Here is a 57,209-nt window from a genome sequence, read left to right on the forward strand (position 1 = left end):
GCGCCGGCCGCGCGACACCAGGACGTAGACCAGGGCCGCGACCGCGGCGAGGCCGAGGAGTGCCAGCACGATCCAGGGCCAGACGTCGGCGGACCCGGATTCGCCGGCCGGAGGCGTCGGCTCCGCGGTCTGCGTCGGCTCGGCGGTCCCGGACGGAGCGGTCGTCTCGGTCGGCGCCGGTGACGCGGTCTCCGTCGGCTCGGGAGCACCGGCGACGGTGAACGAGAACTCTCCCGAGATGGGGTGCCCGTCACTCGAGACCACCTTCCACAGCACCGTGACGGCGCCGGATGCCTCACCCGACAGTGGCTGCGAGAGCACGTTGTCCTGCGCGGTCGGCTCACCCTCGGTGAGGCTGGTGCCCTCGGCATCCGTCACCTGCACTTCGCTCGCCCCCACGGCGGCGGCGATCACACCGCTGAAGGTGAGGCGCAGCTCGGCGGGGAGACCGTCGACCGTGGCTCCGGCAGCGGGGTCGCTGCCGAGCAGCTCGTCGTGCGCGTGAGCGGGCGGCGCCGAGGCGAGCACCGCGAGAGCCGCCAGCAGCACCGCCGCGACAAGCGTGACAGGGCGCGAGAGGCGGGCATTGTGAAATGTTCGTGACAACACGCGATCGAGCCTAACCGGCCCTTCGATCCGTACGTCGTGAGGTCTAGCATGGCCGCAGGCGGGAGCACCTGCCCCGCCGACCGGTCAGCGGAAGGACGGTGGCGGATGGACGCCATGATGATGGGCGCCATGTCGAAGGACATGATGTCGATGCCCGGCATGGAGACCATGGACATGTCTGTCATGCAGGCGTGTATGGACGCCTGCTCGGCCTGCGAGCAGGCATGCACGGTGTGCTCCACGCAGATGATGTCGTGCGCGCCCGCGTGCATGAACTGCGCGGACATGTGCAACACGATGATGCGCGCCATGATGCGCCCCCAGGGGATGACCCCGGCCGCGATGATGTCGATGCTCGACGCCTGCATCGCGATGTGCCAGGTCTGCATGGACGAGTGCATGGAGCACGCCGACCACAGCGAGGTCTGCAAGATGTGCGCTCAGGCCTGCAAGGCGTGCATGGACGCCTGCATGGCCATGAAGAACTCGATGATGGCGATGAGCTGAGCTCGTCGCCATCCGTCGTTCTCCGGCTCAGCCGCGGAGGACGTTGAACCGCGTGCCGCCGACGGCGAGCACGTCGTAGCGCTCGTGCAGCGCGACCGGGGTCCCCGGCGACGCATGCACCGCCGCGCCCGCGCCGTTCCACAGCGCGATCGGGTCGGCGCCGGTGAGCGTGCGCACGATGAGGAAGCCCGATCGCGGGTCGGATGCCTCGACGATCGCGTCGGCCCAGTCGGACGGGGTGGCAGCTGCCAGTCGCGCCTGGATGAGGTGGAGCGCGTGGCCCGGTGCGAACGAGCTGCAGGCATCGCCGTGGTCGCACATGCACGCCGCACGCTCGCGCACCTCGAGGGGCGGGATGTGGCGGTGCGGGGTGGACACGGTCGGCTCCTTCTGATCGAGTCCCGCCAGGCTAGGCCGGGCCCCCGCCGCACGGCATCCCGCGTGACACGCGACGAAACAAATGCGCGAGCGCATCCGGTCCGAATCCGGCTCTTCCGCGCGACGGGCGATCGGATAGGCTGGGCTGTCGAAGGAGGAGCACCGTGGAGGACGACCGCCGACCCGACCAGGGCGACATCCGCAGGGCTGCCGGGGCCGACGCGCACGAGTCCGATCGTGCGGCCGATACGACGCAGACGTTCGGACACGACTCCGACCTGTCGTTCGTGCCGTTCGGAAGCGAACTGGGCGAGGCCGAGCTCGAGGCCATCGACGCGCTGCCGTCGGGCGCCGCGCTGCTGCTCGTGCGCTCAGGGCCGACAGCCGGAGCCCGCTACCTGCTCGACACCGACGTGACGACGGTGGGGCGGCACCCCGAAGCCGACATCTTCTTCGACGACGTCACCGTGTCGCGTCGCCACGCCGAGATCACGCGCACCGGCACGACGTTCGAGCTGGTCGACCAGCGCTCGCTGAACGGCACGTACGTCAACGGCGAACGCGTCGACCGTGCCACGCTCTCCAACGGCGCCGAGGTCCGCGTCGGGAAGTTCCGTCTCAACTTCTTCGTCTCTCCCGCCGACCTGCAGCAGGCGGCGGACGCCTGATGCCGGCCGCATCCGCCCGCGAACGCTCGGCGTCCGCGGGTCTTCTGAGCATCGGCCAGGTGCTCGCGCGGCTGTCGCCCGAGTTCCCCTCGCTCACCTCCAGCAAGCTCCGATTCCTCGAGGTGCAGGGCATCGTGACGCCCACGCGCACGGAGTCGGGCTACCGCAAGTTCTCGCAGGCCGACCTCGAGCGGCTTCGGCTCGCACTGACGCTGCAGCGCGACCACTACCTGCCGCTGTCGGTCATCCGCGAGTATCTCGAGGACGTCGACGCCGGGCGGGACCCGGCCACTCCGACCGCGGTACCGCCGCCGTCGATCCTCCCGGCGCCGCGGCGATACCGACGCGACGAGCTCCTCGCCGCGTCGGGTGCCGCCCCGCAGCTGCTGAACGACGCCATCAGCACCGGGGTGCTCACCGGCGCCGAGAGCTACACCGAGCAGTCCGTCGCGCTGCTGCGCGCGCTCGTCGCGCTCGATCGCCACGGCATCGAGCCGCGACATGTCCGGGCGCTCCGCCAGAACGCCGAGCGCGACGTCGCGCTGGTCGAGTCGGCTCTCGCACCGCTGCTGCGGCGGACGGATGCCTCGTCCCGCGGCCGCGCCGGCGAGCTCGCGCCTGAGCTGGCCAAGCGCCTCGACGAGGTCCGCGCGATCTTCGTGCGATCCGCGCTGGACCGGCTCCTCTCCTGATCGGCCTGCGCCGGCTTCAACCGGTCGCTGAGCGGTTCCAAACCGTGTGCGGGGCGGCTCCAACGGGTTGCTCAGCTTGTCGAAGCACGCGACACGCCGGACGCCGAACCGCGGATGTCGTTGCCGCGAGGGGGAGGCTCATCTAGCGTGGAGGTATCCGATTGCGGAGGGGGGAAAAGTGACTGTTCGAGATGCGGCCGACAACGAGCCGTTCGTCGCCGAACTCCTCTTCACCGACGGTCTGCCGGCCATGGATGACGAGGTGGGCTACCGCGGTGCGGTCGCCGCCCGCGCCGCCGGCATCACCTACCGGCAGCTCGATTACTGGGCCCGCACCGAGCTCGTCGAGCCCACCGTGCGCGGCGCGAGCGGCTCGGGGTCTCAGCGCCTGTACGGCTTCCGCGACATCCTCGTGCTCAAGCTCGTCAAGCGACTGCTCGACACCGGCATCTCGTTGCAGCAGATCCGCACCGCGGTCGAGCAGCTCCGGGCCGCGGGTATCCGCGACCTCGCCGGCACCACGCTCATGAGCGACGGCGCGTCGGTGTACCTGTGCACGTCGAACGACGAGGTGATCGACCTCGTCAGCCGTGGCCAGGGCGTCTTCGGCATCGCCGTCGGCAAGGTGCTGCGCGAGGTCGAGTCCGAACTCGTCGAGTTCGAGGTCGAGAAACCCAGCGCGATGGACGAACTGGCTGCGCGTCGCGCGGCCCGCTCCGCCTGAGCCGTCCGCCCCGCTCGCTTCACACGGTCGCCGGGCGACGCTCTTCCGTCGCGCCGACCGTCGCGGCGAGCGCCTGCTCGAGATCCGCGATGAGGTCGGCGGGGTCCTCCAGGCCGATCGACAGCCGGACGAGCGCGGCGGACGGTTTCGCCTCCGACTCCACGGGGCGATGCGTCAGAGCCGCCGGGTGCTGGATCAGCGAGTCGACGCTGCCCAGCGACACGGCGTGCGTGAAGAGGCGCACCGAGGTCGTCAGGGCGCGGGCGGCGTCGTAGCCGCCGGCGAGCTCGATCGAGATCATCGCGCCCGGACCGGACTGCTGCGTGCCCACGAGACTCCGCGGGTCGCACTCGGCGAACCCGGGGAAGTGAACGTGCGCGATCCCAGCCTGCGTCGTGAGCCATTCGGCGACGGCGCACGCACCGGCCTGCTGCGCCCGCACGCGCACCGGCAGCGTGGCGAGCCCGCGGTGCAGGAGGTACGCGGCGAGAGGGTGCATGATGGCCCCGGTGATGGCGCGGGTGCGCCGGAGCGCGGCGGCCAGCCGGGCGTCGCACGCGACGACGCCGCCGACCACGTCTCCGTGGCCACCGAGGTACTTGGTGGCGCTGTGCAGCGACAGGGCGGCGCCGAGATCGAGTGGATGCTGGAGCACCGGAGTCGCGAACGTGTTGTCGACGAGCACGGGAACGTCGCCCGCGGCCGCGACGATCGCGCGGATGTCGACGAGTTCGAGCGTGGGGTTGGCGGGGGACTCGAGCACCACCAGTGCGGTGTCGTCGCGCAGCGCCGCCGCCACGCCGTCGGGGGAGCAGAACGTCGCCTCGACGCCCAGTTGGCCCGACGCGAGCAGGTGGTCGGTGCCGCCGTACAACGGTCGCACAGCCACCACGTGACGCTTGCCCGTCTCGTGCGCGATCGCCAGCAGCGTGGCGCTCATCGCGGCCATTCCCGACGAGAACGCGACGGCCTCCTCCGCATGCTCGAGGCGCGCGAGCGCCTCCTCGAAGCGGGCCACCGTGGGGTTCCACAGCCGCGCGTACACGTTCGAACCGCCCTCCAACGGGTGACCGCCGGTCGCGAGCACCTCGTACGACATGCCTCCGAGTTCGAGATCGGGGAGCGGATTCGTCGACGAGAGGTCGAGGGGGAGTGCGTGGACGCCCAGGGCCGCGAGGTCGTCGCGTCCGGCGTGCACGGCGATGCTGTCAGGATGCAGCGTCATCGATGCCATGAACGATATGTTCAGCGACGCAGCGACGAAAGGCAAGTCGTGTTCACCGGATCGCGCATTCGGCGAGCAATCTGATCATCCCGTGAGCAGACTGGTCAGTCCGTGACGACAGATGCCGCAGCATCCGTCGCTCATCGTCAGGCGCGCGTCTCGCCGGGCACAGGGATGCGGCCGGTGCGCATCACGCGGTCGAGGAGCGAGTCGAAGTCAGCCGCGAGCTCCTGCGCGGAGTCGCCGGGCCAGATGTGCAGCGGCTTCGCCGCGCCCTGCGCCTGCTGCAGCGATGTGCGCTCGGGCAGCTGCGGCGCGAGCACGAGTGGGCCGAACATGTCGCGGAGCTCCTTGATGCGGAACTGGTGCTCGATCGACTGCGGGCGCACGCGGTTCACGACGATGCCGAGCGGCTGCAGGCGCGGCGACAGGCCGCGGCGGATCTCCTCGATCGCGCGCAGCGCGCGGTCGGCGGCGGCGACCGAGAACAGGCCGGGCTCGGTCACCACGATCACGCGGTCGCTTGCGGCCCACGCGGTGCGCGTGAGGGCGTTCAGCGACGGCGCGCAGTCGATCAGCACCAGGTCGTAGTCGGCCTCGATCGTCGCGAGCGCCTCCTCCATCTTCCAGACGTCGCGCACGCTCGGGTGCGGTCCGTCGAAGTTGATGGCCGAGGGGCTGCCGATCATGACGTCGATCGTGCCGGGATGCACCTTCGCCCACCCGCTGGAGGTGATGGCCTGCCGGACCGTCTTCTCCTTCGGATTGGCGAGGACGTCGGCGACGTTCAGGCGGCCGGCGACCTGGATGTCCATGCCCGTCGACACATCGGACTGCGGGTCGAGGTCGACGACGAGCGTGCGGACACCGCGGGCGAAGGCCGCCGACGCGAGTCCGAGAGTCACGGTCGTCTTGCCGACCCCGCCCTTGAGCGAGCTGACGGATAGGACGTGCACAAGGCACCACGTTACCGTCCCCTAGGCTGAGAGCACACTCAGGCCCACCCGCACCGCCGCTCCGGAGGTCGAATGTTCCGCAAGATCCTGGTCGCCAACCGTGGTGAGATCGCGATCCGCGCCTTCCGCGCGGCGTACGAGCTCGGTGCTCGAACCGTGGCCGTCTTCCCGTTCGAAGATCGCGGGTCGCTGCACCGGCAGAAGGCGGACGAGTCCTACGAGATCGGCGAGAAGGGCCACCCGGTCCGCGCGTACCTCGATGTCGACGAGATCATCCGCGTAGCGCTCTCGTCGGGAGCCGATGCGATCTACCCGGGCTACGGATTCCTCTCGGAGAACCCCGAACTGGCCGAGAAGGCCGCGGCGAACGGCATCGCGTTCATCGGGCCTCCCGCTCGCGTGCTCGAGATGGCGGGCAACAAGGTCACCGCAAAGCAGCACGCGACCGCCGCCGGCGTTCCGGTGCTGCGCTCGACCGAGGCGTCCGACGACGTCGACGCGCTCGTCGCGCAGGCGGACGACATCGGATTCCCGATCTTCGTGAAGGCCGTCGCCGGCGGCGGCGGACGGGGGATGCGGCGCGTCGAGCGGCCTGAAGAGCTGCCGCCCGCCCTCGCCGAGGCGATGCGCGAGGCGGGAAGCGCCTTCGGCGACGCACGCGTGTTCCTCGAGCAGGCCGTGCAGCGGCCGCGCCACATCGAGGTGCAGGTACTGGCCGACAAGACCGGCGAGACCGTCCACCTCTTCGAGCGGGACTGCTCGGTGCAGCGCCGCCACCAGAAGGTGATCGAGATCGCCCCCGCGCCGAATCTCGACCCTGCCGTCCGCGATGCGCTGCACGGCTACGCCGTCGCGTTCGCGCGCTCCATCGGCTACGAGAACGCCGGCACCGTCGAGTTCCTCCTCGAAACGGCGGGGCCGCGAGCGGGCGAGGTCGTCTTCATCGAGATGAACCCGCGCATCCAGGTCGAGCACACGGTGACGGAGGAGGTCACCGACGTCGATCTCGTGCAGTCGCAGATGCTCATCGCGTCCGGGCGGACGCTTGCCGACCTCGGCCTCACCCAGGACCGCATCCAGCTGCGCGGAGCCGCCCTGCAGTGCCGTCTCACCACCGAGGACCCGTCGCAGGGCTTCCGTCCCGACACCGGCCGCATCACGACGTACCGGTCGCCCGGCGGCGCGGGCATCCGGCTCGACGGCGGCACCACGGCCGCGGGATCGCAGATCAGTCCCCACTTCGACTCGATGCTCGCGAAGCTCACGTGCCGGGGGCGCGACTTCCCGGCCGCCGTGGCCCGCGCCCGCCGCGCTCTCGCGGAGTTCCGCATCCGCGGCGTCGCGACGAACATCCCGTTCCTGCGCGCCGTGCTCGACGACCCCGCGTTCGTCGCAGGTGACGTGAGCACGTCGTTCATCGAAGAGCGGCCGGCGCTGCTGACGAGCAACCCCTCGCGCGACCGTGCGACGAAGCTGCTCAACTGGCTGGGCGACGTCACCGTCAACCGGCCCTACGGCGAGAAGCCGCTGTCGGTCTCACCCGGAAGCAAGCTTCCCGACATCGACCTCGCCGCCGAGCCGCCGGCCGGCACCCTCGCGCGGCTGCGGGAGCTCGGCCCGGAGGGGTTCGCCCGGGCGCTGCGCGAGCAGACGGGACTGGCGGTCACCGAGACCACCTTCCGTGACGCGCACCAGTCGCTCCTCGCGACGCGCGTGCGAACGCGCGACCTCGTGCGCGTCGGGCCGCACGTGTCGCGCATGACTCCGCAGCTGCTGTCGGTCGAGGCCTGGGGTGGCGCGACCTACGACGTCGCGCTGCGGTTCCTCGCCGAAGACCCGTGGGAGCGCCTCGAGGCGCTGCGTGCGGCGATGCCGAACATCCCGATCCAGATGCTGCTGCGGGGGCGGAACACCGTCGGCTACACGCCCCGCCCGGTCGAGGTCACCGACGCGTTCGTGCGCGAGGCCGCCTCCACCGGAGTCGACATCTTCCGCATCTTCGACGCGCTCAACGACGTGTCGCAGATGCGCCCCGCGATCGACGCGGTGCGCTCCACGGGCACGGCGATCGCCGAGGTGGCGCTGTGCTACACCTCCGACCTGCTCGACCCGTCCGAGAAGCTGTACACGCTCGACTACTACCTGCGGCTCGCCGAGCAGATCGTCGAGTCGGGCGCGCACATCCTCGCGATCAAGGACATGGCGGGCCTGGTGCGCCCGGCGGCGGCCGCGAAGCTCGTCACGGCGCTGCGCGAGAACTTCGACCTGCCGGTGCACCTCCACACCCACGACACCGCGGGCGGGCAGCTGGCGACGCTCCTGGCGGCGAGCGCCGCGGGCGTGGACGCGGTGGATGCCGCGGCCGCGCCGATGTCGGGAACCACGAGCCAGCCCTCGCTCTCGGCGCTGGTCGCCGCGCTCGCGCACACGGACCGCGACACCGGCCTGGATCTGCAGGCCGTCGCCGACCTCGAGCCTTACTGGGAAGCGGTGCGACACCTGTACCGGCCGTTCGAATCAGGGCTGCCCTCGCCGACGGGCCGCGTCTACCACCACGAGATCCCGGGCGGGCAGCTGTCGAACCTCCGGCAGCAGGCGATCGCCCTCGGCCTGGCCGACGACTTCGAGCTCATCGAGGACATGTACGCCGCGGCGGACCGCATCCTCGGCCGTATCCCCAAGGTGACCCCGTCGTCGAAAGTCGTGGGCGACCTCGCGCTGGCGCTCGTCGCGGTGCGAGCCGACCCTGCCGACTTCGAGCAGAACCCGCAGAACTACGACATCCCGGACTCCGTCGTCGGCTTCATGGCCGGGGAACTGGGCGATCTTCCCGGTGGGTGGCCTGAGCCGTTCCGCACCAAGGTGCTCGAAGGGCGCTCGGTCTCGATCGACGTGCCGCCGCTCACCGATGAGGAGCGCGCGGGCCTCGCCGGCGACGCCGCCGAGCGCCGCCGCGCGCTGAACCGGCTGCTGTTCCCCGCGCCGGCGCGCGAGTTCGAGAAGAACCGCGAGACCTACGGCGACCTGTCGGCGCTCGGCACGCCGGACTACCTGTACGGGCTCAAGCCCGGCGAGGAGCACATCGCCGAGATCGATCCGGGCGTGCAGCTGTACGTGGGTCTCGAAGCGATCGGCGAGGCCGACGACAAGGGCATCCGCACGGTCATGACGACCCTCAACGGGCAGCTGCGGCCGGTGTTCGTCCGCGATCGCAGCATCAAGGTCGAGACACGCCAGGTCGAGAAGGCCGACACGTCGAAGCCGGGTCAGGTCGCCGCGCCGTTCTCGGGGGTCGTGACCCTCAAGGCGCGCGTCGGCGACGCCGTGACGGCGGGGCAGCCGATCGCCTCCATCGAGGCGATGAAGATGGAGGCGGCCATCACCGCCCCCGTCGAGGGGGTCGTCGAGAGACTCGCGATCGCCGAGACGGCGCAGGTCGACGCCGGCGACCTTTTGGTCGTCATCCGTCCGGCCCAGTAGCCTGGAGGGCGGCATCCGCCCGAAAACGCCGCCCGTCCCCTGGAGAAGTACGCAGTGACGCCCGATCGCCCCGACCACACACCCGACGAGCCTGAGAACGGCGTGCTCTCCGACACCGGAAGCCTCGACACGACCGGTCTCGGAATCCTCGGCGGTGGGACGGCGCAGGTGAACGTCGAACTGCCGAGCGAGTCCGAGGACGACCTCGCCGACGATGACGTCATCGGCGACGAGGTGCCGTTCGTGGTGGAGATCCCGGCCGATGCCGATCTTCCGGTCACGATGACGCTCGCGACCGAGCCTTCGGCCGACACCGCCGAAGCAGAGATCGTCGCCGAGCCGGAGGAGTGGACCGTCGAGGCCGACGGCTTCGCCGCCGCGCCCGTCACCGACGACATCGCCGACGCCGACGAGGTCTTCGAAGAGGTCGAGACCGTCGCAGCCACCACGGCCGGGCAGCACGAAGCCGCGGCATCCGTCGACGACGTCGCACCCGACGCGGTCGACGCGGCCGTCGCGGAGTTCGAGAACGCCGAGTTCGAGAACGCCGAGTTCGACCCTGCCGCATACGCGGACGCCGAGTTCGAGGATGTCTCGTTCGATGACGTCGCGATCAGCGACGTCGCCGCGCATGATGAGACCGCGGAGGAACCCATGACTGCACGCACGCCGTCCGACTCCGACGCGCCGACCGGCGCGCCGGCGTCCTCGCCGGAGCCGAAGACCGCGTCCGCCGAGACCGGCCCGGTGCCCGCCTCTCGGCGAGAGGCGCACCACACCGGGTCGGTGCCGACGACCGGCCGCACCCCCGATCGGGCCGTCGAGCGCGCCTTCCCGACCGCGAGCGTGTCGCTCACGTCGAAGCGGCTCGGCGAGTTCGAGGCCGACCGCGAGACAGCCGACCTGCTCACCGCGGACCGGCTGCTCGACCCGCACCAGGTGGTGCGGTCCGAGCCCGAAGGTGCGTGGCAGCACTTCGTGTACTCCATCTCGGGGCGGCGCATCAACCTCGGCGACAGCAAGCGCGCCCGCGCCCGCAAGGAGCTCGACCGCCGCATCGCGGCGCCGCTCTCGGGCGGCGCCCGCTTCGTGCCGGTGCTCTCGCGCAAGGGCGGCGTCGGCAAGACGACGGTGACGACGCTGCTCGGCATGGCCCTCGCCGACGCCCGCGACGACCGCGTCATCGCCGTCGACGCCAACCCCGACCGCGGCACGCTCGCCGAGCGCATCTCCCGCGAGAGCGGCAAGACCGTGCGCGACCTCGTGCGCGTGAGCGGCGACGTCGTCGGCTTCAACGACCTGTCGAACATCGTGGCCCGCGACGAGACGCGGCTCGACGTCGTCGCGTCCGATTCCGACCCGCGCGTGTCCGAGGCCTTCAACGACGCCGACTACCGCAATGTCGCCGCCCTCGCAGCGCACTACTACTCGCTCGTGCTCACCGACACCGGCACCGGCATCGTCCACTCGGTGATGAGTGCGACGCTCGATCTCGCAGACCAGCTCGTGATCGTCGCGGGCCTCAGCGTCGACGAGGCGCGACTCGCGTCCGAGACGCTCACGTGGCTCGAGACCAACGGCTACTCCGAGAAGGTGCGCGGTGCTGTCGTCGTGCTCAACAACGCACGTCCTGGTCAGCCGCTCGTGCAGCTCGACGAGCTCGAGGCCCACTTCCGCACGCGCGTGCGCAAGGTCGTCCGAGTTCCCTACGACGCGCACATCGCGGCCGGCAGCGGCATCGTCTTCAGGGATCTCCAGCCCGAGACGCGGCTCGCCGCCCGAGAGCTCGCCGCGGCGGTCGTCGAAGGCCTTCGCTCGCACGCGACCGCGGCCTGAGGGATCCGATGGCAGTCCGTCCCATCCGCCTCTTCGGTGACCCCGTCCTGAAGTCCGTCAGCGCCCCGATCGAAGGCATCGACGACGGCGTGCGCGCCCTGGTGCGCGACCTCCTCGATACCGTCGAGCTGCCCGGCCGCGCCGGCGTCGCGGCGCCGCAGATCGGCGTGGGCCTGCGCGCGTTCAGCTACAACGTCGACGGCGACATCGGCTACGTGCTGAATCCCGTGCTCGTCGAGGTCTCGGGTGAGCCGGAGGCCATCGGCGAAGGATGCCTCTCGGTCCCCGGCCTCTGGCACGACGCCGTGCGGTATCCCTGGGCCAAGGTCGTCGGCATCGACCTCGACGGCAACGAGCTCGTGCTGGAAGGGGAGGGCCTTCTCGCCCAGGCGCTGCAGCACGAGACGGACCATCTCGACGGCAAGCTCTACCTCGAGCGACTCACCCCCGAGGAGCGACGCGTGGCGATGCGCGAGATCCGGGAGTCGGACTGGTTCTGACGAGCGTGCAGACACAATGAAGAGAGCGGATGCCGGGAAGCCCGGCATCCGCTCTCTTCATGTCTGCGTGAGTCAGCTGAGCGAGACGTTCGTCGTGTTCACCGGCACCGCGTAGATCTCGTCGACATCGCCCGCGAAGTCGGCGAGGATCACGTTGCGCTTGATGCTCATCTTCGGGGTGAGGTGTCCGCTCGCCTCGGTCCACTCGGTGGGGAGGATCGTGAACTTGCGGATCGACTCCGCTCGCGACACGTGCTTGTTGGCCTCGTCGATCGCGCGCTGCACCTCGGCGCGCACGGCCTCGTTCTTCGCGGCGTCGACGAGGGTCATGTCGGCGGGCAGCCCGTTGTTCGACAGCCACGTCGGGAGCATCTCGGGGTCGAGGGTGATCAGGGCCGAGATGAACGGCTTCTGATCGCCGACGACGACCACCTGCCCGACGATCGGGTTGGCGCGGATCGGGTCCTCGAGTGCGGCCGGGGCGACGTTCTTGCCGCCGGCGGTGACGATGATCTCCTTCTTGCGGCCGGTGATCGTGAGGAAGCCCTCGTCGTCCACCGAGCCCAGATCGCCGGTCTTGAACCAGTCGCCGTCGAACGCCGCGGCGGTCGCCTCGGCGTTGCGCCAGTACTCCTTGAAGACGTTGATACCACGCACCTCGATCTCGCCGTCGTCGGCCAGACGGATGCCGACGCCCGGGAGCACCGGGCCGACCGTGCCGATCTTGGACTTGTTGGCGAGGTTCACGGTTGCAGGCGCCGTCGTCTCGGTCAGGCCGTAGCCCTCGAGGATCGTGACGCCCAGACTGTGGAAGAAGTGCCCGAGACGCGGCCCGAGCGGCGCTGAGCCCGACACCGCGTACACGACGTTGCCGCCCATCGCGGTGCGCAGCTTGCTGTAGACGAGCTTGTCGAACAGCGCGAACTTGATCTTCGTGCCGAACGGCACCTTCTTGCCGTCCTGCAGCATTCGCGAGTGCTCGATGGCCGTGTGCGCGGCGGCGCGGAAGATCTTGCCCTTGCCGCCGGCCTCGGCCTTCTGCTCGGCCGAGTTGTACACCTTCTCGAACACGCGCGGCACGGCGAGCAGGAACGTGGGCTTGAACGAGCCGAGCGCCGGGAGGAGCTGCTTGGTGTCGGGCTGGTGGCCCGTCTTGACACCGGCGTGGATGTTCAGGATCGAGATGAAGCGCGCGAAGACGTGCGCGGTCGTGATGAACAGCAGCGTCGACGCGCCCGGGGTCTCGACGACCTCGTGGAGCGCCTTGGCGGAGTTGCGAGACAGCTCGACGAAGTTGCTGTGCGTGAGGACGCAGCCCTTGGGCCGCCCGGTCGAGCCCGACGTGTAGATGAGCGTGGCGATGTCTGCACCGTTGGCAAGGTTGCGGCGCCGCTCGATCTCGTCGTCCGAGACGCTCGCTCCCTCGGCGACCAGCTTGTCGAGGTCGCCCGCGTGCATCTCCCATGCCGAACGGATGAGCGGCAGCTCGCCGCGCACCTCGGCCACCCGCGCGGAGTGGTCGGAGGACTCGGTGATGACGGCGATGGCACCCGAGTCCGAGAGGTTCCACGAGATCTGCGCGGCCGAGCTGGTCTCGTAGATCGGGACCATGACGGCGCCGGCGTAGAACAGCGCGAAGTCGACCAGCGTCCAGTCGTACGTCGTGCGCGCGATGAAGCCCACCTTGTCGCCTGGCTCGATGCCGGCGGCCGCGAACCCCTTCGCGAGGGCGACCACCTGCTTCTGGAACTCGGCGGCGGTGATGTCGCGCCAGCCCTCCCCATCGGGCACCGAGAACAGGGCGAGCGAAGGCGTCGCCTTGACGCGCTCGACCAGGAGGTCGGTGATGTTTGCCTGCGGATCGGCGGGGACGATCGCGGGGACTTCGAATTGGACCACGGCAGCTCCTTCGGTACCGGACGACTTTCAATCTCGGGTGGATCTCATACGAGTCTAATCCGCTGTCATGCGACGGCCAGGGCCACTGTGGAGGAGCGCCTCCTGGATAGACTTCAAGGCGCTGTCGCGCCCGCGGCCGCAGGAGAGGGAACGCAGTGCTCAAGGTCGGCATCGACATCGGCGGGACGAAGATCGCGGGAGGAGTGGTCGACTCCGAGGGACACATCGTCGAGAAGGTCCGCGTCGACACGCCGACCGACACCGGCGCCCTCGCCGACGCCGTGATCGACATGGCCCGCCACTTCCGCGCGACCCACGATGTCGCGGCCGTCGGCGTCGCCGCGGCGGGGTTCATCGACCGCGACCGTGCCACGGTCATCCACGCCCCGAACATCGCGTGGCGGAACGAGCCGCTCAAGGCGCGGCTCGAAGCCGGCATCGGCCTGCCGGTCGCGATCGAGAACGACGCGAACGCCGCAGGCTGGGCCGAGTACCGCTTCGGCGCCGGGCGCGGCGTCGGACACATGGTCATGCTCACGATGGGAACAGGCGTCGGCGGGGCCATCGTCCTCGACGGCGAGCTTTTCCGCGGCGGGCACGGCATCGCCGCGGAGCTCGGGCACATGCGCTTCATCCGAGGCGGGCTGCTGTGCGGGTGCGGGCAGAGCGGATGCCTCGAGCAGTACGCCTCGGGTCGCGCACTGCAGCGGGAGGCCAACGACATCGCCGACGCGGGCGGAATCGGCGCGGCGCTCGCGCAGCTGCGCGCCGAGACCGGCACGATCTCGGGCCCCGCCGTCTCGCGGCTGGTCCTCGCCGGCGACCCCGGCGCGACCGAGGCGCTGCGCCGCGTCGCCACTGCGCTCGGCGAGGCGTGCGGTGGATTCCAGGCCGTGCTCGATCCCGAGCTGTTCGTAATCGGCGGGGGAGTCGCGCAGCTCGGCGAAGACCTCCTCGGGCCGGTTCGCCTCGCCTATGAGACCTCCCTACCCGGCTACGGCGACCGTCCCGTCGCGAAGTTCGCGATCGCGCAGCTCGTCAACGACGCGGGCCTCATCGGGGCGGCCGATCTGGCCGCCGCGGAGGGATAGCGCGATGTTCTACTGGCTGATGAAGTACGTGGTGATCGGTCCGATCGTCAAGGCGATCTGGCGCCCGTGGATCGTCGGCCGTCGCAACATCCCCGCGGAAGGCGCCGCGATCCTCGCCAGCAACCACCTGTCGTTCGTCGACTCGATCTTCCTGCCGCTCATGATCGACCGGCCCGTGGCGTTCCTCGCCAAGAGCGACTACTTCACGGGCAAGGGCCTCAAGGGCTGGGCGACGCGCATGTTCTTCAAAGCCACGGGCCAGATCCCCATCGACCGATCCGGCGGCAAGGCGTCCGAGGCATCCCTCAATACCGGTCTTCAGGTGCTCGGACGCGGCGACCTGCTCGGCATCTACCCGGAGGGCACGCGCAGCCCCGACGGCAAGCTGTACCGGGGACGCACCGGCATCGCCCGCATGGCGCTGGAGGCGCACGTGCCCGTCGTGCCGGTGGTGATGGTCGACACCGACACGATGATGCCGATCGGGACGCGCGTGCCGCGCATCGTGCGCGTCGGGGTGGTCATCGGCGAGCCGCTCGACTTCTCGCGCTTCGAGGGCATGGAGGGCGACCGCTACATCCTCCGATCGGTCACCGACGAGATCATGGTCGCACTCCAGCGACTGGGGGAGCAGGAGTACGAGGACGTCTACGCGTCCACCGTGAAGGACCGCCTCAAGACGAAGAATCGCTGACCCCGGGGCGAACAGCCCGTCATGCGGCGCCGGGCGTCATCCGCCCGCGGCTAGAATCGTGGGATGCTTCAGCAGCTCGACGCGCTCGACCACTGGCGGACCCTGCCCATCAAGCAGCAGCCGCAGTGGCCCGACGCCGACGCGGTGGCGGCGGTGTCGGCGGAGATCGCGACGCTGCCCCCGCTGGTCTTCGCCGGCGAGGTCGACAACCTCCGCGACCGCCTCGCGCGCGCGGCATCGGGCAACGCGTTCCTGCTGCAGGGCGGCGACTGCGCCGAGACGTTCGCGGGTGCGACGGCCGAGCAGATCCGCAACCGCATCAAGACGGTGCTCCAGATGGCGGTCGTGCTGACCTACGGCGCGTCGATGCCGGTCGTGAAGATGGGGCGCATGGCGGGTCAGTTCGCCAAGCCCCGCTCGAGCGACACCGAGACCCGCGGCGACGTCACGCTCCCCGCCTACCGCGGAGACATCGTCAACGGCTACGACTTCACCGAGGGCTCGCGCCAGGCCGACCCGCAGCGGCTTCTGAAGGGCTACCACACCGCCGCCTCGACGATCAATCTCATCCGGGCGTTCACGCAGGGCGGCTTCGCCGACCTCCGCGAGGTGCACTCGTGGAACAAGGGCTTCGCGCAGAATCCCGCGAACCAGGCATACGAGCGCATGGCGGGCGAGATCGACCGTGCGATCCGCTTCATGGAAGCCGCCGGCGCCGACTTCGACGAGCTGAAGCGCGTCGAGTTCTACACCGGCCACGAGGGCCTGCTCATGGACTACGAGCGGCCGATGACGCGCATCGACTCCCGCACGAACACGCCCTACAACACGTCGGCGCACTTCCTGTGGATCGGTGAGCGCACGCGCGAGCTCGACGGCGCGCATGTCGACTACTTCTCGAAGATCCGCAACCCCATCGGCGTGAAGCTCGGTCCCACCACGGCGCCCGAGACGGCTCTGGCGCTCATCGACAAGCTCGACCCGAACCGCGAGCCGGGGCGCCTCACGTTCATCACGCGCATGGGCGCGGGCAAGATCCGCGAGGCCCTGCCGCCGCTTCTGGAGGCCGTGCGCGACTCGGGCGCCACGCCGCTGTGGGTCACCGACCCGATGCACGGCAACGGCATCACCACGCCCACGGGCTACAAGACGCGTCGCTTCGACGACGTCGTCGACGAGGTCCGCGGCTTCTTCGAGGCCCACCGCGCGGTGGGCACGTTCCCCGGAGGCATCCACGTCGAGCTCACCGGCGACGACGTCACCGAGTGCCTCGGCGGGTCCGAGCAGATCGACGAGGCCACCCTCGCGACGCGCTACGAGTCGCTGTGCGACCCGCGCCTGAACCACATGCAGTCGCTCGAACTGGCGTTCCTCGTGGCCGAGGAGCTCGAGAAGCGCTGACCCCGCGAGCCTGACGCGGCGCGGGCCCCGGATGCCTCTTGCCGAGGCATCCGTCGTCTTCGTCCTTTCAGCGCGCCCGAGCCGCGCCGCGCGCCAGCTGCTACTTCGCGAGACTTCACGTTTGTCATCGAATGGCCGCGGATCGATGACAGAGGTGAAGTCTCGCGTATTCCCAAGTCGGGCTGTGGAGAACATTGAGGCCGCGTTTCGCTATGACGCGATGATCGGGGGATGCCGGAACCCTCTCCGCTGCCGTATCCGTTGTCGCTCGGTCCGTTCCGCTACTCCGAGGCCGCCCGTGCCGGAGTGCCTCGCAGCCGCCTGCGCGCAGCGGACCTCGACCGCCCTCATCGTGGCCTCTACGTCCCATCGCTCAGAGAAGCGGATGTCGTCGCCCGATGCGAACAGCTCGTTCCTCTTCTCGGTGAGCATACCTGGTTCAGCCATCTCACCGCCGCGCGACTCTGGGGCATGCCCCTCCCGTTTCCCTGGACGCGGGCCGAGGCCCTCCACGTCATGACGCTCGCTTCGCGTCCGCCGATGCGGCGCAGGGACGTCGTGGGATGGGAGACGAACGAAAGCGGGATGCCTCGCACGATGCTCGGCCTCATCCCCGTCGTCGGTCCTGGCGAGGTGTGGGCCCAGCTCGCCGTCCCCGGATCGACCGGTCGCGACCCCGTGACTCGAGCGAGACGCCGGCTCACGCGAGACTGGCTCGTCGCGGTCGGCGACTTTCTGCTGACCGGCCCCAAGCGCGAGGGGCGTCGGCGCCCGCTCTGCTCGCGCGACGACCTTGCCGAAGCGCTGAGCAGGCGGCGGGGGAAGCGGGGCGTGGTCGATCTCGCGGCGGCATTCGACCTGGTCCGTACCCCGGTCCATTCACCGAAGGAGACGCATCTGCGGTTGGGACTCGTCGCGTGCGGCTTACCGGAGCCCGACGTACAGGTCCCCGTGATGACGGCCTCGGGGCTGCGGCACGCCGACCTGGGCTATCCCGATACTCGACTGCTCATCGAGTACCTCGGGGATCATCACCGGACCGATCGCGAGCAATGGCTGGAGGACCTCACGCGGCGTCAGCTGTTCGAAGACGCCGGATACCGCGTCATCGAGGTGGGCGCGGCCGACCTCGATCCCGACTGTCGTGCGCTGGCCGCGCGCATCCGCCGCGCCCTGAGCGGGCGTTCGTTCTCGCCGCCCGCATGAGCGCGAGACTTCACTTTCGTCATCGCAGGCGGCGCGATCACTGACAGAAATGAAGTCTCGGCCGGCGAAGGCGACGGATGCCGGGGGCCGAGGCATCCGTGACGGTTCTCAGCCCGCGGCGGTCACGCGCACTTCAGTGCCGCGCCGGTGGGTGGTTCCCGCCTCGGGGTCGGTGGATGCCACGGTGAACAGTCCCCACACGAACTGCGGCACGACGGTGGTGGGCTTGAAGCCCGCTTCCTCGAGCTCGGCCATCGCGTCGGCCAGGTTGTCGCCGACGACGTCCGGGACCTCGATCGGAGGGGGACCCAGCGAGACGACGAGTGTCGTGCTGTCGCCCTTGCGCCACCAGCCGTCGCCCTCGCGTGCGGTCATCGTGATGACGGAGCCCTCGGCGATGTCGTCGCTGTACTCCTCGGTCTGTCCGGCGACGGTGATGCCGGCATCCGCGAGGATCTGCGTCGCCTCGTCGACGGGCTCGCCGACGACGCTCGGGAGCGGTCCGAGCGAGACGCCGAGCGTCGCCGCGTCACCCTGGTGGACCGTGCAGCCCTCGCCGCATTCGATGTTGTCACCGCCCGCGGCCGGATGGATGGCGACGTAGACGACAGTGCCGGCGGGACCGTCGGTGTAGTACGTCTCGCTCTCGCCCGCCGTGACGTGCTGGGCGGTCAGCTGGGCGCGGACCTCGTCCTCGGTCAGTCCGTTGAGCTTCGCGAAGGTCGCCTCGGCCGGGCCGAGCGAGACCACCACGGTGACCTCGCTGTCGCGCTCGACCCGGATGCCCGGCGACGGGTCGGTGCTGATGACGTGACCGACAGGCACATCGAGGCTGTTCTCGTCCTGCCGCACCGCGACGAGGGTGTCCTGCTCGAGCTCGGCCGCCGCCTCCTCGAAGGTCATGCCCGACACGTCCGCGACGGGCACCATCGAGCCCGGACCCGAGCCGAACCACCAGCCGAGGCCCGCCGCGAGCGCGGCCAGCAGGATCACGACGGCGATGAGCCACCCGCCCTTCGCCCGGCGCCGTTGCACGGCGCGCCGCAGGCGAGTGGCGTTGTCGACCTCCTCGAGACCGGAGGTCGGGCCGGTCGCGGTCGAGGGCAGCACGGCGGTCAACTCGCCCGTGCCGGCCGCCTCGTCGCGGACGACGCTGATCGGACCGGTGCGGGTGACGACCGGGGTCACCCCGAGCTCGCGCTCGATCTCGCGCAGGCGCTGGAGCATCTCGCGAGCGTCGGTGGGACGGTCGTCGGGCGCTCGCTCGGTCGCCCACAGCACCAGCTCGTCGAGCGGCTCGGGCACGCCGGGGTTCTTCACGCTCGGACGCGGCACCGAGTCCGTCGCGTGCTGGAAGGCGATCTGCATGGGCTGCTCGCCCTTGTAGGGCTGCTCGCCGGTGAGCATCTCGTACAGCATGATGCCGAGCGCGTAGATGTCGCTGCGGGCGTCGGCGGTGCCGCGCGTGACCAGCTCGGGGGCGAGGTACGCGATCGTGCCGAGAAGCTGCGCGCCGGACGCGGTGTTGGCCGTCGTCGCGCGGGCGAGGCCGAAATCGCCGATCTTGATGCGGCCGTCCTCGGCGAGCAGGACGTTCTCGGGCTTGACGTCGCGGTGCACGATGCCGGCCTTGTGCGCGGCGGCGAGCCCCGACAGCACGGCGTCGAGGATCGAGATGGCCTGCGACACCGTGAGGCGTCGCTGCTCTCGGAGGAGCTCGCGCAGCGTGATGCCGGGCAGGTACTCCATCACCAGGTAGGCCATCTCGCCGTCCTGGCCCTGGTCGAAGACATTCACGACGTTGGGATCGGCCAGGCGCGCCGCTGCCCGCGCCTCCTGGATGAACCGGCTCTGGAACACCGTGTCGTCGCTCAGGTGCCCGTGCATGACCTTCAGCGCGACCCGGCGCTCGAGGCGCAGATCGGTCGCGACGTACACCGTGGCCATGCCGCCGCGGGCGATGCGAGCACGCACGCGGTATCGACCGTCGACGAGACGGCCGATCAGCGGGTCCGTCTGCTGACTCGTGCTCACGCTGAGAGTCTACGGACGTGGACCTGCGAGCCCGCGGAGCGGCTCACCCTGCGACCGTTCCGTTACCGGCCGGTGACCCGCGTCAGCCGAGCGCGGCGAGCCACGCGTGGGCGGGCGCCTCCCACTGCGCGTAACGCTCAGGGTAGGCCGAGATCTGCACGGCCTGCGCGGCGCCGGCGAACGACAGCGACTCCCAGCCGGGGATGTCGAGCAGTCCGCGCGTGCGCGACCCGTTGGGATCCGACGGCCCGCCGTAGAACGCCCGGATCGAGCGGGCGGCGTCGCGCACCTCCGCCTCGGTGCCCCAGCCGGTGCTCGGGCGCTGCTGGAACAGGCCGAGCGAGTCCCGGTCGCCCCAGTCGAGGTTGCGGATCCACGACTCCTGCATCGCGGTGCCGAGGGCGATCGCGATGCCGCGGTCGGGCACACCGAGCTCGCGGCCGATCTGCACGATCAGACGGGCGTTCGCGGCCTGCTCCGCGTCGAGCCCCGGAACGGCGGGGGCGGATGCCGCGACCGCCGCGAGCGGGATGGCGATGGTCTGCCCGGGGTAGATGATCGACGCCCGCGTCAACCCGTTCGCGGCGAGCACTGCGTCGGTGCTGACGCCGTGGCGCTGTGCGATCGCGCTGATCGTGTCGCCCGCGACGATCGTGTAGCTGCCGCCCACCGAGGGCGCCGGCGCCGGCGCGGGGGAAGGTGTCGGCGCGGCGGCCGCAGCCGTGCCGGGGAAAGCGATGGTCTGCCCGGGGTAGATGATCGACGATCGGCTCAGTCCGTTGGCTGCGAGCACGGCGTCGGTCGTCACGCCGTGGCGCTGCGCGATCCCACTGATCGTGTCGCCGCGCTGCACGGTGTACGAGCCGGCGGAGGGCGCAGGGGCGGGTGTCGCCGGGGCGGCGGCCGGGCCGGCGAGCGTCAGCACCTGACCCGGATAGATCACCGAGCGCCACCCCAGGCCGTTGAGCGCCAGGACGTCGGCGGTGCGGAGTCCAAAGCGGCCCGCGATCGCGCTGACGGTGTCTCCCGGCTGCACGGTGTAGGTGGCCGGTGCGGGGGACTGGCCCCTGCGGAGGGGTGCTGCCGCGGCGGGCGCCTCCCGCGTGACAGGGGCGGATGCCGCGATCTTCGTGCTGCGCAGCGCCGGGGCTCCGCTGTCGCGAGCGTGGGCGTCGGACTGCTCGGCGTGCGCCGGCGCCGCGGACAGCGTGAGGGCGATCGAGCCGACGACGGCGACCGGGATCCCGGTCAGGGCGGCGCGGGATCGGGCCTTGCGATGGGTATGGCGGACTGGTCGCACGAGTTTCCCCCCTCAGTCGACTCCAAAAACCGTGTCACGGATGTCAATTGGTGTCAACGGGTGGTATGCAGTGGTGCTCAAGTGACTGATGTGACGAAGGATGCCTCGTCTCGCTGCGCGGCGCCCAGGCGCCCACGCCTGCACCGATCTGGAATAGTTGCTGTCGTGACGACTGACGACGCCTCGCTCATCGAGACCGACTGGCTCACCCTGCCCGAGCTCGTGGAGGTCCTCGGCGAGCCCCTCGGCCGCGTCCGCCGCCTGCTGGACGACCTTCATCTCGTCGGCTCACGGCGGGACGGCACCCTCAAGGTACCCGCCGTCTTCATCGTCGACGGCGAGCCGCTCTCGTCGCTGCGGGGCACCGTGTTCGCCCTGCACGACGCGGGCTTCACGGACGACGAGGCGATCGACTGGCTGCTGGCGCCGGAGGACACGATCGGCGTCGCGCCGATCGAAGCGCTCCGCGCCGGCCGCAAGAGCGAAGTCCGCCGCGTCGCCCGCACGCTCGCCTGAGCCGGGGGCATCACCCGCGGCCCGCGTCAGGTTGTGCGGATAGTCGCCGCGCGCGCGAGGTCGCGCAGCTCGCTCACGGCGGCATTGCCGAGGCGCGCGCCCGAGAGCGCCCGATCCGCCGTGCGCACGTAGCCGGCGATCAGTTCCTCGACGCGCTCCAGCGCGCCCGAGTCGACGATCGTGCGCTGCAGCGACGCGATCTGCTCGTCGTCCAGCGACGGGTCGCCGACCAGCTCGTCCACGATGCGACGCGCCGACGCGGGCAGCGCTTCGCGCGTGTACGCGATGAGGACGGTGCGCTTGCCCTCGCGCAGGTCGTCGCCGGCGGGCTTGCCGGTCTTGCCCGCGTCGCCGAACACCCCGAGCACGTCGTCGCGCAGCTGGAACGCCATGCCGAGCGGGTGCCCGAACGACTCGAGCGCCGCCGACTGCGCGGCATCCGCCCCCGCCACCGCCGCCCCGATCGTGAGGGGCTGCTGGATGCTGTAGCGCGCCGACTTGTACGATGCCACGCGCAGCGCCCGCTCGGCATGACGATCGTCGGGCTCCGACGCGTACGCCGATTCCTCGGCGACGTCGAGGAACTGCCCGAGCGTCACCTCGCGGCGCATCGCGGCGTACTGCGCGCGCGCCGCGGCCGCGCGCTCGGGCGCCAGATCGGTCAGCCCCTCCTCGAGCAGATCGTCGCTCCACGCGACGAGCAGATCGCCGAGGAGGATCGCGCTCGACCGTCCGAACGCCGCAGGATCGCCGAGCCAGCCCGCGTCGCGGTGCGCCGCCTCGAGGGCGCGATGCGCCGACGGGCGGCCGCGTCGCGTGTCGGAGTTGTCGATGAGGTCGTCGTGGACGAGCGCGGCGGCGTGGAAGACCTCCAACGCGGCGGCCGCCGTCACGACGGCGGGAGGCGGGGAACCGGCGGGACCGGATGCCTCCTCCACTGCCCTCCACCCGGCGACGCAGAATCGTCCGCGCAGCCGCTTGCCGCCCGACGTCGCCGCCGCGGCGGCCTCGACGAAGCGCACAGCCTCGACTCCGGCATCCGTCACGGCCTCGCGCTGCGCCGAGACGAAGTTGTCCACTCGCTGAGAAATGGCTTCGATCGGCTCTGCGGAGGCGGACACGGGCCTAGCCTAGTGATCTACGGCACGCGTAGACTTTGACCACGGCCCGCAGACGGCCGACGGAAGTACAGAGGGGGATGCATGCCACTCTCCGAACAGGAGCAGCGCCTGCTGGACGAGATGGAACGCCATCTCATGCGCAACGACGCCGACGTCGTCAGCGCGCCCCGCGACGGCCGCGCTCTGAGCTATCGCAACATCGTCTACGGCACGATCCTGGTGCTCCTCGGCCTCGGCGGTCTCATCGTCGGCGTCTCGCAGCAGCTGATCGTCGTGGGTGTGATCGGATTCGTCGTCATGCTCGGCGGCGTCCTCCTCGCCGTCACACCCGGCCGCGGGCCGGGCCGGGTCCGCGTCGATCCCGACCGTCCCGCGAAAGCGGCCACGAGCGGCTCCTCGTTCATGGATCGCATGAACGACCGCTGGGACAAGCGGCAGGGCGAGCGCTGAGCGTCACCACCGTCTGATCCCGCACTGAGCACCGACCTTCGGGTCGGTGCTTTTTTTGTGCCCGCAGCCGGGGTGCCGTGACGCGGCAGAAGGGCGCGCGAGGAGCGCGGGGGAGAGAACTGCCCGTTCGGTGGTAGCAAAGTGGAGGAGAGTGGAGTAAAGTGGCGAACATCCCGGGGGGCCGGACGAAGGGGGAGTGATGTACCGATGCTTTTGGGCACGCACACTCCCAAGCTCGACGACAAAGGTCGCGTCATCCTCCCGGCGAAATTCCGTGACGACCTGGGCGGGGGCGTCGTCGTGACGCGCGGGCAGGACCGCTGCCTCTACGTGTTCAGCACGCAGGAGTTCGAGCGCGTGCACGAGCGCATCCGCGAGGCGCCGCTCGCCAACAAGCAGGCCCGCGACTTCCTGCGCATGTTCCTCTCCGGCGCGAGCGCCGAGAAGCCCGACAGCCAGAACCGCATCACGATCCCCCCTCCGCTGCGCGCATACGCCGGCCTGGATCGCGACCTCGTCGTCACCGGCGTGGGGGCCCACGCCGAGATCTGGAACGCCGAGACGTGGAACACCTACGCCGCGGCCAACGAAGAGACATACGCCGAGCTGGAGCAGGAGGTGATCCCGGGCCTGTTCTGAGGCGCTTCCGCCCCTCGGCCCCGACTCCCAGCCGCTCACGCCCTGACGCACTTCCCCGGCGCCAGGTCAGAGCGGATGGGGATCAGGGTCTAGGGACCGGCAGATGCAGAGGCACCGCACATCATGAACCTCCGTGACATCCACACCCCTGTCCTCCTCGAGCGCTGCTTCGAGCTGCTGGCGCCCGCCCTCGAGCGAGAGGGCGCCGTGTTCGTCGACGCGACGCTCGGCATGGCGGGCCACTCCGAGGCGTTCCTCGAGAGGTTCCCGCGCCTGCACCTTGTCGGGCTCGACCGCGACACCGACGCGCTGCGCATCGCAGGGGAGCGGCTCGCGCCGTTCGGCGATCGCGTCACGCTCGTGCACACGGTGTACGACGGCATCGCCGAGGCCGTGACGTCGGCAGGGTTCGAGCGGGCCGACGGCATCCTCTTCGACCTGGGCGTCTCGTCGCTGCAGCTCGACGTGGCCGATCGCGGCTTCGCGTACTCGCAGGACGCGCCGCTCGACATGCGCATGGACCAGTCGGCGGGCACCACCGCCGCCGACATCCTCGCGACCTACGGCGAGGGCGACCTGCGGCGCATCTTCGAGCGGTACGGCGAAGAGAAGCTCGCCGGACGGTACGCGCGGGCGATCATCGCCGCGCGCGCCGAGGCGCCGATCGAGCGCTCGGGCCGGCTGGTCGAGATCCTCGTCGCGGCCACGCCCTACGCCGCGCAGCGCACCGGGCACCCGGCGAAGCGGGTGTTCCAGGCGCTGCGCATCGAGGTCAACCGTGAGCTGTCGGTGCTCGAGCGCGCCATCCCGGCTGCCCTCGGAATCCTGCCCGTCGGCGGCCGCATCGTCGTGCTGTCGTACCAGTCGCTCGAAGACCGCCTCGTGAAGCGGGCGCTCGCGGATGCCTCGGCCTCCACCGCGCCGGCGGGACTCCCCGTCGAGCTGCCCGAGCACGCGCCGCGCTTCCGGCTGCTCGTGAAGGGCGCCGAGCTCGCGAGCGAAGAGGAGCGCGCGGTCAACCCGCGCGCCACACCGGTGCGCCTGCGCGCCGCGGAGCGGGTGAGGGAGGACTCATGAGCATCACCTCGCACGCGCTCGCGTCGTCGCCGCTGGTGAATCGTCCGGCCGTCGCCCCTGATCGGACGGATGCCCCGAACCGGCGTCTTCGCGTCGTGGAGGCGCCCGCGCACCGGCGCCGCCCCAAGCTGCTCTACGGCGTCATCGCGGTGCTCGGCGCGTTCCTGATCGCCGGCGCCCAGATGGCTCTGTCGATCATGACAACGCAGGGCTCGTACGAGCTGGCCGTGCTGACGAAGCAGCAGAGCGACCTGACATACCAGAAGCAGATCCTCTACGACGAGGTGGCCGGCCTCAGCTCGCCGCAGTACCTCGCAGCCAATGCCGCAGCGCTCGGCATGGTGATCGACGAGTCGCCGAGCTACCTGCGACTCAGCGACGGCGCCATCCTGGGCGCCTCCGAGGTCGCGCTCGGGTCGTCGTCCATCGACGCGATCGGCCGCGGCTCGGTGCCGAACGCCCTCATCGCCGACACGCCGCTGGTGACCGTCGACGGCGCGACGATCGGCGGGCTTCCGGCCGAGGTGGTCGAGACCCCGGTCGACGGCGGAGTCGGCAACACTCCGCCGCCCCTCACCGACGGACTGCCGACCCCGAGCACACACTGAGACGGACATGACGACACGCAGCACCCGAACCCCGCGCCGCCGGACCGTGGTGGCCCTCGCCGTCGTGCTCGCGGTGCTGGCCGGCTTCATCGTCCGGCTGGTGGACATTCAAGTGGTCAACGCGGGCGAGCACGTCGAGGATTCGCTCGACCGCGCCTTCGCGGGATCGCAGAAGCTGTATGGCGCGCGCGGAGCGATCGTCGACGAGAACGGTCAGACGCTCGCCGGAAGCATCCTGCGCTACGACTGTCAGGTCTCGCCCAAGCTCATCAAGCAGATCGACGCCGACGTGCTGGTGGGCGACTCCGACGCGCGGCTGTGGGCCGACGTGTCGGAGGACGTGGCCCAGATCACCGGGCAGACCCCCGAGGAGGTCCGCGGCATCGTCGCGTCGGCTCTCGCCGAGGACCCCGACTCGCAGTTCGCCTACCTGAAGAAGAGCGTGTCGACCGAGCAGTTCCGTGCCCTCATCGACCTCGGCGCGCCGTACATCACATGCTCCCAGCATCCGGCCCGCGCCTATCCCGACGGCGCCGTCGCGGGCAACCTCATCGGCTTCACCGGCACCGACGGCGACGCGCTCGAGGGCCTCGAGAAGTCGCAGGACGACTGTCTCGCCGCGACGAACGGCGAGCGCATCTACCAGCGCGGCAAGGACGGCGTCATCATCCCGGGGACCGAGACCGAGACCCCGGCGACAGACGGGGGAACGCTCCAGCTCACGATCAACCGCGATCTGAACTGGTATCTGCAGCAGCTCATCGCCGAGCAGACCGTCAACATGGCCGCCCGGCACGGCGCGATCCTCGTGTACGAGGTGAAGACGGGCAAGGTGCGCGCGGCGGCGGAGTATCCAACGGTCGACCCCAACAACGTCGAGGCGACCGCGCCCGACGACCGCACGAGCGAGATCTTCCGCGGCACCTTCGAGCCGGGGTCGACGTTCAAGGCGCTCACCGCCGCCACCGTCATCGACGCGGGCGGCCAGACCCCGACCTCGACGGTCACCTCGTCGTGGGAGGAGCACTTCGCCAACGGCGCCCGCGTCCGAGACGCCTTCCAGCACCCGACGTACGAATACACGCTCGCCGGCGTGCTGATGGACTCGTCGAACGCGGGCATCTCGAAGTTCAGCGAGAAGGTCAGCCCGCAGGTGCGCTACGACTACCTCACCCGGCTCGGCATCGGGCAGGGGACCGGCTCGGGCTACCAGGGGGAAGCCAACGGCCTGGTCCACCCCGTCGAGGAGTGGGGCGCGCAGACCACGTACAACACGTCCTTCGGTCAGGGTGTCACCACGACCATGCCCGAGCTCGCCCGGGCATACGGAGCCATCGTGAACGACGGCGTGATGATGCCGCTGTCGATCATCGAGTCCTGCACGAAGGCCGACGGCACCGTCATCACGCCCGATCTCGGCGAGCCGGAGCAGGTGATCAGCGAGAGCACGTCGGCGCAGATGCGCTCGATGCTCGAGAACGTGTTCCTGGGCGCCGCGTACGCCGACACCGTCGAGATCCCGGGCTACCGCATCGGCGGGAAGACGGGCACCGGCGAGAAGGCCGACCTGGTCAACGGCGGATACAAGTCCGGCGTCTACTACACGACGATGATCGGGTTCGCCCCTGTCGATGACCCCGAGTACGTCGTGGTCGTCACCCTCGACGAGCCGACGAAGGTAACATCGTCTGCGGCCAACGCGACCGCGTTCCAGAGGGCCATGACCCAGGTGCTGAAGACGTACCGCGTCATGCCCTCGACGACGGCGCCGGAGCTGCTGCCCAAGTTCGGGTGAGCTCCCCGAACCGGCCGGAGACCCATGATCGCGCTCACCATCGCCCAGATCGCCCACGCCCTCACCGGCGAGGTGCGCCTGGCCGGCGACGACACGCTCGAGACGGTCGTCTCCGGCATCGTCGACACCGACTCACGCCTCATCGAGCAGGGCGGCGTCTTCGTCGCCAAGCCCGGTGACGAGACCGACGGCCACCTGTTCGTCGACGCCGCCGTCGAGAACGGCGCGGTGCTCGCGATCGTCGAACGGCCCGTCGCGGCTGCCGTGAGCCAGATCGTGGTGCCCAGCGCGGTCGCGGCGCTCGCGGACCTGGCGCGCGAGGTCGTCCAGCGGGTGAAGGCGACCGGAGAGCTGCGCGTCGTCGGGATCACCGGATCCAACGGCAAGACCACCACCAAGAACCTGCTCGCGCGCATCCTCGAGGGAGAGGGTGAGACCGTCGCTCCCAAGGCGTCGTTCAACAACGAGGTCGGCGCGCCGCTGACCATGCTGCGCGTCACCGAGGGCACGCGGTTCCTCGTGAGCGAGCTGGGCGCGAGCGCCCCCGGCGAGATCGCACGTCTCGCGGGGCTCGCAGAGCCCGATGTCAGCGTCGTGCTGATGGTCGGAATGGCGCATGCCGCCGGTTTCGGGGGAATCGAGGCGACGTTCCACGCCAAATCCGAGCTCGTGCGAGCACTCCGCCCCGGCGGCACGGCCGTCCTGAACGCCGACGATGCCAGGGTGGCGGCGATGGCTCCCATCGCCGCGGAGCGCGACGCCGCGGTGCGGTGGTTCGGGCGCGGCCCCGCTGCGACCGATGTGCGTGCCGATGACGTCGAGGTCACGGCATCCGGAACCTCCTTCACCGTCACCGCCGACGGCGTCTCGCTTCCGCTGCGCCTTCGGGTGCTGGGCGAGCACCACGTCATGAACGCCCTGGCCGCGATCGCCGCGGCCACCACGCTCGGGGTCACGCTCGCCGACGCCGTCGCACGGCTCGAGACGGTCGAGATCGCCGAGCGCTGGCGCATGCAGCCGCTCGGATCGGACCGCGTGCGGATCATCAACGACGCCTACAACGCCAGCCCCGACTCGATGGCCGCCGCGCTGCGCACGCTCGCGCAGATCGCGGGGCCGGGGGAGCGCACCGTCGCCGTCCTCGGCGCCATGACAGAGCTCGGCGAGCACGCCGAAGAGGAGCACGACCGCGTGGGCCTGCTGGCCGTGCGGCTCGGCATCCAGAGGATCGTCGTAGTGGGGTCGGAGGCGCGCCGCATGTACCTCGAAGCCGTGGCGCAGGGGTCGTGGGACAACGAGGCGGTCTTCTTCGAGACCGCCGACGAGGCGTTCGAGTATCTGCGCGGCGAGCTGCGCGACGGGGACCGCGTGCTGGTGAAGTCGTCCAACGCCGTCGGGCTGAGGTTCCTCGGCGATCGTCTGGGAGAATCGTTCTCGTGAGATCACTCCTGACCGCGGCGGCGATCTCGCTGGCGTTCACGCTCTTCCTGACGCCCGTGTTCCTGCGGCTGTTCCGCAAGTGGGGCTGGGGACAGGTGATCCGCACCCCGGAGGACATCCGCAACCCCAACCACCAGACCAAGCGCGGCACGCCCACGATGGGCGGAACGATCTTCATCGTCGGCACGATCGTGGGCTACCTCGTCGGCGGGTACACCGGCAACAACCCGCCCACGATCTCGGGACTGCTCGTGATCTGGATGATGGTGGGCCTGGGCGTCGTCGGCTTCATCGACGACTACATGAAGGTGCGCCAGCAGAAGTTCGCGGGGCTCAGCGGCTGGCGCAAGGTCGTCGGGCAGATCGCGGTCACCGTGCCGTTCGGCATCGTCGCACTGAACCTGCCGAACCGGTTCGACCAGACTCCCGCATCGCCGTTCGTATCGGTGTTCCGCGACGTGCCGGCGCTGTCGTTCATGGCATTCGGCGCCATCGCGGGCTGGATCCTCTACCTCGCGTGGGTGTCGTTCATCGGCGTCGCGTTCTCGAACAGCACGAACGTCACCGACGGACTCGACGGCCTCGCGGCGGGTGCCGCCATCTTCGTGACGGGGGCGTACAGCCTCATCGCGTTCTGGCAGTTCAACCAGGCGTGCTGGGGGACGGAGGCAGCGGCCGCCGCCGCCAAGGCCGCGTGCTATCCGACCCGCGACCCGTTCGACCTCGCGATCGTCTCAGCGTCCTTCGTCGGCGCGCTCGTCGGCTTCCTGTGGTGGAACGCGCCGAAGGCGAAGGTCTTCATGGGCGACGTCGGGTCCATGGCCATCGGCGGCGTCCTCGCCGCGATGGCGATCCTCACGCGCACCGAGCTGCTGGCCGTGCTCGTCGCGGGCGTCTTCGTGATCGCCCCCGGCTCGGTCATCCTGCAGCGCCTCTACTTCAAGGTCACGCGCGGCAAGCGCCTGTTCCTCATGAGCCCGTTCCACCATCACCTCGAGATGCGCGGCTGGTCCGAGGTGACGATCGTGGTGCGCATGTGGATCATCGCGGGGCTGCTCGCCGTCTCGGGCGTCGGGTTCTTCTACGTCGAATGGCTGTCGCAGACATGAGTGCAGCGGAAGACGGCGGGTCGGCCGCCACGCGCCTCGACGCGCTCACGAGCTGGCACGCGGACTGGAAGGGCCTGCGCGTCGCGGTGCTCGGGCTCTCGGTCACGGGCTTCTCCGTCGCCGACACGCTCGCAGAGCTCGGTGCCGACGTGCTCGTCGTCACCGAGAAGGCCGACGAGGAGTACGCACGCCTGCTCCCCGTGATCGGCGCGCGGCTGTGGACCGGCGCCCTCGACTCCGTGCCGCAGGACCTCCGCGAGTTCGCCCCCGAGGTCGTGGTGGCCTCGCCCGGCTTCGCGCCGCGGCATCCGCTCATCGCATGGGCGCGCGAGGCGGGCATCGCCGTGTGGGGAGACATCGAGCTCGCCTGGCGCGTACGCGACAAGGTCGTCCGGACCGACGGCTCGCCGGCCGACTGGATCCTCGTGACCGGCACCAACGGCAAGACCACGACGACGCGCCTGGCGGCGACGATGCTCGTCGCCGGCGGGCTGCGCGCGGCTCCCGTCGGCAACATCGGCACACCCGTGCTCGACGCGGTGCGCGACCCGTCCGGGTTCGACGCGCTCGTCGTCGAGTTGTCGAGTCATCAGCTCTGGTACCTGGGTCTGCAGGACTCGCCCGATCCGGTCTCGCCGCACGCCGCGGTGTGCCTCAACCTCGCCGACGACCACCTGGAGTGGCACGGCTCGTTCGAGGCGTATCGGGAGGCCAAGGCGCACGTGTACGACAGCACGCGCGTCGCGTGCGTCTACAACAAGGCGGATGCCGCGACCCGGCGCATGGTCGAGGACGCCGACGTGGTCGAGGGTGCACGCGCGATCGGCTTCGACCTCGGCGTGCCGGGCCCGAGCGACCTCGGCGTCGTGGACGGCCTGCTCGTCGACCGCGCCTTCCTCGAGGACCGCCGCACGAGCGCCCTCGAGCTGACGACGCTCGACGAGCTCGCGAGCCTGGGCCTGGCCGCTCCGCATATCGTCGCGAACATCCTCGCGGCCGCCGCGCTGGCACGGTCGCTCGACATCGCGCCCGCTGCGATCCGCGACGCGCTGCGCGGCTTCCGTCTCGACCCGCACCGCATCGAGGTCGTCGCGCGGCACGAGGGCGTCACGTGGGTCGACGACTCCAAGGCGACGAACCCCCACGCCGCCGCCTCTTCGCTCGCGGCCTACCCCGGGGCGGTGTGGGTCGTCGGAGGCCTGCTCAAGGGCGTCGACATCTCGGAGCTCGTCGCCGGACGCGGCGCTCAGGCGAAGGCCGCCATCGTCATCGGCGTCGACCGCGAAGCGGTCGTGTCGGCGTTCTCGCGACACGCGCCCGCGGTGCCGGTGTTCGAGGTCGACGCCGATGAGACTGAAGAGGTCATGACGCGGGTCGTCGAGCTGGCGGCCGAGGTGGCGAGTGACGGGGACATCGTTCTGCTCGCCCCCGCCGCAGCCTCCTTCGACCAGTTCGCGTCCTACGCCGACCGCGGCGAGAGGTTCGCGGCGGCGGTGAGGCAACGGATCGGAACGGGGGCTGGCGATGACGACGACGCAGCCGCGGATCCGACCGGCAGAGCCGAGTGAGCCCGAGCGGGGACGCGGACGGGGCCTTGCGGCTCGCGTGAGCCTCGGGCGCGTGTTCGCGCCCGTGCCGAGCGAGTTCCTCCTCATCGCGTCGACGGCGCTGCTGCTCACCTTCTTCGGGCTCGTGATGGTGCTCTCGGCCACCTCCGCCACCGCGACCGCCGACGGCGAGGCGCCGTGGGACGTCGCGCTGCGGCAGATGGTGTTCGCCATGATCGGCATCCCGCTGATGTTCATCGCGAGCCGTCTGCCGGTGTCGTTCTGGAAGAAGCTGGCGTGGCCCGCGCTCATCTTCGGCATCGCCTTCCAGCTGCTCGTGTTCACGCCCCTCGGCAACTCGGCCGACGGCAACCGCAACTGGATCGTCATCGGCGGCTTCCAGGCCCAGCCGTCGGAGTTCCTGAAGCTCGGTCTCGCGCTGTGGGTGGCGTTCGTGCTGTTCCGCAAGCGCACGCTGCTGACGAAGTGGCAGCACGTGTTCATCCCGCTCGTACCGGTGGCGGGTCTTGCCATCGCGACGGTGATGGCGGGCAAGGACCTCGGCACGGCGATGGTGCTCGTGCTGCTCGTGCTCGGAGGCCTGTACTTCTCGGGCGTCAAGCTGAGGATCTTCGTGCTGCCGGCGATCGTCGCGGCACTCGCCGTCGGGGTGCTCGCGATCACGAGCCCCGACCGCATGCGGCGGTTCATGAGCTTCCTGAACCCGAACTGCCTCGACGACTACTACAACGACTGCTGGCAGCCGCTGCACGGCATCTGGGGTCTCGCCAACGGCGGGATCTTCGGGCTGGGCCTGGGCAACTCGCGCGAGAAGTACGACTGGCTGCCGGCGATCGCCAACGACTACATCTTCGCCGTGGTGGGTGAGGAGCTCGGCCTCATCGGCTGCGCCGTCGTCTTGACGCTGTTCGCGCTGTACGCGGTCGGCGCGTTCCACGTCATCCGCAAGACCGACGATCCGTTCGTGCGCATCGCCGCCGGCGCCATCACGGTGTGGATCGTGGGCCAGGCCCTCATCAACATCGGTGTCGTGCTGCGGGTCTTCCCGGTGCTGGGCGTCCCGTTGCCGTTCATGTCGCAGGGCGGCACGTCGCTGCTGTCGGTGCTCGTGGCATCGGGGGTCCTGCTCGCCTTCGCGCGCACGCTGCCCGATGTCGTGGCGCGGCGCCAGGCCTCGATCGACGCCGCCACCGCGCGGCGTGCTCGCGCGGCGTCACGCCCGTCGCGACGCTGACCCGGGCTCGGCGACGCGGGCTCCGGGTAGGCTCAGGGAGTGACGACGTACCTCCTCGCCGGCGGTGGCACCGCCGGCCACGTCAACCCGCTCCTCGCGGTCGCCGACGCGCTGCGCGACCGTGATCCCGACGCCCACGTGCTCGTGCTGGGGACGCGCGAGGGCCTAGAGTCCCGCCTCGTACCGGAGCGCGGCTACGAGCTGCTGATCGTCGACAAGGTGCCGTTCCCGCGCCGCCCGAACCGGGCCGCCGCGATGTTCCCGGCGCGGTTCCGCCGCGCGATCGGTCAGGTGCGCGCCCACATCGCGTCGCGCGGCGTCGACGTCGTCGTCGGCTTCGGCGGCTACGCGTCCGCGCCCGCGTACGTGGCGGCGCGCCGCGAGCGGATCCCGTTCGTCGTGCACGAGGCCAACGCCCGGCCAGGGCTCGCGAACATCCTCGGGGCGCGACGGGCCGCCGGTGTCGGCGTCGCCTTCGAGGGCACTCCGCTCAAGCGATCGAGAGTGGTGGGGATGCCGCTGCGCCGCGAGATCGAGACGCTCGACCGCGACGCGCTCCGCGCCGAGGCCGCCGAGCACTTCGGCCTCGACGCGGCCCGGCCCGTGCTCCTCGTCTTCGGCGGATCGCTCGGGGCGCAGCGACTCAACGAGGCGTTCGGCGAAGGCCACGATGCCGCCTGGCGCGATGTGCTTGCGGCCGGCTGGCAGCTCCTGCACGCCACCGGCGAGCGGCTGGACGTCGCCGACCCGGGCGCCGAGGGTTACGCCGTCGTCCGCTACGTCGACCGCATGGACATGGCATTCGCCCTCGCCGACGTCGTCCTCTCTCGGGCCGGCGCCGCGACGGTGAGCGAGATCAGCGCGCTCGGGATCCCGGCCGTGTACGTGCCGTACGCGGTGGGCAACGGAGAGCAGGCGCTCAACGCGTCGTCCGCGGTGCGCTCGGGGGCGGCGATCCTGATCCCGGATGCCGAGTTCACGGGTGCGCGCGTCCGGTCCGAGGTCGTGCCGCTGCTGGCCGATGACGCGCGCCGCGCCCGGATGGCCGCCACCGCGGCATCCGTCGGCACCCGCACCGGCACCGAGAACGTCGTCGCGATGATCGACGAGGCCGTCAGCCGGCGCTGAGGGGAACGCGGTCCTCAGGCGGTGGTCGGGCCGGGTGAGCGCAGCGCCGCCGTCACCGCGGCGAGGGCCTCATCGGTGTCGAGCCTCAGATCGCGGACCTGGGCCGCGAACGCCGCCGCGGCCCGCTGAAGCTGCTGCCGGGCAGGGTCGGCGTCGAACGCCACGAACGTGCCGTTGCGGCCGCGGGTCTCGATGATGCCGGATGCCTCGAGCTCCCGGTACGCACGCGCGACCGTGCCCGGCGCGATGCCGAGGTCGTCGGCGAGACGGCGGACGGTCGGCAGGCGCGTGCCTGCGGCCAGCTCGCCTGAGGCGACCGCGTCGACCAGCTGGGCCCGCAGCTGCTCGAACGGCGGGACGTGGGACGTCGGGTCGACGACGATCATGCGTGTCCTCCGACGGCGACGGTGTGCGGCGGGGTGGCCGGGCGCAGCCCCGGCGGATAGAGCGGTCCCGGCATCGTGCCCTGACCGAAGGCGTGGAGCACCTGCAGGAGAGACACGCCCCACCACGGGAACTGCTGCAGCATCGTTAGCGTGGTGGGCTCGTTCGTTGCGACGGCGTCCAACAGCAGGAAGGACGCCGACAGGCCGAGAGGCAGCCAGGCGGCCACGGACAGTGAGAGGCGCAGCGCTCCGAGAGTATCGGCCCGGAAGATGTCGGTCCACGCCAGCTCGAGCTCATCATGCGCGCGCCGGGGTTGCGCGAGGACGCGCGCCTCCACGAATCGCGTCGCGACCGCGACGCCCGATGCCAGCACCATGGAGGCGTAGATCAGCGTGGCCGTGGGTGCCGGCGCATGCCACAGGCCATTCGCGCTGCCTATCCAGAAGGCCAGCACGGATGCCGCCGCGGCGGTCAGCAGCAGGGGGCCGGGAAGACGTCGCCACGGTTGCAGGTAGTCGCGCACGGTGAGGTCGCGGAGGTGAGCCACGCGCGGCGCATCGGGCGAGATTGTGAACAGCTGCGCCCGGACGTTCACGACGACCGCAGCGACGCTGAGCGCGCACATCAGCACGGTGACGGTGACGACCCACAGGGATTGCGGAGACGTGAGGAATCCCGGGATGAAGAGCAGGGGCGCTGTGATCGCGATGACGCCGAGCACGGCCCACATGTTCGCTCGGATCTGTGCCCGTACGCGTGCGGCGACCGTCGAGGCGGTCGATTCGGAGCCGAACGGGAGTCGGGCGCGTACCGAGTACGCGTGAGCGCGCGCCCGTCCGGATGTGTCCTTTCGCGTTGCCCACAGTCCGGCGATCGGAATGATCGCGATCAGGGCGTAGAGCGAGAGGTTGAACACCGCGATCGGCGCTTCGAACGAAATCTCCACGTGGCATATTGTGCCGCCTTATGTATCAATGTGTCAACACAAAATGGCCAATCGACCGCTCGCATTCTGGCGGCCCTCGAACCCGAGCGCTGCCGGAGCGGGCGCAGCCAGCGCGCCGGGGCCGCGGCATCCGTCGTCCAACTTAGGATTGGACGGTCATGATCAGACCCGATCTCAGTCTTCCCATCCCCGACAACATCGAGGCCGCCCACTTCATCGGAATCGGCGGCTCCGGCATGTCGGGGCTCGCGCGCATGTTCCTCGAGCGCGGCATCCGCGTGTCGGGGTCCGACCGCGCAGACAGCAAGACGCTGCGCGAACTCGCCGAGCTCGGTGCGACCGTGCACGTCGGCCACGACGCCGCGAACCTCGCCGACGACGTCGACACCGTCGTGCACACCGGGGCCATCTGGCCAGAGAACCCCGAGTTCGTGCTCGCGAAGCAGCGCGGACTCCACGTCATCCACCGCTCCCAGGCCCTGTACTGGCTGATCGGCGGGCGCCGGCTGGTCTCGGTCGCCGGCGCACACGGCAAGACGACGTCGACCGGCATGATCATCACGGCGCTGCGCGACCTCGACGCCCTGCCGACCTTCGTCAACGGCGGCGTCATCGCACAACTCGGGGTCTCGAGCGGCACCGGGTCGGACGAGCTCTTCGTCATCGAGGCCGACGAGTCCGACGGCACGTTCCTGCTGTACGACACGTCGATCGCACTCATCACGAACGTCGACCCCGACCACCTCGATCACTGGGGCACGCGCGACGCGTTCTACGCGGCGTTCGCCCGGTTCGCGAACGACGCCCGCGAAGCCGTCGTGATCTCGTCAGACGACGCGGGGGCGCTCAAGGTCGCCGAGCAGCTGACCCACCCCCGCGTGGTGACGTTCGGCGAGGCCGACGACGCCACGGTCCGCGTGAGCGACATCGTCACCGACGGTCCGGTGTCGTTCGCGATCACTTACGACGGCGAAACGGTGAGCGCTCGGCTGCCGGTGCCGGGAGCGCACAACGCGATCAACGCCACCGGCGCCGTCGCGGTGCTGCTGTCGCTCGGGCACGGGCTCGAGGCATCGATCCGCGCCGTCGAAGGATTCGCCGGAACGGTCCGGAGGTTCGAGCTGCACGGCGTCGAGCGGGGCGTGAGCGTGTACGACGACTACGCGCACCACCCGACCGAGGTCGCCGCCGCCCTCGCGACCGCACGCAGCGTGGTCGGCGACGGTCGCATCATCGCCATCCAGCAGCCCCACACCTATTCGCGCACGCAGGAGATGTATCGCGAATTCGCCGAAGTGCTCGAGCACCATGCCGACCACACGGTGATGCTCGATGTCTACGGTGCGCGCGAGGATCCCGTTCCGGGCGTGACCGGCGAGCTCGTCAGCAGCGCCTTCGCAGACCCCGCGCACGTCCACTACGTGCCCGACTGGCAGGAGGCAGCGGACTACACGGCCTCGATCGCGCGGGAAGGCGACTATGTCATCACGCTCGGCTGCGGCAACGTGAACCTCATCATCCCGCAGGTGCTCGGCGCGCTTGCGAGCAGCGGCACGGGGGCCGGGGAGTAGCGCCGATGCGCCGTCCGTCGCCGCTGCCGCAGCCGACCGCGCCGAGCGCTGGGCGCCGCGAGTCTTCGGGGCGCGTCACCGTCGAGACGACGGACGAAGAGGCGACGGATGCCTCGGCCCGCGCTTCTGCCGCCGGTGGGGAGGGCGATCTCACCGCGCCCGTGATCCCGCTCGCCGAGAAGGCGTCGCGTCCTCGCGTCGACGGGCTCGGCTCCGCGCCCGGCGACCAAGAGGTCGGCCGGCCCGCCGCACCCGAAGTGGGGCTGCTCGACGTGTTCAAGGCGTCCCGCGCGCGCCGCAAGGCGCTGCGAGCCGAGATCCGCCGGTTCACGGTGCGGCAGCGGCGCCGGCGTGCGCTATGGCTCGGGGTCGCTGCATCCGTCGTCGTGCTCGCCCTCGCGACGATCGGCGCGGCGTACAGCCCGCTGTTCGCCGTGGAGCGGATCGTCGTGGTCGGCGCCCAGCAGCTGAATGCCGACGAGATCGCCGACGCGCTGGGCGACCAGGTCGGCACGCCCATGCCGCTCATCGACGAGAGCGCGATCAAGGCCGGGCTCGTCGGGTTCCCGCTCATCGAGACGTACGCGCTCGAGGCACGGCCGCCGCACGAGCTCGTGATCCGGATCGTCGAGCGCACGCCGATCGGGCTCATCGAGACCCGTGCGGGCTACACGCTGGTCGACGCGGCCGGGGTCGCCCTGTCGACGTCGGCGACGCCGAGTCCCGGCACGCCCGTGCTCGAGATCAGGGGAGGTGTCGACTCGGACGCCTTCGCCGCCGCGGGGCAGGTGATGCGGTCGCTGCCCGCCGACATCCGCGCCCAGGTGACCGGGGTGTCGGCGTCGACGCCCGACGACGTGACGCTCACCCTCGGAGGGACTGACACCCAGGTGGTGTGGGGGAGTGCGGAACGCTCGGCCCACAAGGCGCTCGCGCTCCAGCGAATGATGGTGTCGCACCCGCCGGCGGACGTCTCGACTTACGACGTGTCGTCGCCGGACGCCGTCGTGGTCCGCTGACGAGCCGTCGCAGGGCAGTTCGGCGCCCGGTTGGCGCGACACGCCGCAGGCCTCCGGCCGCGTGCCCGGCATCGTCCTACTTTCGAGATCAGGAATTGCATACCGGGCAATTCTTTATACCTCTACTAGAGGTTGAAGGTTAGAAGGTCCAGGGCTACGGAGGCCGGCATGAGCCAGAACCAGAACTACCTCGCCGTGATCAAGGTCGTCGGCGTCGGCGGCGGCGGCGTCAACGCGGTCAACCGCATGATCGAGCTCGGCCTGCGCGGCGTCGAGTTCATCGCGATCAACACCGACGCCCAGGCGCTGCTCATGAGCGACGCCGACGTCAAGCTCGACGTGGGCCGTGAGCTCACCCGCGGACTCGGCGCAGGCGCCGACCCCGAAGTGGGCCGTCGCGCCGCCGAGGACCACGCCGAAGAGATCGAGGAGGCGCTGCGCGGCGCCGACATGGTCTTCGTCACCGCCGGGGAAGGCGGTGGGACCGGCACCGGAGGCGCCCCCGTGGTCGCCAAGATCGCGAAGTCGATCGGAGCGCTCACGATCGGCGTCGTGACCAAGCCCTTCTCGTTCGAGGGCCGCCGGCGCCAGCAGCAGGCGGAGTCGGGAGTCTCCCGCCTGAAGGAAGAGGTCGACACCCTCATCGTCGTGCCGAACGACCGGCTGCTCGAGATCAGCGATCGCGGCATCTCGATGATCGAGGCGTTCGCCACCGCCGACCAGGTGCTGCTCGCCGGTGTGCAGGGCATCACCGACCTCATCACCACGCCCGGTCTCATCAACCTCGACTTCGCCGACGTCAAGTCGGTCATGCAGGGGGCGGGCTCGGCGCTCATGGGCATCGGGTCGGCGCGCGGCGCCGACCGCGCCATCAAGGCCGCCGAGCTCGCGGTCGAATCGCCGCTGCTCGAAGCGTCGATCGAGGGTGCCCACGGTGTGCTGCTGTCGATCCAGGGCGGTTCGAACCTCGGCATCTTCGAGATCAACGATGCCGCGCAGCTGGTCAAGGAGGCTGCGCACCCGGAGGCGAACATCATCTTCGGAACGGTCATCGACGACACGCTCGGCGACGAGGTGCGGGTGACCGTGATCGCCGCCGGCTTCGACGGCGGAGAGCCGCAGCAGCGCATCGAGCCGATCACGGCCTCGCGCGTCGTATCCACGCCCGCCCTGCCGGTGACCTCGGCGGAAGAGGCGGCGAAGGATCGCGACGCCGAGCCCGAGCCCGCCACGCACGGGGTCCCGGTGCCGGTGGGCGCCTCGTCGGACTCGTCGTTCGACTCGGCATTCGGCGACGACGACCTCGACATCCCCGACTTCCTGAAGTAGCCCGACGGGCACAGCGACCGTGGGAGACCTGCACGCACGCCTCGAAGAGGTCGACCGACGGATCGCGGAAGCCGCACGCGCGGCGGGCCGCGATCCGTCGGAGCTCACGCGGATCGTGGTGACGAAGTTCCACCCCGCGAGCCTCGTCGAGGACCTCTACCGACTCGGCGTGCGCGACGTGGGGGAGAACCGTCAGCAGGAGTTCAGCCGCAAGGCGGCGGAGGTCGCCCACCTCGACGGACTGCGCTGGCACTTCATCGGGCAGGCGCAGACCAACAAGGCCCGCGCGATCCGGGCCGCGGCATCCGTCGTCCACTCCGTGGACCGCGCGAAGCTCGCGGACGCGCTCCACGCGGCCGCCGACGCCGATGATCCAGTGCTCGACGTGCTGCTGCAGGTGAATCTCACCGACGACCCGGGACGCGGCGGCGCGGCCCCGGGCGACCTGGCTGCACTGGCCGAGCACGCGGCCGGACTCCCGACGCTGCGCCTCCGGGGCGTCATGGCTGTCGCGCCGCTCGACGAGCCGCCCGCCGCGGCATTCGAACGGCTGCGGCGATGCGCCGACACGGTGCGCGCCGTCGTGCCCGCGGCGGACTGGATGTCGGCGGGCATGACCGCCGACTTCGCCGAGGCGATCGCGGCGGGCGCGACACACCTTCGCATCGGGTCGGCAATCACGGGCCCGAGGCCGGAACGCGGTTAACCTCGGAACAGATGAGCACTACGGAGGATGCGATGTCGAACCCGCTCAAGAAGACCATGGTGTACCTGGGCCTCGCCGACGAGGAAGAGGTCTACGAAGAGCCCGCGCCGCAGCCGCGTGCCCGCACCTCCGAGAAGACCATCGAGAAGGCCGCGCCCGTGACGCCGATCCACCGCCCGGCGGTGGTGCGACAGCCGGCACCGTCGGCCATCAACGAGATCCTGACGGTGCACCCGAAGCAGTACCGCGACGCCCAGGTCATCGCCGAGAACTTCCGCGAGGGCGTTCCGGTGATCATCAACCTGTCGCAGATGAGCGACGCGGACGCCCGCCGGCTCATCGACTTCGCCAGCGGACTGTCGCTCGGCCTGTACGGACGTATCGAGCGTGTCACGAGCAAGGTGTTCCTCCTCTCGCCCGAGAACGTGGCTGTGTCGGGCGACGGGGCCGTCGCACAGGCGGATCCGGAGTCGGTTCCGTTCGCGCAGCCGTAATCTGGCTACGTGGCCGTCGTCCAACTCATCGCATCGATCCTCAACCTCGCGCTGCTGCTGTACGTCTTCGTACTGCTGGCGCGGTTGATCCTCGACTGGATCCCGTTCTTCAACCGCGAATGGCGCCCGCGCGGCGCGGGACTGGTCGCCGCCGAGATCGTCTACACCGTCACCGATCCGCCGATCAAGCTGTTCCGCCGGTTCATCCCGCCGCTGCGCGTGGGCGCGATCGCGATCGACTTCGGCTTCGCGCTGACGATGCTGCTGTGCTTCATCCTGCTCAGCGTCACGCGCGCGATCGCGGCCTGACCGGATCCAGGGCGAACAGGTCGAACCGGGTCGTCGTCCTTCGACACTGCCGGAACGCGCGGCTATGCTTGCCTGATACGACCGGACGCCCAGCGGCCGGCACCGACATCGGCCAGCGACCAGACGCTCGAAAGAGGAATCACCATGGCATTGACCCCCGATGACGTCGTCACCAAGCAGTTCCAGCACGTCCGGTTCAAGGAGGGCTTCGACCCCGACGAGGTCGACGACTTCCTCGACGAGATCGTCGTGGAGTGGCGCAAGGCCCTCGCCGAGAACGAGGAGCTGAAGGCCAAGCTGGCGGCGTACGAGTCGGGGGCTGCTCCCGCTCGCGCAGTCGAAGCCGCGCCCGCTCCCGCGCCGGTCGCCGAGGCGCCCGCCGGTGCCGCCCCCGCCGCGAGCGCCGGCATCATCGAGCTCGCGCAGCGCCTGCACGACGAGCACGTCGCCGAGGGCATCGCCCAGCGCGACCAGCTCATCGCCGACGCCAAGGCGCAGGCCGCCTCGATCGTCTCGGAGGCCGAGACGCGCGGACGCGAGGAGCTGGCCAAGCTCGACCGTGAGCGCTCGTCGCTCGAGAGCCGCATCTCGGAGCTGCGCAACTTCGAGCGCGACTACCGCGCGCAGCTGCGCAGCTACATCGAGGGCAAGCTCCGCGACCTCGAGACCACCGCGACCTCCTCGGGTGCGCAGCCGGTCTCGGCCATCGGTCTCTAGGCCGAGCCTTTGACAGGCCGACCCCCCCTTCGTCAGGCGGCGGCCGGCACCATCATCGCGATCCTCGCGGTGCTGGTGCTGGCCGCCGACCAGTTCACCAAGTACCTCGCACTCCAGAACCTCCCGTATCAGGAGCCGGTGCCCGTCCTCGGCGACTTCCTGATCCTGTACCTCACCAAGAATCCCGGTGCCGCCTTCTCCCTCGGCGAAGGGGTCACCTGGATCTTCACGATCGCCCTCGCCGCCGTCGCCGTCGTCATCGGCTGGCTCGCCGCCACCCGCGTCCGCTCCCGCCTCTGGGCAGTCGCGCTCGGGCTCCTCCTCGGCGGAGTGCTCGGCAATCTCACCGACCGGCTCTTCCGCGAGCCCGGCTTCGCCATCGGGCACGTGATCGACTTCATCAACACGCCGTGGCTGTGGTTCTTCCCGGGCATGTCGCCCGCGATCTACAACGTCGCCGACATCTTCATCGTCTCGATGATGATCGGGGTCGCGATCCTCGTCCTCGTGGGCCTGCACCTCGACGGGTCGCGCGAAGCGCGTGCGCGGGACGCGCAGACGGATGCCGCGGCATCCGACTCCCCGCAGACGACCCTCGAGGACTGACGTGGAGTCCCGCAGCCTGCCCGTGCCGGACGGACTCGACGGCACCCGCGTCGACGCAGCGCTGGCGAAGATGCTCGGGTTCTCCCGCACGTTCGCGGCCGAGGTCGCCGAGGCCGGCGGGGTCGCGATGGACGGGCGCACCCTCGCGAAGTCCGACAAGCTCCGCGGCGGCGCATGGCTCGACGTGTCGTGGGCGCCGAAGGAGGAGCCGCGGGTCGTGCCGATGGCCGTTCCCGACCTCGGAATCGCGTACGACGACGACGACATCGTCGTGGTCGACAAGCCGGCGGGTGTCGCCGCGCACCCCTCCCTCGGATGGGACGGGCCGACGGTGCTCGGCGCGCTGGCCGCGGCCGGCTTTCGGATCGCGACGACGGGGGCGGCCGAGCGGCAGGGAGTCGTCCACCGGCTCGACGTCGGCACGAGCGGGCTCATGGTCGTGGCCAAGACCGAACGCGCCTACACCGTGCTCAAGCGCGCGTTCAAGGAGCGCGAGGTCGACAAGATCTATCACGCCGTGGTGCAGGGGCATCCGGACCCGCTCGACGGCACGATCGACGCGCCCATCGGACGTCACCCCACGCACTCGTGGAAGTTCGCGGTCACACCCGACGGCAAGGACTCGATCACGCACTACGAGACGCTCGAGGCGTTCCCCGGTGCGGCCCTGCTCGAGATCCACCTCGAGACCGGGCGGACGCACCAGATCCGCGTGCACATGGCCGCGCACCGGCATCCGTGCGTCGGCGACCCTCTCTACGGCGCCGATCCGACCCTGTCGGCCAGGCTGGGGCTGACCCGCCAGTGGCTCCACGCCCACGAACTGTCGTTCGCGCACCCCGCGACGGGGGACTGGGTGACGTTCACCTCCGAGTACCCGCCCGACCTGGCGCACGCCCTCGAGGTGCTGCGCGGCGACTGAGCCCTGCGTCTCAGCGGCCGCCTTCGAACCTCGCCGCACCGTCGGTGCGGGCGAGCTCGATGCGGCGGTGCATGTCGGACAGCTCGAGGTCGGGCAGGTCCTCGAGGTCGTACCAGCCGACCTCCGTCATCTCGCCGTCGACGGGGTGCGGCTCGCCCGACACCCAGCTGCACCGGAACACCAGGTCGAGATAGTCGACCTGGTCCCCGTGCGCGTACACGACGCGCGGGAGCTGGTGCACCCACGCGAGCCGCTCGACGCGGCACACGATGCCCGCCTCCTCGTACGTCTCGCGTACGGCGGCGTCGGCAGGCTCCTCACCCGGATCGACGATGCCGGTGATCGGCGTGAGCGCACCGTTGTCGCTGCGCCGACCCAGCAGCACGCGGCCGTCGTCGATCACCACGGACGTCACACCGACGAGCGGCAGCGGGTCCGTGCCGATCCGGCGCCGGAGGTCGAGGACGAAGTCGGGGGTCGGCATGGCCCAACCCTATGCGCGGAGCGTGGAGGATGTCGGAGCCGTGGTCCACGATGGGTGACGTGACGATCGAGGTGAGGCCGGCGACCGTGTTCGAGGATGTCGCGACCGTCCTCGGCCCGAAGAATCCCGAGTCCAGCGTGTGCTTCTGCCTCAGCTACCGGATCCCCTCGAAGGAGGCGACGGCGCTGCGCGGCCCCGAACGCGCCGAGCGCGTGCGCCGGCTCATGGACGAAGAGGGCCCGATCGGCGTGCTGGCATACGACGGCGACGTCGTCGTCGGCTGGGCCGCGGTCGCGCCGCGCTCCCGCACGCATTTCGCGACGTTCCGCAAGATCCCGCACGTCGACGACGTCGACGTGTGGTCGCTGTGGTGCTTCCGCGTCCGGCCCGGCCATCGCAAGAAGGGCATCATGCACGCGCTGATCGAGGGCGCGGTCTCATTCGCGAAGGAACAGGGAGCGCCGGCGATCGAGGGCTACCCCGTCGACAACGGCGAGGCCCGTGTCGACCTCACGATGGCATACGTCGGCACGCGCCGCCTCTTCGAGCAGGCGGGCTTCGTGAAGGCCGCCGGCACCGAATCGGTGCTGTCGGGGTTTCCTCGTGTGCTCATGCGGCGCGACCTCTAGCGTGGACGCGTGAACCACCTCCTGCAGCGACGCCTCGAACGGTCGAACACGCTCTACCTGGACTTGCTCGACACCCTCCCGCCCGAGCACCTCGGCTCGCACCTGCGCGATCTGCCGTCCGACACGATCGGGCACCAGCTGTGGTGCGTGCTCGGTGCCCGCGAGAGCTTCCCCAAAGCCGCACGCGCAGGGGAGTGGCAGGGCTTCACGAGCCCGGTCGACCGGGACGGGACGGCGGATGCCGCGACTCTGCGCAGCGCGTTCGCGCAGACCGCCGCCGACGTCGACGCGTGGGTCGCCGGGATCGAGGCGGCCGATGAGGACTCGCTGCGTTACGTGCTCGCCCTTCTCGAGCACGAGACGCAGCATCAGGGTCAGCTCATCCGCTACCTGTACGGGCTCGGCATCGACCGTCCGCACACGTGGCAGCAGCAGTACGCCCTCGACGAGGACTTCTGAATTCGAGTGAACCGGACGCACGGCATCCGGCAATACTCTGTGTGAGCACAGACAGCGAGATCATCCGCCGTTCCCTCGACGCGCCTTCCGTCTTCGCGGAGCTGTTCGATCGGCACGCCCGGGTGATCGCCGCGTTCGCGGCCCGGCGTGTCGGGTCCGACGCCGCCGAGGACGTGCTGAGCGACACGATGCTCGTGGCGTTCCGGCGCCGGCGCGACTTCGACACGTCGTGGGAATCGGCCAAGCCGTGGCTGCTGGGCATCGCGTCGCGCGTGATCAAGAAGCACCGTGCCGACGAGGCACGTCAGTGGCGGTCGTTCGAGGCGACCGCCGCGCGCGTCGACCACTCCAGCGACGGTGCGATCGAGGCGGCGGCCGATCGGACGGATGCCTCGGCAGCCGTGCGCGCGCTGGCTCCTCGCATCGCGGCGCTGGCCGCTCGCGACCGCGAGACGCTGCTGCTGTACGCGTGGGGCGACCTGACGTACGACGAGATCGCCGTCGCCCTCGGCGTTCCCGTCGGGACGGTGCGCTCGCGCCTGAACCGCGTCAGGCGCAAACTCGCGCCGCCGGGTTCGCACGCTGCTGTCCGGCTCACATGGATCGCGAAGGAGGAGACCGATGGAGCTTATGGAACGAGTGCGTGAGATCGGTGCAGACACCCGGGCGGTGAGCGCACGCGGGCTCGACGACGCCCGCCACGCGCTGCTGCGCGAGATCGCGCGAGCCGAGCGTGCGGGAGCCTCGCGCTCCCGCCACCGCAGGGTCCGCTGGATCGGCGGCTCCGCGCTGGCAGGCGGGCTCGCCGCTGCGGCGCTCGTCGTCGGGTTCGTCGCGGTGCCTGCGTCGGCGCCGACCGCATCGGCGGCGCAGGTGCTGGAACGGGCGGCCGAGGCGACTCTGACCACCCGAGCGGTCAGCGCCGCTCCCGGGCAGTACATCCGGATCCAGGAGATCGAGCGGCTCCAGGTCGGATGGAACGTCAGCCCCGACCGGCCGGAGGGATGGTGGTCACCGGGGCACGGCGAGACCGAGGCCACCGTGGAGCTGGCCAGATCGCTGTACGTTCCCGCCGACCGATCGGGCGTATGGGTGCGTGAATACAGCGAGTCCCAGGAGGTCCTCGAGATCTCGGGACCGGATGCCGGGACCGTCGACGTCGATCTCGCCGATATCGGCCCTCGCAACAGCGTCGAGGTGTACCCGGGCGGGATGTACACGGTCACCGGCGTCGGGGCGGAGGGAGTGGACCCCGACGACGTGGTGACGTTCTCGGTGAACGGGCTGGCGTGCTACTACGACGAGATGCCTCGCGACGCGGAGGAGCTCGTCGCGTGGATCGACGCCTACGACCACGAGTACCTCTCGGACTGTCCGCCGCCGCGGCTCACCGAGCCGACCGACTTCAACCTTGCGCCGCCGGATCTGCGCGCCGCGATGTTCCGTGCGCTCGCCCTGATGGACGGTGCCCGCGTGGTCGCCGTGGACGGCGACGTCACCACGGTGGCCGTTCCCGACGGGGGAGAGAGCAACTGGATGGAGACCGTCGACATCGACACCACGACCGGGCTCATGGTCGGCCGGGGCACCCTCGACGACGACACGTGGTCGAGCAGGGTCGTCGTGTCGATCGTCGACGCGATCCCGGACAGCGTGACGCTCCCACAGGGCTGACCGATCGCGCGATCACGGCGCCGGGCGGAGGATCCGCCCGGCGCCATCGCATCGAGTGGACATGACCTTCACGTGGAACGTGAGGCGACCTGAGCCTCCTTCCCGGCGACACCCGCGGGAACCGCCGGTGGTGTCCGCGGTGCTCCTTAGACTCGAGGACGTGGCATCCGACTCCTTCGTTCATCTGCACGTGCACAGCGAGTACTCCATGCTCGACGGGGCCGCGAAGATCGGGGCGATGACGCAGGCCGCAGCTGATTACGGCATGCCGGCGATCGCCGTCACCGATCACGGCAACACGTTCGCGGCGTTCGAGTTCTACAACGCGGCCAAGGCCGCCGGGGTCAAGCCGATCATCGGGCTCGAGGCCTACGTCACACCGGGCACGCACCGCAGCGACAAGTCCCGCGTCGCGTGGGGGACGCCCGAGCAGAAGAGCGACGACGTCTCCGGCTCGGGCGCGTACACCCATATGACCATGTGGAGCCAGAGCACGGAGGGGATGCACAATCTCTTCCGGCTCAGCTCGCTGTCGAGTATCGAGGGCTACTACTTCAAGCCGCGGATGGACCGCGAGCTGCTCGAGACCTACAGCAAGGGCCTCATCGCGACGACCGGGTGTCCGTCGGGCGAAGTCCAGACCCGCCTGCGTCTGGGCCAGTACGACGCCGCGCGCGCGGCCGCGGCCGAGTTCCAGGACATCTTCGGCAAGGAGAACTACTTCGCCGAGATCATGGATCACGGCCTCTCGATCGAGCGTCGCGTCATGACGGACCTCCTCCGCCTCGCTAAGGACCTCGACATCCCGCTCGTCGCGACCAACGACTCGCACTACACGCACCAGCACGAAGCCGACGCACACGCGGCGCTGCTGTGCGTGCAGTCCGGTTCGACGCTCGACGACCCGAACCGCTTCAAGTTCGACGGCGACGGCTACTACGTCAAGACGGCGCAGGAGATGCGCCAGATCTTCCGGGACCATCCCGAGGCGTGCGACAACACGCTCCTCATCGCCGAGCGCTGCGAGGTCGAATTCAACACCAGCGCGAACTACATGCCGCGCTTCCCCGTTCCCGAGGGCGAGACCGAAGACAGCTGGCTCGTCAAGGAGGTGGAGGCCGGGCTGCACTACCGGTACCCGGGTGGCATCCCCGACAAGGTGCGCAAGCAGGCCGAGTACGAGACCGGCATCATCCTCCAGATGGGATTCCCCGGCTACTTCCTCGTCGTCGCCGACTTCATCAACTGGGCGAAGGACAACGGCATCCGCGTCGGTCCGGGCCGCGGGTCGGGCGCCGGATCGATGGTCGCGTACGCGATGCGCATCACCGACCTCGACCCGCTCGAGCACGGCCTCATCTTCGAGCGCTTCCTCAACCCCGACCGCGTCTCGATGCCCGACTTCGACGTCGACTTCGACGACCGCCGCCGCGGCGAGGTGATCGACTACGTCACGGAGAAGTACGGATCCGAGCGGGTCGCGCAGATCGTCACGTACGGCACGATCAAGTCGAAGCAGGCGCTGAAGGACGCGGGACGCGTTCTCGGCTTCCCCTTCAGCATGGGCGAGCGACTCACGAAGGCGATGCCGCCGGCGGTGATGGGCAAGGACATGCCCCTCAGCGGCATGTTCGACTCGCAGCATCCCCGGTTCAAGGAGGCCAGCGAGTTCCGCGCCCTCATCGACACCGACCCCGAGGCGAAGACCGTCTTCGACCGCGCGCTCGGGCTCGAAGGACTCAAGCGTCAGTGGGGCGTGCACGCGGCGGGCGTCATCATGTCGAGCGAGCCCCTGCTCGACATCATCCCCATCATGCGGCGCGAGCAGGACGGCCAGATCGTCACGCAGTTCGACTACCCGTCGTGTGAGGCGCTCGGCCTCATCAAGATGGACTTCCTGGGGCTCCGCAACCTCACGATCATCTCGGACGCGCTCGACAACATCCGGATGAACAGGGGGGAGGAGCTCGACCTCGAGCACCTCGAGCTCACCGATCGCGCCGCCTACGAGCTGCTGACACGGGGTGACACGCTCGGCGTCTTCCAGCTCGACGGCGGGCCGATGCGGTCGCTCCTGCGCCTGATGAAGCCCGACAACTTCGAAGACATCTCCGCTGTCATCGCGCTGTACCGTCCGGGCCCGATGGGCGCCAACTCCCACATCAACTACGCGCTCCGCAAGAACGGGCAGCAGGAGATCACGCCGATCCACCCTGAGCTCGAGGAGCCGCTCAAAGACATCCTCGACACGAGCTACGGCCTGATCATCTATCAGGAGCAGGTCATGGCGATCGCGCAGAAGGTCGCCGGCTTCTCGCTCGGACAGGCCGACATCCTCCGTCGTGCGATGGGCAAGAAGAAGAAGTCCGAGCTCGACAAGCAGTACGAGGGCTTCTCGGGCGGCATGAAGGAACGCGGGTTCAGCGACGGCGCGATCAAGGCGCTGTGGGACATCCTGCTCCCGTTCTCGGACTACGCCTTCAACAAGGCGCACTCGGCGGCGTACGGTCTGGTGTCGTACTGGACCGCGTACCTGAAGGCCCACTACCCGGCCGAGTACATGGCCGCGCTGCTGACGAGCGTGGGCGATTCCAAGGACAAGATGGCGGTCTACCTCAACGAGTGCCGCCGCATGGGGATCCGGGTCCTTCCGCCCGACGTGGGCGAGTCGATCAGGTACTTCGCCGCGGTCGGCGAAGACATCCGGTTCGGCCTCGGCGCCGTCCGCAACGTCGGCGCGAACGTCGTCGACGGGATCGTCGAGGCGCGCAAGGACGCGAACTTCACGTCGTTCCACGACTTCCTGGGCAAGGTGCCGATGCATGTCGCGAACAAGCGCACCATCGAATCCCTCATCAAGGCGGGCGCCTTCGACTCCATGGGCGACACCCGGCGCGCGCTCATGGAGATCCACGAGGACGCCACCGAGGCTGCCGTCGATCGCAAGCGCAACGAGGCGCAGGGGGCCATCGGCTTCGACTTCGACAGTCTCTACGACGCCGTCGAGGAGGCCGCCCCGCCGAAGGTTCCGGCGCGTCCCGAGTGGACGAAGAAGGACAAGCTGGCGTTCGAGCGCGAGATGCTCGGTCTTTACGTGTCGGACCATCCGCTCGCGGGCCTCGAGATCCCGCTCGCCAAGCATGCCTCGACGAGCATCCACGATCTGCTCGCGAGCGAGGACATCCAGGACGGCGAGCAGGTCACGATCGCCGGCCTCGTGACGAGCGTTCAGCACCGCGTCGCCAAGCAGAGCGGCAACCCGTACGGCATGATCACGGTCGAAGACTTCGACGGCGAGATCACGGTCATGTTCATGGGCAAGACCTATACCGAGTTCTCGCCCATGCTGCAGGCCGACTCGATCCTCGTGGTGCGCGGCCGTGTGTCGCGGCGCGACGACGGGATGAATCTGCACGCGCAGTCCGCGTTCAGTCCCGACCTGGGCACGATGGACGACGCCTCGAGCCTCGTGCTGCTCATGCCCGAGCGTCGCGCGAACGAGGCGGTCGTGGGCGAGCTACTGCAGATGCTGCAGCGGCACAAGGGCGACACCGAGGTGACGGTGAAGCTGCACAGCGGCACCGTCGCGAAGGTGTTCGAGGTGCCGCACACGGTGCGGATCACGCCGGATCTGTACGGCGAGCTCAAGGGCCTGCTCGGGCCTCAGTGCCTCGGCTGACAGGCGGCGCGGCCATGCGCAAGGCGTGCTGACGGCCGAGTGGTCTCATCGGCATCTCATGCGCCGTGAGTAGTATTCAGGACGACGCGGGCCTTGCAGGTCCGCCGGAAGGGACGATCGTGACGGACGAGCAGCGGAATGAGAACATCGACGCGGAGGAGACCTCGATCGAGGAGCCGCCGCAGTACGGGGTCGGTCCGTTCTCGATCCGGGAGGTCGCCCTCGTCGGCACGTGGCTCGTCGCGTTCGTCGTGTCGTTCTTCCCCGTCTTCGGCGAGATCGGGCGCGGCCCCTCGGTGTGGAGCAACGGCATCGACTGGGTGCTGACCATCGGGTTGCCCACCGTCGCAGTCTTCCTGATCGTCCTGCGACGGCTGTCTCCTGAGGGCATCCGCCGTGTGGGCTCGCTCGGCATCGACCAGTTCGCGTCGGTCGCCTTCTCGGTCTCGACGGTGCTGTGGCTGACGACGATCTGGAACAGCTTCATCACGCTCGCCGGCGACCGGTTCTTCCCCGGCACGTGGGTCGTATGGGTGGAGTTCTTCCTGATGCTCGCCGGAGTCGCGTTCACGGTGTTCGCGCCCGTGATCCCGCCGTTCGCGCAGGACTTCCGCGGACGTCCCGAGGTCGTCGCCCACCGCAACGCACGACCGGTGCGACCGGTCGTCCCGCGCCCCGCGCCGCTTCCCCGACCCGACACGGCGCCCGCGTACACCGACTACACCGCCGCGGGCGCGGCGACGCCGACCGCCGGCGCTCCGTACGCCGAATCCCTCGCGGCCGAACCCGCCGCGGCGCCGGCACCGACCGACCGCTCCGACGCGACTCCGCGGAGCGACTCCGCGGCAGCGTCCGAGCCCACCGACGAGACCACGTCGTTCGAGCCCGCCGCGTCGACCACGTCGTTCGAGCCCACGGCCGAGACCACGGCGTTCGAGCAGCAGCCCGCAGCGTCGACCACGCAGCATCAGGCGTTCTGGGCGCTCGTGCCCGAGGAGCGCGACGTGGTCGACGAGATCGGCATCCCCGTGTTCCGCGTCGGCCCGACGGCATGGGCGCTGGTGATCGAGGACCGCGGCGACACGTTCGTCGTCCGCCACGAGGACGGCCGCATCGGCTACCTGCACGACGTCTCCGGCGTCACGCGAGGCTAGTCCTCCTCCCGCCCGCGATACCGTAGACGGATGCTCCGGACGATCGATCTGCGGGGGCGCGCGCTCACACCTGCCGAGCTGCTCGCGACCGTTCCCCGCGCCACGACTGCACGGCAAGAAGCGCTCACGACGGCCGCGCACATCGTCGACGACGTCGCCGCACGCGGAGAGACGGCACTGCGCGAGCAGGCCGAGCGTTTCGACGGCGTGAGCGGCCACGAGGTGCGGGTTCCCGTCGCGCACCTCGATGAGGCGCTCGGGGCTCTCGACCCCGCCGTGCGCAGCGCGCTCGAGCAGGCGATCGAGCGCGTGCGGGCGGCATCCGTCGCACAGGTCCCCGCGGCCGCCGTCACCGAGCTCGGCCCCGGAGCCCGGGTCGTGCAGCGTTGGCAGCCGGTGCGCCGTGTCGGCCTCTACGTTCCGGGCGGCAAGGCGGTCTACCCGTCGAGCGTCGTCATGAACGTCGTGCCCGCGCAGGTCGCCGGCGTGTCCGAGATCGCTCTGGCCTCGCCGCCGCAGCGTGAGTTCGGCGGCCGCGTGCACCCGGTGATCCTGGGCGCCGCGAAGCTGCTCGGCGTGACCGAGGTGTACGCGATGGGAGGCGCCGGAGCCATCGGCGCCCTCGCGCACGGCGTCGCCGGGCTCGGCCTCGCTCCGGTCGATGTCGTGACCGGTCCTGGCAACAACTTCGTCGCGGCCGCCAAGCGCGCCGTGGCGGGACTCGTGGGGACGGATGCCGAGGCCGGCGCCACCGAGATCCTCGTGGTCGCCGACGACAGCGCCGACGCACGGCTCGTCGCCGTCGACCTCATCAGCCAGGCGGAGCACGATGAGCAGGCGTCCGCGGTCCTGGTGACGACGTCGGAGCGTCTCGCCGCACGCGTGCGTGACGAGGTCGTGGCACGCGCCGCCGCCACGCGGCACGCCGAGCGCGTCGCGGCCGCCCTCTCGGGACCGCAGTCCGCGATCGTGCTCGTCGACGACGTGCCCGCCGCGACCGCGTTCAGCAACGCCTACGCTCCTGAGCACCTGGAGCTGCACCTCGTCGATCCGCGCCCGGAGGACTTCGTACACGCGGGCGCCGTCTTCGTCGGGGCGCACTCGCCGGTCAGTCTGGGGGACTACCTCGCGGGCAGCAATCACGTCCTGCCCACCGGCGGCCAGGCGCGCTACGCGGCCGGGCTGTCGGCGGCGACGTTCCTGCGCCCGCAGCAGGTGATCGAGTACGACCGTGACGCCCTCGGCGTCGTCCGCGACGCCATCGTCACCCTCGCCGAGGCCGAGGCGCTGCCCGCGCACGGCGAGGCCATCACGGCCCGGTTCCAGGACTGATCGACCCGGTTCCCGTCGTAGGCTGTCACTGCCATGCATTGCCCCTTCTGCCGTCACGCCGATTCGCGCGTCATCGATTCCCGTACGAGCGACGACGGACTCAGCATCCGTCGCCGTCGTCAGTGCCCGCAATGCGGCGGACGCTTCACCACCGTCGAGACCGCGAGCCTCAACGTCATCAAGCGCTCCGGCGTGATCGAGCCTTTCAGCCGCGAGAAGGTCATCTCGGGCGTGCGCAAGGCGTGCCAGGGACGCCCGGTGACCGAGGCCGACCTCGCAGTGCTCGCGCAGACGGTCGAGGAGAGCATCCGCCAGACCGGCGCGTCGCAGCTGGACGCCAACGAGATCGGGCTGGCGATCCTCGGCCCGCTGCGCGACCTCGACGAGGTCGCCTATCTGCGGTTCGCCAGCGTCTACCAGGCGTTCGACTCGCTGGAGGACTTCGAGGCCGCCATCGAGCAGCTGCGCGCCGACCACGCGGACCGCGCCGCTGACGCGCCGGAACCCGCCGACGCCTGATGTACCCGCTTCTCTTCCGCACCGTGCTGTCGCGCATGGACCCCGAGTCTGCGCACCATCTGGGGATGGTGGTGATCCGGGTGCTCGGGATCCGGCCCTTCTCGTGGGCCGCGCGTGCGGTCACCCGGCCGGCGCCGGAGCTGCGCACCTCTGCGCTGGGGCTCACGTTCGAGTCGCCGTTCGGTGTCGCGGCAGGGTTCGACAAGGACGTCAAGGGTGCCGCCGGACTCCATGCGCTCGGGTTCGGGCACGTCGAAGTGGGGACCCTCACCGCGATCCCGCAGGACGGCAATCCCCGCCCACGCCTGTTCCGCCTCATCCCCGACCGCGCGGTGATCAACCGCATGGGCTTCAACAACCGCGGCGCCGAAGCGGCAGCCACCAGGCTGCGCAGGCTGCGCCGCCGGTCGCGGCGAGCGGTGCTCGGCGTGAACATCGGCAAGAGCCGCGTCGTCGACGTCGCCGACGCGACGGCGGACTACGTGCGCAGCGCGACGCTGCTGGCGCCGCTGGCCGACTACCTCGTGGTGAATGTGTCGTCGCCGAACACCCCGGGACTCCGCGGTCTTCAGGCGGTCGAGACACTGCGGCCGCTGCTCGAGGCTGTCCGCGACACCGCGGGCGCGACGCCGCTGCTCGTGAAGATCGCGCCGGATCTGCCCGACGACGAGATCGTCGCGATCGCGGACCTCGCCGTGGAGCTCGGACTCGCGGGCCTCATCGCGACGAATACGACGATCTCGCGCGAGCGGCTGGTCACCGATGCGGCGACGATCGCGGCGGCGGGCGACGGCGGGCTCTCGGGGGCGCCGCTGAAGGAGCGGTCGCTGGAGGTGCTGCGGCTCGTGCGTACGACCGTGCCGTCGGAGTTCTGCGTGATCTCGGTCGGCGGCGTCGACACGGCAGCCGATGTGCGGGAGCGGCTGGATGCCGGTGCCACCCTGGTGCAGGGCTACACCGGTTTCCTCTACCGCGGGCCGCTGTGGGCGCGCCAGATCAACCGCGGCCTCTCCCGCACGCGCTGACTCTTCGGCCGCGCGGGGTCCGGTGGCGGAGAGACGAGGTCAGGCGGGCTTCTGGCCGCGCTTGACCTGCGGCTTGGGCAGGCGCAGGAAGCGCATCTGCACCGTCCGCATCGCGGCGTACCAGCCGAGCCCCTTCTCGACCTTGCCCTCGCCGAACTTGCGCTTGACCGCGCGCTTGACCGTGATCGACGTGATCACCATGTCGCCGATCACGAAGAAGATGAAGATCCACAGGCCGATGAAGGCGTAGTACTGGATCGCGGGCAGGGGGATGAAGGTCGCGAGGATCACGAGGACCATCGCGGGCATGACCGCCTCACCGAGGTGCCAGCCGGCGTCGACCCAGTCGCGCACGAACTTGCGCTGCGGCCCCTGGTCGCGCGCGGGGAGGTAGCGCGGGTCGCCGCTCGCCATGCCGACGCGGGCCTTCTCGCGCTGGGCGGCGAGGTCGGCGCGGGCGCGGGCCTTCGCCTCCTTGGTGTCGGGCACGAGCGGGCGCTTGCGCGCGGCCTCGCGTTCGGCGCGTGTCGGGGTCGCCCGTCCCTTGCCGGTGGGGACGCCGTTCAGCACGGTGCCCTCGGACGATGCGTCGTTGGACGATTCAGCTGCAGGTGTCTTGGCCACGGTGATCCTCGGGACGGGAGATGGGGTGCCCTTAAGATTACCCGCATGACCTCCGAGCTCTCTCGACAGGACGCCGTGCGCGAAGCCGCGGCCTCCGGCATCCCCACTGCACTGGCCGATCTGGGCGCCCTCGTGCGCATCCCGTCCGTCGCCTTCCCCGGCTTCGACGCCGCGGAGGTGCAGCGCAGCGCGGAGGCCGGGGCAGAGCTCGTGCGGGCAACAGGGCTGTTCGAGACCGTCGAGATCCGCAGCGCGGCGATCCCCGGCACGACGGAGCAGGGCAGCCCGGCGGTGCTCGCGACCCGCGCCGCACGCAACGGCCGCCCCACGATCCTGCTGTACGCGCACCACGACGTCCAGCCGGCCGGCGACGAGGCGCTGTGGGAGTCCACTCCGTTCGAGCCCACGGTGCGCGGCGGGCGGCTCTATGGCCGCGGCGCGGCGGACGACAAGGCCGGCATCATGGCGCACATCGCCGCCCTGCGGGCTCTCAAGGAGGCGGTCGGCGAGGACTTCGACCTCGGCGTCGCCCTGTTCTTCGAAGGCGAGGAGGAAGCGGGCTCGCGGTCGTTCGCGCAGTTCCTCTCCGACAACGCCGACGCCTTGCGCGCCGACGTGATCGTGGTGGCCGACTCGGGCAACTGGGACTCGAAGACCCCGGCGCTCACGGTGTCGCTGCGTGGCAACACGCGCTTCACCATGCGCGTGAAGACGCTCGAGCACGCATCCCACTCCGGCATGTTCGGGGGAGCGGTGCCGGACGCCATGATGGCGACGGTGAAGCTGCTCTCGACGCTGTGGGACGACGACGGCGCGGTCGCGGTCGCAGGCCTGACCGAGCGGGATGCCGACACCCCGCCGTACAGCGAGGAGACGCTGCGCGACGAGGCCGGCCTGCCGGCGGGCGTGTCGCCGATCGGCCGGGGCACGATCCTCAGCCGCATCTGGAACAAGCCGTCCATCACCGTGACCGGCATCGACGCGCCGAGCGTGGTCAACGCGTCCAACACCCTCAGCCCCGAGGTCTCGGTCGTCATCAGCGCGCGCATCGCCCCGGGGCAGAGCGCACGCGACGCGTACGCCGCGATCGAGGAGCACCTGCGTGCGCACGCGCCGTTCGGCGCGCACCTCGAGTTCCGCGACCACGACTTCGGCGACGCGTTCCTCGTCGACACGTCCGGCTGGGCGGTGGCGGCCGCGCGCGAGGCCCTTCACGAGGGATACGGCGTGGAATCCGTCGACATCGGCGTGGGCGGTTCGATCCCGTTCATCGCGGATCTCGTGCGCGAGTTCCCTGGCGCGCAGATCCTCGTCACCGGCGTCGAGGACCCGCACGCCAAGGCGCACAGCCCCAACGAGTCGCTGCACCTCGAGACGTTCCGCAACGCCGTGGTGTCCGAGGCGCTGCTGCTCGAGAAGCTCGACGCACGCACGGCGACCTCCTAGACACGCCGGTCTCGGAGCCTCCTCCCTGCGGGCGCGCGTACAATCGAGGCATCCCGCCGCCCGCAGTGGGTTCGATCGAACCGGGCGGCCCGTCCGGAGGAGTGCCATGACCGACACCGCACTGACGACTGACCAGACCGTGCGCGAGCACGGCGTGCTGCTGACCGATGCCGCCGCGCTCAAGGTCAAGAACCTGCTCGAGCAGGAGGGCCGCGACGATCTGCGCCTCCGCGTGGCCGTGCAGCCGGGCGGATGCAGCGGCCTGATCTACCAGCTGTACTTCGACGAGCGCTACCTCGACGGAGACAAGACCGTCGACTTCGCCGGCGTCGAGGTCATCGTCGACGACATGAGCGTCCCGTACCTCGACGGCGCGACGATCGACTTCAAGGACACCATCTCGGAGCAGGGCTTCACGATCGACAACCCGAACGCCGCGGGCAGCTGCGCGTGCGGCGACAGCTTCCACTGAGCGGGTCCTCGCAGGGTCGCTAACGATCCGAGCACTTTCCGGCGGGCCCGGGCGCTTCGAATAGCGCCCGGGCCCGCCGTTTTCCGTCTTCGTGACACGATCCAAGCTGGGCGCTTGGCCTGAATCGCCTGGGCGCTTGCCCTAGACTGACTGGAGTCCTGTTCGCGATCCGGAAAGGTGCACCGTGCCTTCGAAACGCCGTATCCGCTGGGCCGTTCTTCCCCTCGGGATCGCAACGGCAGCAGTCCTTGCCGGATGCACCCCGACCGAGCTCAACGGGTTCCTCCCGGGCTTCGTCGAGGACGGTCCCGCGGCCACCGACAAGACCGAGATGGTCTCGGGGCTGTGGGTCAACTCGTGGATCGTGCTGCTCGCCGTGGGCGTCATCACGTGGGGTCTCATGGGCTGGGCCGCGATCGCCTACCGGCGTCGCAAGGGCCAGATGGGCCTGCCCGTCCAGCTGCGGTACAACATGCCGATCGAGATCTTCTACACGATCGTGCCGCTGATCCTCGTGGTGGGCTTCTTCGCCTTCACCGCCCGCGACCAGGCGATCCTCGAGACGCAGTACGAGGACCCGGATGTCGAGATCACGGCCATCGGCAAGCAGTGGTCGTGGGACTTCCAGTACAACGGCGAGACCGACGACGAGACCGTGTGGTCCATGGGCGTGCAGGCGCAGACGGATGAGCGCGGCGACGTCATCAGCGAGCTTCCGACGCTCGTGCTGCCGGTCGACCAGTCGGTGAAGATCAAGCTTCAGTCGCGCGACGTCATCCACTCCTTCTGGATCATCGACTTCCTCTACAAGAAGGACATGT

General features: G+C 70.2%; 55 protein-coding genes (2 of these 55 cut by a window edge). 43 read left to right on the forward strand and 12 right to left on the reverse strand.

All coding sequences use genetic code 11. The annotated features are described in order from the left end of the window. Positions 1–609: the 5' portion of a copper resistance CopC family protein gene (locus AC3ANN_RS07030; RefSeq protein ID WP_488340263.1), read on the reverse strand. The gene continues 81 nt to the left of window position 1, outside the view; only the first 609 of its 690 coding nucleotides appear in the window; it begins with the start codon at positions 607–609; the stop codon falls past the left edge of the window. 105 nt (positions 610–714) lie between these two features. On the opposite strand from AC3ANN_RS07030, the gene AC3ANN_RS07035 reads away from it, so the two are divergent. Continuing rightward, the gene (locus tag AC3ANN_RS07035) at positions 715–1,116 is read left to right on the forward strand and encodes a four-helix bundle copper-binding protein (RefSeq protein ID WP_488340264.1); all 402 of its coding nucleotides are present in this window, start codon (positions 715–717) and stop codon (positions 1,114–1,116) included. 27 nt (positions 1,117–1,143) lie between these two features. Here AC3ANN_RS07035 and AC3ANN_RS07040 read toward each other — a convergent pair whose 3' ends face one another. Next, the gene (locus tag AC3ANN_RS07040; RefSeq protein WP_488340265.1) at positions 1,144–1,494 is read right to left on the reverse strand and encodes a hypothetical protein; all 351 of its coding nucleotides are present in this window, start codon (positions 1,492–1,494) and stop codon (positions 1,144–1,146) included. Positions 1,495–1,658: 164 nt separating this feature from the next. On the opposite strand from AC3ANN_RS07040, the gene AC3ANN_RS07045 reads away from it, so the two are divergent. The 3 genes from AC3ANN_RS07045 to AC3ANN_RS07055 all read left to right on the forward strand — a co-directional run bounded on the left by AC3ANN_RS07045 (position 1,659) and on the right by AC3ANN_RS07055 (position 3,578). Continuing rightward, entirely contained in the window at positions 1,659–2,162 is a 504-nt protein-coding gene (locus tag AC3ANN_RS07045) for an FHA domain-containing protein (RefSeq protein WP_488340266.1), read from the forward strand. Beyond that, complete coding sequence (gene ftsR / locus AC3ANN_RS07050; protein WP_488340267.1) at positions 2,162–2,854, forward strand: transcriptional regulator FtsR; 693 nt, start codon at positions 2,162–2,164, stop codon at positions 2,852–2,854. Before AC3ANN_RS07045 ends, ftsR begins: the two co-directional genes overlap by 1 nt. A gap of 178 nt (positions 2,855–3,032) precedes the next feature. Next, the gene (locus tag AC3ANN_RS07055; protein ID WP_488340268.1) at positions 3,033–3,578 is read left to right on the forward strand and encodes a MerR family transcriptional regulator; all 546 of its coding nucleotides are present in this window, start codon (positions 3,033–3,035) and stop codon (positions 3,576–3,578) included. Positions 3,579–3,597: 19 nt separating this feature from the next. Here the strand turns inward: AC3ANN_RS07055 and AC3ANN_RS07060 are convergent, their stop codons facing one another. Both AC3ANN_RS07060 and AC3ANN_RS07065 read right to left on the reverse strand, forming a co-directional pair. Then, the gene (locus AC3ANN_RS07060; RefSeq protein ID WP_488340269.1) at positions 3,598–4,812 is read right to left on the reverse strand and encodes a trans-sulfuration enzyme family protein; all 1,215 of its coding nucleotides are present in this window, start codon (positions 4,810–4,812) and stop codon (positions 3,598–3,600) included. 137 nt (positions 4,813–4,949) lie between these two features. Continuing rightward, on the reverse strand, positions 4,950–5,759 hold the full coding sequence (locus AC3ANN_RS07065) for a ParA family protein (protein ID WP_488340270.1): 810 nt from the start codon (positions 5,757–5,759) through the stop codon (positions 4,950–4,952). A gap of 72 nt (positions 5,760–5,831) precedes the next feature. Between AC3ANN_RS07065 and AC3ANN_RS07070 the strand changes: the two genes are divergently transcribed. The 3 genes from AC3ANN_RS07070 to AC3ANN_RS07080 are packed head-to-tail and all read left to right on the forward strand — an operon-like array spanning position 5,832 to position 11,575. Further along, the gene (locus AC3ANN_RS07070) at positions 5,832–9,239 is read left to right on the forward strand and encodes a pyruvate carboxylase (RefSeq protein WP_488340271.1); all 3,408 of its coding nucleotides are present in this window, start codon (positions 5,832–5,834) and stop codon (positions 9,237–9,239) included. 54 nt (positions 9,240–9,293) lie between these two features. Then, entirely contained in the window at positions 9,294–11,075 is a 1,782-nt protein-coding gene (locus tag AC3ANN_RS07075) for a MinD/ParA family ATP-binding protein (RefSeq protein ID WP_488340272.1), read from the forward strand. Between the two features lie 8 nt (positions 11,076–11,083). Next, the gene (locus AC3ANN_RS07080; RefSeq protein WP_488340273.1) at positions 11,084–11,575 is read left to right on the forward strand and encodes a peptide deformylase; all 492 of its coding nucleotides are present in this window, start codon (positions 11,084–11,086) and stop codon (positions 11,573–11,575) included. A gap of 72 nt (positions 11,576–11,647) precedes the next feature. Here the strand turns inward: AC3ANN_RS07080 and AC3ANN_RS07085 are convergent, their stop codons facing one another. Continuing rightward, positions 11,648–13,474 carry an AMP-dependent synthetase/ligase gene (locus tag AC3ANN_RS07085; protein WP_488340274.1) on the reverse strand — a complete coding sequence of 609 codons (1,827 nt, stop codon included), beginning with the start codon at positions 13,472–13,474 and terminating at the stop codon, positions 11,648–11,650. A gap of 155 nt (positions 13,475–13,629) precedes the next feature. Here AC3ANN_RS07085 and AC3ANN_RS07090 point away from each other — a divergent pair, with 155 nt between their 5' ends. The 4 genes from AC3ANN_RS07090 to AC3ANN_RS07105 all read left to right on the forward strand — a co-directional run bounded on the left by AC3ANN_RS07090 (position 13,630) and on the right by AC3ANN_RS07105 (position 17,866). Beyond that, positions 13,630–14,565 carry an ROK family glucokinase gene (locus AC3ANN_RS07090; protein WP_488340275.1) on the forward strand — a complete coding sequence of 312 codons (936 nt, stop codon included), beginning with the start codon at positions 13,630–13,632 and terminating at the stop codon, positions 14,563–14,565. 4 nt (positions 14,566–14,569) lie between these two features. Next, entirely contained in the window at positions 14,570–15,259 is a 690-nt protein-coding gene (locus AC3ANN_RS07095) for a lysophospholipid acyltransferase family protein (RefSeq protein ID WP_488340276.1), read from the forward strand. 63 nt (positions 15,260–15,322) lie between these two features. Beyond that, a complete protein-coding gene (locus AC3ANN_RS07100) occupies positions 15,323–16,660 on the forward strand; it encodes a class II 3-deoxy-7-phosphoheptulonate synthase (protein ID WP_488340277.1) in 1,338 nt (445 codons plus the stop codon). A 585-nt stretch (positions 16,661–17,245) separates the two neighbouring features. Then, on the forward strand, positions 17,246–17,866 hold the full coding sequence (locus tag AC3ANN_RS07105; RefSeq protein ID WP_488340278.1) for a hypothetical protein: 621 nt from the start codon (positions 17,246–17,248) through the stop codon (positions 17,864–17,866). A gap of 108 nt (positions 17,867–17,974) precedes the next feature. On the opposite strand, the gene pknB is transcribed toward AC3ANN_RS07105, so the two are convergent. After that, positions 17,975–19,900 (reverse strand): Stk1 family PASTA domain-containing Ser/Thr kinase, encoded by a 1,926-nt coding sequence (pknB, locus tag AC3ANN_RS07110; RefSeq protein ID WP_488340279.1) that lies wholly within the window; start codon positions 19,898–19,900, stop codon positions 17,975–17,977. Between the two features lie 82 nt (positions 19,901–19,982). Further along, a complete protein-coding gene (locus AC3ANN_RS07115) occupies positions 19,983–21,200 on the reverse strand; it encodes a LysM peptidoglycan-binding domain-containing protein (protein WP_488340280.1) in 1,218 nt (405 codons plus the stop codon). A 165-nt stretch (positions 21,201–21,365) separates the two neighbouring features. Here AC3ANN_RS07115 and AC3ANN_RS07120 point away from each other — a divergent pair, with 165 nt between their 5' ends. After that, positions 21,366–21,716 carry an Rv2175c family DNA-binding protein gene (locus AC3ANN_RS07120; protein WP_488340281.1) on the forward strand — a complete coding sequence of 117 codons (351 nt, stop codon included), beginning with the start codon at positions 21,366–21,368 and terminating at the stop codon, positions 21,714–21,716. Between the two features lie 26 nt (positions 21,717–21,742). On the opposite strand, the gene AC3ANN_RS07125 is transcribed toward AC3ANN_RS07120, so the two are convergent. Further along, positions 21,743–22,837 (reverse strand): polyprenyl synthetase family protein, encoded by a 1,095-nt coding sequence (locus tag AC3ANN_RS07125; RefSeq protein WP_488340282.1) that lies wholly within the window; start codon positions 22,835–22,837, stop codon positions 21,743–21,745. An 81-nt stretch (positions 22,838–22,918) separates the two neighbouring features. Here AC3ANN_RS07125 and AC3ANN_RS07130 point away from each other — a divergent pair, with 81 nt between their 5' ends. From AC3ANN_RS07130 to AC3ANN_RS07175, 10 genes are all read left to right on the forward strand, one after another. Next, on the forward strand, positions 22,919–23,287 hold the full coding sequence (locus AC3ANN_RS07130) for a DUF3040 domain-containing protein (RefSeq protein WP_488340283.1): 369 nt from the start codon (positions 22,919–22,921) through the stop codon (positions 23,285–23,287). 207 nt (positions 23,288–23,494) lie between these two features. Beyond that, complete coding sequence (gene mraZ / locus AC3ANN_RS07135; protein WP_127819571.1) at positions 23,495–23,926, forward strand: division/cell wall cluster transcriptional repressor MraZ; 432 nt, start codon at positions 23,495–23,497, stop codon at positions 23,924–23,926. 123 nt (positions 23,927–24,049) lie between these two features. Further along, the gene (rsmH, locus tag AC3ANN_RS07140; RefSeq protein ID WP_488340284.1) at positions 24,050–25,003 is read left to right on the forward strand and encodes a 16S rRNA (cytosine(1402)-N(4))-methyltransferase RsmH; all 954 of its coding nucleotides are present in this window, start codon (positions 24,050–24,052) and stop codon (positions 25,001–25,003) included. Next, a complete protein-coding gene (ftsL, locus tag AC3ANN_RS07145; protein WP_488340285.1) occupies positions 25,000–25,611 on the forward strand; it encodes a cell division protein FtsL in 612 nt (203 codons plus the stop codon). Before rsmH ends, ftsL begins: the two co-directional genes overlap by 4 nt. A 7-nt stretch (positions 25,612–25,618) precedes the next feature. Beyond that, entirely contained in the window at positions 25,619–27,406 is a 1,788-nt protein-coding gene (locus AC3ANN_RS07150; RefSeq protein ID WP_488340286.1) for a peptidoglycan D,D-transpeptidase FtsI family protein, read from the forward strand. A gap of 24 nt (positions 27,407–27,430) precedes the next feature. Continuing rightward, a complete protein-coding gene (locus AC3ANN_RS07155) occupies positions 27,431–28,846 on the forward strand; it encodes a UDP-N-acetylmuramoyl-tripeptide--D-alanyl-D-alanine ligase (protein ID WP_488340287.1) in 1,416 nt (471 codons plus the stop codon). Further along, entirely contained in the window at positions 28,843–29,955 is a 1,113-nt protein-coding gene (gene mraY / locus AC3ANN_RS07160) for a phospho-N-acetylmuramoyl-pentapeptide-transferase (RefSeq protein WP_488340288.1), read from the forward strand. The genes AC3ANN_RS07155 and mraY overlap by 4 nt, the downstream gene beginning before the upstream one ends. Further along, positions 29,952–31,523 (forward strand): UDP-N-acetylmuramoyl-L-alanine--D-glutamate ligase, encoded by a 1,572-nt coding sequence (gene murD, locus AC3ANN_RS07165; protein WP_488340289.1) that lies wholly within the window; start codon positions 29,952–29,954, stop codon positions 31,521–31,523. Before mraY ends, murD begins: the two co-directional genes overlap by 4 nt. Further along, entirely contained in the window at positions 31,480–32,757 is a 1,278-nt protein-coding gene (ftsW, locus tag AC3ANN_RS07170) for a putative lipid II flippase FtsW (RefSeq protein ID WP_488340290.1), read from the forward strand. The genes murD and ftsW overlap by 44 nt, the downstream gene beginning before the upstream one ends. A 39-nt stretch (positions 32,758–32,796) precedes the next feature. Next, a complete protein-coding gene (locus AC3ANN_RS07175) occupies positions 32,797–33,885 on the forward strand; it encodes a UDP-N-acetylglucosamine--N-acetylmuramyl-(pentapeptide) pyrophosphoryl-undecaprenol N-acetylglucosamine transferase (protein ID WP_488340291.1) in 1,089 nt (362 codons plus the stop codon). Between the two features lie 14 nt (positions 33,886–33,899). Here the strand turns inward: AC3ANN_RS07175 and AC3ANN_RS07180 are convergent, their stop codons facing one another. Continuing rightward, complete coding sequence (locus tag AC3ANN_RS07180) at positions 33,900–34,271, reverse strand: GntR family transcriptional regulator (protein ID WP_488340292.1); 372 nt, start codon at positions 34,269–34,271, stop codon at positions 33,900–33,902. Beyond that, a complete protein-coding gene (locus AC3ANN_RS07185) occupies positions 34,268–35,218 on the reverse strand; it encodes a hypothetical protein (RefSeq protein WP_488340293.1) in 951 nt (316 codons plus the stop codon). The genes AC3ANN_RS07180 and AC3ANN_RS07185 overlap by 4 nt, the downstream gene beginning before the upstream one ends. A gap of 158 nt (positions 35,219–35,376) precedes the next feature. On the opposite strand from AC3ANN_RS07185, the gene murC reads away from it, so the two are divergent. The 9 genes from murC (at position 35,377) to AC3ANN_RS07230 (ending at position 42,891) form a co-directional block, all read left to right on the forward strand. Next, positions 35,377–36,789: a UDP-N-acetylmuramate--L-alanine ligase gene (gene murC, locus AC3ANN_RS07190; RefSeq protein ID WP_488340294.1), complete on the forward strand. Its 1,413-nt coding sequence runs from the start codon at positions 35,377–35,379 to the stop codon at positions 36,787–36,789. 5 nt (positions 36,790–36,794) lie between these two features. Next, positions 36,795–37,808, forward strand: a complete 1,014-nt coding sequence (locus AC3ANN_RS07195) for an FtsQ-type POTRA domain-containing protein (protein ID WP_488340295.1) — start codon at positions 36,795–36,797, stop codon at positions 37,806–37,808. A 168-nt stretch (positions 37,809–37,976) separates the two neighbouring features. Beyond that, positions 37,977–39,137 (forward strand): cell division protein FtsZ, encoded by a 1,161-nt coding sequence (ftsZ, locus tag AC3ANN_RS07200; protein ID WP_488340296.1) that lies wholly within the window; start codon positions 37,977–37,979, stop codon positions 39,135–39,137. Positions 39,138–39,156: 19 nt separating this feature from the next. After that, positions 39,157–39,843 (forward strand): YggS family pyridoxal phosphate-dependent enzyme, encoded by a 687-nt coding sequence (locus AC3ANN_RS07205; RefSeq protein WP_488340297.1) that lies wholly within the window; start codon positions 39,157–39,159, stop codon positions 39,841–39,843. 32 nt (positions 39,844–39,875) lie between these two features. Then, positions 39,876–40,337: a cell division protein SepF gene (locus AC3ANN_RS07210; RefSeq protein WP_488340799.1), complete on the forward strand. Its 462-nt coding sequence runs from the start codon at positions 39,876–39,878 to the stop codon at positions 40,335–40,337. 9 nt (positions 40,338–40,346) lie between these two features. Continuing rightward, positions 40,347–40,646: a YggT family protein gene (locus AC3ANN_RS07215; protein ID WP_488340298.1), complete on the forward strand. Its 300-nt coding sequence runs from the start codon at positions 40,347–40,349 to the stop codon at positions 40,644–40,646. Positions 40,647–40,790: 144 nt separating this feature from the next. Next, positions 40,791–41,363, forward strand: coding sequence for a DivIVA domain-containing protein (locus AC3ANN_RS07220; RefSeq protein WP_488340299.1), 573 nt, complete (start codon positions 40,791–40,793; stop codon positions 41,361–41,363). A gap of 9 nt (positions 41,364–41,372) precedes the next feature. Further along, positions 41,373–41,969 (forward strand): signal peptidase II, encoded by a 597-nt coding sequence (gene lspA / locus AC3ANN_RS07225; protein ID WP_488340300.1) that lies wholly within the window; start codon positions 41,373–41,375, stop codon positions 41,967–41,969. 1 nt (position 41,970) lies between these two features. Further along, positions 41,971–42,891, forward strand: coding sequence for an RluA family pseudouridine synthase (locus tag AC3ANN_RS07230; RefSeq protein ID WP_488340301.1), 921 nt, complete (start codon positions 41,971–41,973; stop codon positions 42,889–42,891). Positions 42,892–42,901: 10 nt separating this feature from the next. On the opposite strand, the gene AC3ANN_RS07235 is transcribed toward AC3ANN_RS07230, so the two are convergent. Beyond that, complete coding sequence (locus AC3ANN_RS07235; RefSeq protein WP_488340302.1) at positions 42,902–43,375, reverse strand: NUDIX hydrolase; 474 nt, start codon at positions 43,373–43,375, stop codon at positions 42,902–42,904. A gap of 59 nt (positions 43,376–43,434) precedes the next feature. Here AC3ANN_RS07235 and AC3ANN_RS07240 point away from each other — a divergent pair, with 59 nt between their 5' ends. The 9 genes from AC3ANN_RS07240 to AC3ANN_RS07280 all read left to right on the forward strand — a co-directional run bounded on the left by AC3ANN_RS07240 (position 43,435) and on the right by AC3ANN_RS07280 (position 53,846). Beyond that, complete coding sequence (locus AC3ANN_RS07240) at positions 43,435–44,004, forward strand: GNAT family N-acetyltransferase (RefSeq protein ID WP_488340303.1); 570 nt, start codon at positions 43,435–43,437, stop codon at positions 44,002–44,004. A gap of 9 nt (positions 44,005–44,013) precedes the next feature. After that, complete coding sequence (locus AC3ANN_RS07245; protein WP_488340304.1) at positions 44,014–44,463, forward strand: hypothetical protein; 450 nt, start codon at positions 44,014–44,016, stop codon at positions 44,461–44,463. Between the two features lie 41 nt (positions 44,464–44,504). Continuing rightward, positions 44,505–45,110 (forward strand): RNA polymerase sigma factor, encoded by a 606-nt coding sequence (locus AC3ANN_RS07250; RefSeq protein WP_488340305.1) that lies wholly within the window; start codon positions 44,505–44,507, stop codon positions 45,108–45,110. Next, on the forward strand, positions 45,085–46,137 hold the full coding sequence (locus AC3ANN_RS07255; protein ID WP_488340306.1) for a hypothetical protein: 1,053 nt from the start codon (positions 45,085–45,087) through the stop codon (positions 46,135–46,137). Before AC3ANN_RS07250 ends, AC3ANN_RS07255 begins: the two co-directional genes overlap by 26 nt. Before the next feature lie 160 nt (positions 46,138–46,297). After that, positions 46,298–49,816 (forward strand): DNA polymerase III subunit alpha, encoded by a 3,519-nt coding sequence (gene dnaE / locus AC3ANN_RS07260; protein WP_488340307.1) that lies wholly within the window; start codon positions 46,298–46,300, stop codon positions 49,814–49,816. Between the two features lie 119 nt (positions 49,817–49,935). Continuing rightward, entirely contained in the window at positions 49,936–50,970 is a 1,035-nt protein-coding gene (locus AC3ANN_RS07265; protein WP_488340308.1) for a hypothetical protein, read from the forward strand. Between the two features lie 30 nt (positions 50,971–51,000). Continuing rightward, positions 51,001–52,302 (forward strand): histidinol dehydrogenase, encoded by a 1,302-nt coding sequence (gene hisD / locus AC3ANN_RS07270; protein ID WP_488340309.1) that lies wholly within the window; start codon positions 51,001–51,003, stop codon positions 52,300–52,302. Positions 52,303–52,335: 33 nt separating this feature from the next. Beyond that, the gene (nrdR, locus tag AC3ANN_RS07275) at positions 52,336–52,821 is read left to right on the forward strand and encodes a transcriptional regulator NrdR (protein WP_488340310.1); all 486 of its coding nucleotides are present in this window, start codon (positions 52,336–52,338) and stop codon (positions 52,819–52,821) included. Then, on the forward strand, positions 52,821–53,846 hold the full coding sequence (locus tag AC3ANN_RS07280) for a quinone-dependent dihydroorotate dehydrogenase (protein WP_488340311.1): 1,026 nt from the start codon (positions 52,821–52,823) through the stop codon (positions 53,844–53,846). Before nrdR ends, AC3ANN_RS07280 begins: the two co-directional genes overlap by 1 nt. Before the next feature lie 39 nt (positions 53,847–53,885). Here the strand turns inward: AC3ANN_RS07280 and AC3ANN_RS07285 are convergent, their stop codons facing one another. Further along, positions 53,886–54,470 carry a DUF3043 domain-containing protein gene (locus AC3ANN_RS07285; protein ID WP_488340312.1) on the reverse strand — a complete coding sequence of 195 codons (585 nt, stop codon included), beginning with the start codon at positions 54,468–54,470 and terminating at the stop codon, positions 53,886–53,888. Between the two features lie 45 nt (positions 54,471–54,515). Between AC3ANN_RS07285 and AC3ANN_RS07290 the strand changes: the two genes are divergently transcribed. From AC3ANN_RS07290 to ctaC, 3 genes are all read left to right on the forward strand, one after another. Continuing rightward, positions 54,516–55,916 carry a M20/M25/M40 family metallo-hydrolase gene (locus tag AC3ANN_RS07290; protein ID WP_488340313.1) on the forward strand — a complete coding sequence of 467 codons (1,401 nt, stop codon included), beginning with the start codon at positions 54,516–54,518 and terminating at the stop codon, positions 55,914–55,916. 106 nt (positions 55,917–56,022) lie between these two features. Next, positions 56,023–56,388, forward strand: a complete 366-nt coding sequence (gene erpA, locus AC3ANN_RS07295) for an iron-sulfur cluster insertion protein ErpA (RefSeq protein ID WP_488340314.1) — start codon at positions 56,023–56,025, stop codon at positions 56,386–56,388. Between the two features lie 184 nt (positions 56,389–56,572). Next, positions 56,573–57,209, forward strand: partial view of an aa3-type cytochrome oxidase subunit II gene (gene ctaC / locus AC3ANN_RS07300; protein WP_488340315.1) — the 5' portion only. The gene runs 263 nt beyond the window's last position; 637 of the gene's 900 nt are visible here — the first part of the coding sequence; the start codon lies at positions 56,573–56,575; its stop codon lies beyond the right edge, outside the window.

This window comes from Microbacterium sp. STRO-2N, assembly GCF_057747775.1.

What these genes read in the sequence shown, in the direction of transcription:
- AC3ANN_RS07035 (WP_488340264.1), top strand. Translation starts at nt 715, where the DNA reads ATGGACGCCATGATGATGGGCGCCATGTCGAAGGACATGATGTCGATG.
- ftsR (WP_488340267.1), top strand. Translation starts at nt 2,162, where the DNA reads ATGCCGGCCGCATCCGCCCGCGAACGCTCGGCGTCCGCGGGTCTTCTG.
- AC3ANN_RS07060 (WP_488340269.1), bottom strand. Translation starts at nt 4,812, where the DNA reads ATGGCATCGATGACGCTGCATCCTGACAGCATCGCCGTGCACGCCGGA.
- AC3ANN_RS07070 (WP_488340271.1), top strand. Translation starts at nt 5,832, where the DNA reads ATGTTCCGCAAGATCCTGGTCGCCAACCGTGGTGAGATCGCGATCCGC.
- AC3ANN_RS07080 (WP_488340273.1), top strand. Translation starts at nt 11,084, where the DNA reads ATGGCAGTCCGTCCCATCCGCCTCTTCGGTGACCCCGTCCTGAAGTCC.
- AC3ANN_RS07095 (WP_488340276.1), top strand. Translation starts at nt 14,570, where the DNA reads ATGTTCTACTGGCTGATGAAGTACGTGGTGATCGGTCCGATCGTCAAG.
- AC3ANN_RS07100 (WP_488340277.1), top strand. Translation starts at nt 15,323, where the DNA reads ATGCTTCAGCAGCTCGACGCGCTCGACCACTGGCGGACCCTGCCCATC.
- AC3ANN_RS07105 (WP_488340278.1), top strand. Translation starts at nt 17,246, where the DNA reads ATGCCTCGCACGATGCTCGGCCTCATCCCCGTCGTCGGTCCTGGCGAG.
- AC3ANN_RS07130 (WP_488340283.1), top strand. Translation starts at nt 22,919, where the DNA reads ATGCCACTCTCCGAACAGGAGCAGCGCCTGCTGGACGAGATGGAACGC.
- mraZ (WP_127819571.1), top strand. Translation starts at nt 23,495, where the DNA reads ATGCTTTTGGGCACGCACACTCCCAAGCTCGACGACAAAGGTCGCGTC.
- rsmH (WP_488340284.1), top strand. Translation starts at nt 24,050, where the DNA reads ATGAACCTCCGTGACATCCACACCCCTGTCCTCCTCGAGCGCTGCTTC.
- ftsL (WP_488340285.1), top strand. Translation starts at nt 25,000, where the DNA reads ATGAGCATCACCTCGCACGCGCTCGCGTCGTCGCCGCTGGTGAATCGT.
- AC3ANN_RS07150 (WP_488340286.1), top strand. Translation starts at nt 25,619, where the DNA reads ATGACGACACGCAGCACCCGAACCCCGCGCCGCCGGACCGTGGTGGCC.
- AC3ANN_RS07155 (WP_488340287.1), top strand. Translation starts at nt 27,431, where the DNA reads ATGATCGCGCTCACCATCGCCCAGATCGCCCACGCCCTCACCGGCGAG.
- murD (WP_488340289.1), top strand. Translation starts at nt 29,952, where the DNA reads ATGAGTGCAGCGGAAGACGGCGGGTCGGCCGCCACGCGCCTCGACGCG.
- ftsW (WP_488340290.1), top strand. Translation starts at nt 31,480, where the DNA reads ATGACGACGACGCAGCCGCGGATCCGACCGGCAGAGCCGAGTGAGCCC.
- AC3ANN_RS07180 (WP_488340292.1), bottom strand. Translation starts at nt 34,271, where the DNA reads ATGATCGTCGTCGACCCGACGTCCCACGTCCCGCCGTTCGAGCAGCTG.
- murC (WP_488340294.1), top strand. Translation starts at nt 35,377, where the DNA reads ATGATCAGACCCGATCTCAGTCTTCCCATCCCCGACAACATCGAGGCC.
- AC3ANN_RS07195 (WP_488340295.1), top strand. Translation starts at nt 36,795, where the DNA reads ATGCGCCGTCCGTCGCCGCTGCCGCAGCCGACCGCGCCGAGCGCTGGG.
- ftsZ (WP_488340296.1), top strand. Translation starts at nt 37,977, where the DNA reads ATGAGCCAGAACCAGAACTACCTCGCCGTGATCAAGGTCGTCGGCGTC.
- AC3ANN_RS07210 (WP_488340799.1), top strand. Translation starts at nt 39,876, where the DNA reads ATGTCGAACCCGCTCAAGAAGACCATGGTGTACCTGGGCCTCGCCGAC.
- AC3ANN_RS07220 (WP_488340299.1), top strand. Translation starts at nt 40,791, where the DNA reads ATGGCATTGACCCCCGATGACGTCGTCACCAAGCAGTTCCAGCACGTC.
- AC3ANN_RS07235 (WP_488340302.1), bottom strand. Translation starts at nt 43,375, where the DNA reads ATGCCGACCCCCGACTTCGTCCTCGACCTCCGGCGCCGGATCGGCACG.
- AC3ANN_RS07255 (WP_488340306.1), top strand. Translation starts at nt 45,085, where the DNA reads ATGGAGCTTATGGAACGAGTGCGTGAGATCGGTGCAGACACCCGGGCG.
- hisD (WP_488340309.1), top strand. Translation starts at nt 51,001, where the DNA reads ATGCTCCGGACGATCGATCTGCGGGGGCGCGCGCTCACACCTGCCGAG.
- nrdR (WP_488340310.1), top strand. Translation starts at nt 52,336, where the DNA reads ATGCATTGCCCCTTCTGCCGTCACGCCGATTCGCGCGTCATCGATTCC.
- AC3ANN_RS07280 (WP_488340311.1), top strand. Translation starts at nt 52,821, where the DNA reads ATGTACCCGCTTCTCTTCCGCACCGTGCTGTCGCGCATGGACCCCGAG.
- AC3ANN_RS07290 (WP_488340313.1), top strand. Translation starts at nt 54,516, where the DNA reads ATGACCTCCGAGCTCTCTCGACAGGACGCCGTGCGCGAAGCCGCGGCC.
- erpA (WP_488340314.1), top strand. Translation starts at nt 56,023, where the DNA reads ATGACCGACACCGCACTGACGACTGACCAGACCGTGCGCGAGCACGGC.